The organism is Pseudomonas sp. XP1 (assembly GCF_053557675.1).
In genome coordinates, this window is record NZ_JBNRIJ010000001.1 from 215930 (window position 1) to 271367 (window position 55438).

Consider the following 55438-nt stretch of genomic DNA (forward strand, 5'->3'; position numbering starts at 1 on the left):
GCACGCTTCCTGCGATGGCACACCGTAGGACACGTAATACGCCAACCCCACGAAGATCGCCCCACCCACCGCATTCCCAAGGAACACGGCCACCAGGTTCTCCACCAACTGCCCCCAGCTCAAGTACCCGGCAAAGATCGCTGCCGGAATCAGGAACATGTTGGCCACCACGTGCTGGAAACCGATGGCGACGAACGCCATGATCGGGAACCAGATGCCGAGAATCTTGCCGCTCATTTCACGGCTGGCATAAGACAGCCACACTGCCAGGCACACCAGCCAGTTGCAGCCGATTCCGGACACGAAAGCGTGGAGGAAGTCGGCGTTGGTCTTGCTGGTCGCAGCCGCCAACATCTTGTTCAGGTAGGCCCCCTCGGTCAGGCCCAGCAGGTGACCGAAGCACCCGGCAACGAACAGTGCACCGAACAGGTTGGCGACGGTCACCAGCAGCCAGTTGCGCGCCACGGCGCCTGGGCCGATGCGCCGGGCGAACATCGCCAGGGGCAAGCTCATCATGTTGCCGGTGAGCAGTTCGCCACCGGCCAGGATCACCAGGATCAGGCCGATGGGAAATACCGCGGCGCCCAGCAGTGTGCCGAACGAGGCCCACTGTACCGGGATCATGGTGCTGACGTGGATAGCCAGGAGAAACCCCAGCGAAATGAATGCACCTGCGAGAAACCCCAGGACCAGCGTCGCATGGGTGGATAGATGGGCTTTTTTGACGCCGCTCTCGATGACGAGCTCGGTGATACGGGTGGGGCTGTTGACGGACATTTCGGAAACTCGAACACAGTGACGGCGATGCAACTGGCATGCACGCCGTGGTGGGGCTTGATCAGTACGGGGTAGGCTGCGCCGCTGGCGCAAAAGGTGCGACACCCACCTTCGGGCCAGCGGCGAAGAGGGCGGCAAGCTACATGAGGCAATTTGACGCGGTCAAATCGATGGAATGGATGAGCTGATAGACCGCGTCGATGAGGCCCGCAGGTCAGCGCGCGTAGATCAGCTTCCCGGCAAACCAGGTCTGCAGCACTTGGGTATCGCGCAGCGTTTCGGCATCGACGTCAAGCACGTCGCGGTCAACCACGATCATGTCGGCTTGCTTGCCAACCTTGAGCGAACCGATCTGCTGCTCCAGGCGCATGGCGCGGGCGGCGTTGAGGGTATAGGCCTGGAACATTACCTGGCGGTCGATGGCTTCAGCAGCGTTGAGCACACCTTTGGGCCCCTTGCGGCTGATGGCCTGGTAGATCGCCTGCCAAGGGTCCGGTGTGGTGATCGGCCAGTCGCTGGCGCCAGCAAGGGTGGCGCCATGCTTGAGCAGCGAACGGGCCGGGAAGGTGTGCATGAAGGCCATGGCGTTCACGTACGGCTTGACCAGCTCCATGTTCGATTGGTCGGCGCTGGCCCAGTACAGCTGCATTGCTGCAATCACGTCGAGCTGCTTGAAACGGGCGTATTCCGTGGGGTTGACCATCTGCAAGTGGGTGATGGAGTGGGGGATGCCGCTGTGGCGATCACGCCGTGCCTGCTCGATGCCGTTGAGCGCCTCGCGCACGGCGCGGTCGCCGATGGCGTGCACGTGCACCAGCCAGCCACGGGCGTCGGCGGCACTGACCAGCTCGCCAAAATGCTTCGGGTCCAGCAGCAGTTCGCCGTGCTTGCCGGAGTTGCTGTAGGGCTCGAGCATCGCCGCCGTTTGCGCTGGCGCTTCGGCAACGCCGTCGGCAAACACCTTTATGCCTGGCAGGGTTAGGTTGTGCACGCCGAGAAATTGCCGACGTACCTTGTCCAGTTCGTCCAGGTCGGCCGGGCGGGCCCTGGAATCGGCCATCAGCAGGGCGGCGACGTGGGCGGTCAGCTCGCCGCGCGCGGAGAGGTCCTTGTATACCGGCAACACGCCCAGCGAATGGTTGTTCACATCGGCCCCCGGTAGCTCGTTGGCCAGCGGGTCCATCCAGCCGGTGATGCCCAGCTGCTTGTAATGGTCAAGGGCCATGCGCCCCGCGCTCAGCAGGGTGGCATGGGGCAGCGCGGGCAGCAGGTCGGTCACCGGGTAGTAGCTGGCATCGGCGAGGAAACCGTTCGGTGTCCCGTCCGGGTGTTGGCCGATGGTGTTGCGCGCCTCGGCAGGCAGGGCTGCGATGGTATCGGCATCGATTGCGGCACGCTTGAGCATGGCCTGGTTGGCCCAGCCGGTGTGCATGTCGTTGGCGGCGAACAGGATCGGTTGTGCGGCCCATTGGCCGTGGTTGAAGCGCTGTTCCAGCGCCGGAATGTCGTTCCAGTAGGTGCCCGGTACACCACCTACGACAAGGAACTCGCCGCGCACGGCCTTGCCGTCGCTGCGCCACTGGCGCAGGCGCCGTTCCAGTTCGTCCAGGGCAACCTGCTCACCAGCGAGGTCGGCCAGCACCAGTTGCAGGCCACCCTTGATGGCATGCGAGTGGGCGTCGAGCATGCCTGGCATCAGTACCTTGCCGCCCAGGTCGATGACCCGGGTGCCTTCGGCCTTCAGGCGTAGCACGGCCTGGTTGGAGCCTACCGCGACGATTTTCTCGCCTTCGACGGCCACGGCCTGCTGCAAGGGTTGGCCGGGCTCGGCGGTGTAGACCTTTGCGTTGTGCAGGATCAGGTCCACGGCCGCGAAACCTGGCATGCAGGTGCAGGCCAGGCCGGCGCTGATTGCCATCTTCAGGAGCTGCTTCATGCTGTGCCTCGTTCTTGTCGTGATGACGCCGCAGACTAGCCAGGGGGCAAGTGCGGATAAAGGTGAGGGCAGGCACAACTTCTTTCGTGATGGGGAAAGAATCCAGCGCCCGTATTTGCCAGAATGCAAGCAGCGGACCTTGCCGTGCCTATTCAAGTCGCCGGCATTTGCGGGTTTGATAGGAGGGGCAGATACTCGCCACCCTCGCATCACCCACACCGTTTGTGCCGAACAGGAAGAAACCATGGACAAGATGATGGCCCTGACCATCTTCGTCGCTGCAGCCGAACACGGCAGCTTCAGCCGTGCGGCCGAGCAACTGGGCAAGACGCCGTCTGCCATCACCAAGGCTGTTGCGCACCTGGAGAGCGAACTGGGCGTGCGCCTGTTCGAACGTACCACCCGGCGCATGGCGCTGACCGAGGCCGGCACCTTGTACCTGGAAGGCGCGCGCCAGGCGTTGATGCACCTGCAGCGGGTGACCGAAGAGGTGGAGCAGTTGCAGCACGCGCTGCGCGGTACCCTGCGTATCACCGCGCCGCCGTCGTTCGGCCCCGCGTTTCTCAACCAGGTATGTTGCCGTTTCATGCGCGAGCACCCGCAAGTGCGCCTGGAGGTCAACCTCAACGATGCCAACGAAGACCTGATCGATGGCGGCTACGACCTGTCGCTGCGCGACGGCCCCACCGACCAGCCGGAGCTGATCGCCCAGCCGCTGATCGAGAACCGCGTGATCCTTTGCGCCAGCCCTGCCTACCTGGCCCGTCACGGCGAGGCGATCACTCTGGAGAACTATGCCCGGCACGACTGGCTGCTGTTGCGCCACCCGCTGCTCAACCGCAGTTTCTGGTGGATCGAACAAGGCGGCCAGACGCTGCGAGTGCGTCAGCCCACCCCTCGGCTGGTGAGCGACAACTTCGACTTCCTGCTGGCCTGCCTGCTCGATGGGCAGGGCTTGCAATTCGTACCCACCTGGTGTGCCGCCCCCTACCTGGCCAGCGGGCAACTGGTGGAGGTGATGCCCGGCTACTGGCGGGCGCTGAGCGCGTTCGGCCCCTGGGTGCACGTGCTGTACTTGCCGCACCGGCGCAATACCCGCAAGGTGCAGGCGTTCATTGCCTTGCTGCATGAGCACCTGCACGGGCAGGGCGCGCAGAGGCTGGCACGGGGCTGAGTTTTTCCATCGGGGCACAAAAGTTGTGCGGGTTGTGGCGATGATCGATTGGGGGATGCCTCGTTAGGCTAGCGGTGCTTGCCTACCACCGCGGCCTGTACCAGGAGTTCCCCGCCTTGAAGATCCACACCCATGTCAGCGACATCCGCAACCCCCTCGAGCGTGGCCATCAGATTGGTGCGCGCTTCGCCGAGCAGATCCGTACCACAACTGCACTGTATCTGGGCTTTTTCCCGCGGGTTGGCGTGCCCTTGAGTGAGGCGCAGCGTATCGGCGAAAACAGCTTGGCAGCCCTGGAAGCCTGGAGCCCGGGCCTGGCCGCTGAAGTGGCCGGCATGGCCAGCGGTGCCGAGCTGCCGCTGTGGCAGCTGGCGAGCCTGAACGCCCGCACTGAAGTACTGGCGGCCCGAACCCGCCACAGCGAATGCTCGACCACCGTGCATGCACCCCGTGGCGCGCGTGCGCCGCAGACCCTGCAGACCTGGGATTGGCATGACAGCCTGTGCCCCCATGGCCTGATGTTGGCGCTGCACACCGAGCGCGGCATGAACGTCAAGCTGTTCTGCGAGTTCGGCATGCTCGCCAAGCTTGGTGTGAACAGCGCGGGCCTCGGCTTGCACTTCAATATCCTCCACCACGCCAGTGACAACGACAGTGGTGGTGTGCCGGTGCACGCCATCGCCCGGCGCCTGCTGGAGGAGGCCAGCAGTGTCGAAGAGGCCATCGAGCTTGCCCGTTCGGCGCGGGTCAGTGCCTCTACCGTGTTGACAGTGTTCTCCCGCCAGGACCGCAGCCCGCGTGCGGCCAGCATCGAATTGAGCCCCGCGCGCACTGCCTTGGTCCTGCCACGGGAAGACGGCTGGCTGCTGCACACCAATCACTTCCTCGACCCACAGCTGAGCCTGGGCGAGCAGGTCGCCGACCATGCCGATACCCAATGCCGCCTGGGCCACCTCGAGCAGGTGGTCGGCCAGATGGCCAGCCCTGACCTGCGTGCCCGGGCCGAGGCCATGTGCGGCGCCGAGGGCGACAAGGCGCCGATCTGCTTCCACCCGGACATGGCCATGCCCGATACCGAACGCTGGGAAACCTTGCTCAGCGTCGGCATCGACACCGAACGCTGTGCCCTGCAGTACGTGGCCGGCACGCCCGTGCAACTGGCCAAGGCCGGCTTCGACACTTTCTGAGCCAACCCGGTGCTGCCAGCTCAAGGCGGCACCGCTGAACGAGAACAACAACAATGCATGCGCAACATTTCCGCCCTGCGTCATCCCGTTCCGCCTTGCGAACCTTCTGCGTCTCCGGACTGGGGACGGCGCTGGAATTCTACGACTTCATCATCTACGGCACTGCCGCCGCACTGGTGTTTCCCCAGGTGTTCTTCCCGCAGATGGACCACCTGACAGCCACGCTGGTGGCCTTCAGCGCTTTCGGCGCGGGCTTTCTTGCCCGACCGTTGGGCGGCCTGGTGTTCGGCCACTTCGGCGACCGCATCGGCCGGCAGAAGGTACTGGTCGCCACCTTGCTGCTGATGGGCATGAGCACCTTCCTCATCGGCTGCCTGCCCGGGCATGCCAGCGTCGGCGTGGCCGCGCCGATCCTGCTGGTGCTGCTGCGCCTGGTCCAGGGCTTTGCGGCAGGCGGGGAGTGGGGCGGCGCCGCGCTGTTCGGCATCGAGTCTGCGCCACCGGGGCGGCGCGGGCTGTGGGGTAGTTTCACAAGCATGGGCATCGGCGTGGGTGGCATCCTCGGGGCTGGGGTGTTCGCCATCGTCAGCGCGGCCTTCGATGACAACCTGGTCGATTTCGCCTGGCGCATCCCGTTCTGGCTGGGCGGCACCCTGGTACTGATCGGCCTGTACGCGCGCCTGAAGGCACCGGCAGCGGCCACCACGCCCGTGACCAAATCTGTACATGCGCCGTTGGCCGCGGCCCTGCGCCAACGTCCGCGGCAGCTGATGCTGTGCACCGGGATCGCCTTCGGTTACTGCACCATCGCCTACATCGGCAGCACCTTCTTCCTGACTTACGCCACGCAGGTGGGCTTCGGCAGTACCGAGGCGTTGATGTTCGATTTGGCACTTTCGGTCGCTATCGTGCTGTCGGCGCCGTTGTTCGGCGACCTGTCGGACCGTTTGGGGCGGCGTACCGTAATGGGTTTCGGCGCAGTGGCCATGGCTCTGGGGCTGTTCGTGTTCTTTTCTCTGGTGGGCATGAAGAGCTTTGCCATCGCCTTGTGCGCCTACAGCCTGACTGGCCTGCTGATGGGCGCGACCCAAGGGCCTATCCCAGCCTTCCTCGGCGAGCAGTTCCCGCGCAGCATGCGCTATTCGGGTATCTCGGCCAGCTACCAGATCGGCGCCGCGCTGGGCGGCGGTACCGCGTCGAGCATCGCTACGGCAATCCTGATCCTCACCAACCAGGACCCACTGGGCGTGGCGCTGTATGGCGCGGGAGCCCTGGCACTGGTTGCGGTGTGTTCGCTCATGCTGCGCGAGACATCGCGGTTGAGCATGGCGCAGATCGATGAGGAGGCGCCGGCCGGAGCGCGTGGTGCCCTGCAACGCGATAACTGCGAAACAGCGGGATAGAGCATTCAAAGACATCTACCAAGTTTGGATCCAGTTGTTGGTAAAACTTTCCATTCGGTCAAGTTGCGATAACTTAGCAAACTAACTAACTTGATTTAGTGTACCGCCTGTCGGTCGTTTTGCTCGAGAAATGAACGATTTGGGCGACGCTGACTCCTATTTGCCAGCAGGTGCCTTCAATGTGATTGCACCTCGCGCCTTTCCCCCAGAACTTATGGACGTTCAACCTCATCGGCATCGCAGGGATGCTCATGGGGCTTTTTTTTTCGAATAGTGGAGCAATGCCATGACCAACCGAGGCTCTTCGGGTGAGCCACTGTGTGTATTGAATAACAATCTGCTTTTTCATTTAACGATTCGAATTTGGCTTTGCCGCTGCGATTAAATCGTTCGCACGCCTATTGCAAAGTCATCTAGCGCTAACGCATTACGTGGAGAAAACGTCGTGGAGATTAATACAATTATTAGCCTGTTCGGGCAGAAAGAATCCATGGAGCTGGTGCGGTTGTCGGTGATTTACGTTCATTTGCTGGCCTGTTGCATTGCCATCGGCCTGGTGTTCGCCAGTGATGCCGAGATGGTCAGGAACTTGTTGAAAGGTCATAAAGAGGCCGGGCATGACAGTAAGCATATGACGAGCTTGCAGAAGTCCGTGGCCAATGCCCTGATATTCTTGTGGCTCACGGGCGCCGCAGTGATTGGAATTGACTACCTTGATAAAGGTATGAACTATTTTGCCAATCCGAAACTTCAAGCGAAGGTCATTATTGTCATGCTGCTGACCTTCAACGGCATGTTGTTGCATCGTTATGTATTGCCTGCCTTGCTCAAGGCGGGCAACTTGCTGGACCTTAATTTTGGCGTGCGGATGTTCGCGCTTTTCTCCGGCGCACTGTCGGGTGTGTCCTGGCTGTATGCGGCGATGCTGGGCGTTGGCCGGCCACTGGCCTGGAAATACTCGCTGACCGAGTTGCTGCTGGCCTATCCGGTACTGATCCTGCTTGGCTTTGTCATGATGGCTGCCCTGACCCAGTGGGCACGCAACCGTAGCCAGGCCGAACCGGTCCCGGCGCCTGTCTGGCGACTGGCAGGCATTCCTACCTGATTGCCTGAATTACGCTTCAATTGCGCCGCGAACCGGGGAGCGTGGTTCGCGGCGAGCTCGTTTCATGCGCAGCGTCCGGGCGGTTCGCCTGGCGGCTCACACACCGAATGCGGCGGGCTTGCGGGCGGAGTTCACTGCTCGACAGCGCAGTGAGGAAGGGCTGGGTGATCTCCAGGACGCGCCAAACGAGCGATATCTGTTGCTCTGCGCGACAGTAGTACACCCACCCGAAATCTTCACAGTGCGCAAGACTTGCACAAGCCCTGTGGGAGCGGGCTTACCCGCGAAAGGGCCGGAACAGGCAGTCGAGAAATTTCAGGAGTTCAACAATGGCCATACATGGCAGGCCCGTGTCGTTGAATTTGAACGTCGCGCCTGGGGAGGGCTCTTAAATGCAAAGGACATTGTGAGGGCTCCCTTATGAGCATTGAACGCAGCATCCCCGAGCTCGAGGCCTGGTACGCCCAGTACGACGACATCAGTTACCGCCGTGAGTCGCCGGATGCCTACCACCATGAACTGCTGCGCACCGCCGAGGCCCTGCGTGACGATGGCGCGATCGATTGGGACGACTGGCTGGCACTCAAGGCATTGGCTGATGACGCCCATGTGCGCGCCCTGGAAGATGCCGTGCAGGCCCATGTCAGCGACCCCGACGCATGAAAGCGCTGAAGATTGCCACGTTCAACATCAACGGCATTCGTAGCCGGCTGCCGGCACTGCTGGCCTGGCTGGAGCGGGAGAAGCCCGACATTGCCTGCCTGCAGGAGCTCAAGGCGGCGGATCAGCAGTTTCCTCGCCAGGCGCTCGAAGCGGCGGGTTATGGTTGCCTCTACCAAGGGCAGCCTTCGTGGAACGGCGTGGCCATTCTGGCGCGGGGCAGCGAACCGCTGGAAGTACGTCGTGGCCTGCCTGGCATGGAGGACGACAACCAGAGCCGCTACCTCGAGGCAGCGGTGCAGGGAGTGCTGGTTGCATGCCTGTATCTGCCGAACGGCAACCCGCAACCGGGGCCGAAATTCGATTACAAGCTCCGCTGGTTCGAAAGCCTGATCGCCCATGTGAAAGGGCTGCATGACAGTGACCATCCCGCGCTGCTGGCGGGTGATTTCAATGTGGTGCCTATCGACATGGATATCTACAACACGCGCTCCTGGATGAAGGACGCGCTGCTGCAGCCCGAATCACGCGCGTGCTACCAGAAACTGCTCCAGCAAGGTTGGGTCGACGCCATCCGCCATCTGTATCCGGACGAACGCATCTATACCTTTTGGGATTACTTCCGCAACCACTGGGCCCGCAATGCCGGGTTACGTATCGACCACCTGCTGCTCAACCCCGAACTCGCGCCTTACCTGAAGCGAGCAGGCGTCGATGCCTGGGTGCGTAACGAACCCAAGGCCAGCGACCATGCACCAGTCTGGATCGAGCTGAGCACGCGTCGTCGGCCGTAGGGCAGTTCGAGCGAACCTTCAACTACCGGAACTACCGCTGGAGCCCGCACCACCGGAGCCTCCGGTCCCGTTGTCGCGTTCCGATCCATTGCTGTCACTACCCGATCGGTCGGTAGTGCCATCGCCACCGGTATTGTCAGTATCATTGCTATCGGTGCCGCCAGAGCCCGTGCCCATGGCATCCGCAGGCGTGCCGGAACCAGTCGCTCCACCTTGGCCGTTCATATGCCCGCTGTCATGCGGTTGCGTGCCAGGGGCACGCTGATCGTTCAGGTCGGTGGCTGCAAGCACCACAGGTGCGCTGGCCCCCAGGCACAGTGCGAGCAGTAACGAATGAGGCTTCAATATCTTCATGGCGATGCTCCTTTGCAGATTGGTCACCTTCTGTTCGGCCAGCATCGTCCGCGGCCGTGCCGTTTATTCGACGGAATGCATGGGGCACTGAAATGCACCGTGGCGGGTTATCCCACGTGAATGCTTTGAGGCCCGCGCTTCGATTCCTCTGGCAAGGCCGTGACCTTGATCGCGCGTACCGGTACGGCGAACTTGGCACCAACCTTCGAGAAGCGCTCGAGCAGGTGGAAATTGATCGCTTGCTGGATGTCCATGTACAGGTTGTAGCCGGGGTCCTTGACGATGTACACGCACTCGAATTCCAGCGCTTCCTTGCCGAAGCCGCGCAGGTGGGCACGGTCGAAGCGCACCTGCTGCTGAGCCTTGATTGCTTCCTCGACAATAGCGGGTGCTTTCTTCACGGCCTCGGTTGGCGTGTCGTAGGACAGGCCGAACTCGAACACGATTCGTCGTTCCTGCAGGCGCTTGTAGTTCTGGATGGTGCTGCTGATCATGCTGGCGTTGGCCATGACGATCTGCTCGCCGCCCAGGCTGCGGATGCGTGTGGTCTTCAGCCCCACGTGTTCCACCGTGCCGGCCAGGGGGCCGATGACGATGAAGTCGCCCACCTCGAACGGCTTGTCCACGGCGATGGATAGCGAGGCGAACAGGTCGCCGAGGATGTTCTGCACGGCCAGTGCAACAGCGATACCGCCTACCCCCAGACTGGCGACGAAGGCGGTGATGTTCACGCCCAGGTTGGAGAGCATCGCCAGCAGCACCACTGACCACAACAATACACGCGCGCCCCATGCCGACAGCGTGGCCAGCGCGCTGCCCTGGTTCAACCCGTCGGTGCGATGCCGGGCGAAGTAGCGACTCAGGCCCAGGCCGATGGCGCGGTTGGCCCATAACCCTATCTGCAATGCCGCGACCACGAACCACAGGCTACCAACCCGGGTCAGCCAGCGCTCGGGCAGGTCGAGCATGCTCAGGCCCACCAGCAGCGAGGCAAGGAACAGCAGAAAGTTGCTGGTTCCGGCAAGCACCTTGGCCAGTACGTGGCTGAGCGCGCCGTCGTGCTCGGACCAGCGCCTGACCCGATGCAGCATGAAACTGATGGCCGCCCGCGCCACGAGGAATGTCAGCACGGCTACCGTCAGCGCCAGCAACAGGTTGAGAACGGAAACTCCAAACAGTGTGGTATCGGTGAACAAGGCGATGATGCGATCACTCATGAGACATTTGCCTCCTTGCGTGGAACCGGGTGACTGGGGGAGCGGCATTTCCGGTGAAGCAGGCAATGCCGCTGGATCGGTGAGCCTCAGCCGTCGGACTGCTCCTCTGGCGGCACCTGGCCTTCGGGCCAGTCGGGTGCTTCCTGCTCCTGCTCCTGTTCAGGCACGGGCTCGCCTGGGTTGTGTGGTACTTCGTCCACGTAAGGGTCGGGGTGGTTGGGTTCGATCATGGTCTGGTTCCTCGCTGTCGGGCTATCAGGCATGTGTTCAGGCGTTCAGCCGGATTCCACTGCGGTGTTTTTCTTCCAGCCCCGCAGGTTCATGGCGCACAGGCAACCCTGCAGGATGATCAGCGCCCAGGCCTGCGCCTGCCACCCCCACACGGCCCACAGTACATTGCTGCCAATAAAGCAGCAGAAGCCCAGCTTGCGCCGGCCTGGGCGCCGTGAGCCGATGCACCAGGCGGCAAGTACCGTCAGGGCCATGGCGGGCCATTCAAGAAAGTCGATCCAGGCCTCCATCACGCGGCACGCTGTTCGCCTTTGAGCAGTTTCTTCTGCGCCTCCATGGCCTGGCCGAGCTCATCCAGCTGCTGCTTGCCCAGCAGCTTGCGGGCAGTCGGGAACAGCTCGCTTTCTTCTTCCTCGATATGGTGTTCCAGCAGCTCCTTCATCACCTTGACCCGCCCGGCAAACTCGACGGTGCCGGTCTCGGTTTGCAGCAGGTCCGGCAGCACCAGCGAATCTACGGTGCGGTGCTCTTCCTTGGCTTCGTAATACATCTTCGCTTCTTCCTTGCCGCCGGCCTGCTTGATGGCCGGATACAGGATTTCTTCTTCCAGAGCGGTGTGGATTGTCACTTCTTGCTTGATGCGTTCAAGCAACTCGGCGCGTTTCTTCACCGCGCGCTCGGTGGTGGAGGAGAGTTCCTCCAGCAACTTCTTCACCAGTTCATGGTCCTGGATCAACAATTCGATAGCGTTCATGCAACACCTCTTCGGGGTTGGAAAAATCACGATTGCCTTCGATGGAGTAGGGCGCGGGCGCCAAGGTTCAAAGCGGATGATCAACGTACCGGTGTGTGGGAGGCCGGCCGCACGAGGTCCCGCGCAGGTTGCACCGGCCGGGCAGGGTCATTCCTGCGCAATGATCGAGATCTTGCCGTTGCGCTCGACGATGGCGAACTTGATCTGCTCGACGCTTTCGATTCCCTGGCTGTCCCGAGCCGATTCGAGAATGTCGTCCTCGGTCAGCCGCGCCCGCCGCATTCGGTGGTGGAGAAAGCGACCTCGTTCCACTACCAGTGTCGCGTGGCCGTCGACCAGCCGGGCCAGGCGCCTGGAATTGAGCTTGGCCAGCGACAGGCCGACATCCAGGACGATCAGCGTGGCGATCACCAGCATGGCGTTGGTGAACGAGAAGTCCTCGCCGAGCAATGCCTGCTGGGTTGCTTCGCCGATGATCAGCAGCAGGACGAAGTCGAAGGTGGTGAGGTCTGCCAGCGAGCGCCTGCCAGCCACGCGAAACAGCAGCATCAGCGCGATGTACATGCCTGTCGCACGAAGAATGGAGTCCATGGCGCGCTCCTACGGGTAGAGGAAGGTCGAGAAGTGCACTGTGCTGTCCGGGCCCGCGCTGACAACACCTTCGAGAGTACCGACGTATTCGCTGCGCAGGGTCAGGTAGAGGGTGGCGATACCCTCTTTGCTGGTGCCGAGCTGGAGCAGCAGCGACCTGCCATGGGAACGCGACACTTGCGGCTCTGGCTGCAGCGTTTCGATACTGGCTTCGCGAAGGAGGGTCCCCCCGAGCAGCAGCATCACAGGCTCCCCGGCAGTACCGCGAACCGTGATGCGCAGATTGTCGGTGGTGCCTGTGCGGCTGAGGCGCTGATACTCCACATGCACCCGGCCGTCCTCGCTGGTGACCTGCGCGTCACTGAGCGGACCATTGCCGAACACCCCGGCCAGGGCCAGCAGCACGACCAGCACCAGGGCATACCATCCCACCCGTTCGAAACGCCAGACCCGCTGCTGCATCCGCATGTCTTCCTCGACGGGGTGGCGCCTTGAAACCAACTCCTCTTCGTCCATGCCCGTAGCCCCCTCAGGTAACCCCTCAGGCGCGCTCACCACGCAGCCAGCGTTGGTGGTAATGCGCCAGGTGCGACAACCCGTAGAGCGCGCCCTGGCGGATTACCTCCGCGCGTTCGCCGAAAAAGCGCTGGCTACGCGTGAACACCGCCAAGGGCTCGCCGGCGAACGCCCAGGCAAAGCACACGGTGCCAGGGGCGATGGTATCCTGCGGCTCCGGCCCGGCGACACCCGTGCTTGCAATGGCAACGGTGGCATCGCTGTCTTTCAATGCGCCGAGCGCCATCTCCCAGGCTACCGCCTCACTGGTCAGGCCGTAGCGTTCGATGGTTTGTGGGCTTACGCCGAGCAGGCGCTTTTTGGCACTTGGCGAGTACACCACGTAGCCGCTTTCCAGTACCTCGCCGGTTCCCGGCACTGCTGCCAGCAGCGCAACCATGGCACCGGCAGTGCAGGACTCTGCCGTGGTCAGCACCAGTTTGTGGACCTTGAGGTAATCAAGGGCCTCGAGTACGGGGTCGGTCGCCATGGCGGTCACTCGTGCGTTGTTTTGTGGTGGACGTGTTTCCTGCGGAATTGGTTCATTGCGTGTGTACCACCCATCAACGGCGGGTAAAGCTTCCTGAACTTTGTTCCGCTTGCTGGCTTCCTCTTGGTAGGAGGTGGTGGCGCGGACCACGCGCTGCTGCTGGAACAAGCAGAGGAGAAGCGATCATGACCGAGCCTGTGACGTATTTCTGGATCGCTGTGGCGGCGATCATTGTGTTGCTCGATCTGTGGGCCATCGTCAGTGTTTTCCGCAGTGACAAGAACGATGTGACGAAAGCGATGTGGGCACTGTTGCTGTTGGCGCTGCCCATTGTCGGCCTGGCTATCTGGGGCGTGCTTGGACCGCGTGGAATCAAACGCGGTACCGGGCCGTCTTCGCCTGAACACAGCAAGGGGTAGGAGGGGGAGATGAAGAAAGAATCGGATGCACCTCGCAGCGGAACCCAAGGTGAAGAGGAACGGGACAATGATGCGCAGCGTCCTGATGGGTCAACCGGCACGTCCCATGATTCCACTGCACAGAAAGCAGCTCGTGATGAAACGCAACGCAAGCGTTGAGCGGGCCGGCTTTAAGAAATGAATTCGCAAGCGGTCCGCGTATCCTGTGGGAGCGGCTTTAGCCGCGAAGAATCCAACGCGGTGCATGGCACCGGCTGCGCCGTGTTCGCGGCTAAAGCCGCTCCCACAGGGTCCCTGCTAACTCAATGAGTTATGGGCCGTTCCAGGAGAGCGGGTAACCCCGGTTGCAGCGCCGATCATCGCTGTATCCCACCGAATGTATGGTCAGGCCCCAATGTACCGGCGGCAGCGCCCGGCACGAGGATGACCTTGCGGCAGTCGTCCTGCTTCTGGTCGAACAACTTGTAACCCAGGGCCGCTTCTTCCAGGGCCAGGCGGTGGGTGACGATAAGTTCCGGTTGCAGGCGCCCGGCCTCGATATGTTCGAGCAGTTCGGGAAGGAATTTCTGCACATGGGTCTGGCCCATCTTGAACGTCAGCCCCTTGTCGAAGGCATCGCCAAACATGAAGGCGTGGATAAAACCCGCATAGACCCCAGGCACGCTGACCACGCCGCCCCGGCGCACCGCGGCGATGCTCTGGCGCAGCGCCTTGCCGCTGCTGCCCTCGATCTTCAGTGTGGTCAATACTGTTTCGGTGGTACTGCCCTTGGCCTCGAAACCGACCGCATCGATGACTGCGTCCACACCGCGCATGCCTGGGGTCAGGCGGATGATGCTGTCGGCCGGGTCATCATCCTGCTCGAAGTTGATCGGCACCACGCCGTAGGCGTCGCGAGCGAACGCCAGGCGGTAGTCATTGTCGTCGACCATGAAGATTGTCTGGGCGCCCAGCATGCGCGCGCAGGCTGCGCTCAGCAGGCCGACCGGCCCGGCGCCATAGATGGCCACAGTCGAGCCTGGGCCGACCTGCGCATTGGTAACGGCCTGCCAGGCCGTGGGCAGGATATCCGAGAGGAACAGCACCTTGTCGTCCGGCAGGGCGGTAGGCACCTTGAACGGGCCGACGTTGGCCTTGGGCACCCGCACGAAATCCGCCTGGCCGCCGGGCACGCCGCCATAAAGATGGCTATAGCCGAACAGTGCGGCGCCGGGTGGGATGTTTTTCTTGTTGATGATTGCACCGCGGCCGGTGTTGGTGGTTTCGCAAGCGGCGAACTGGTCGAGTTGGCAGAAGAAGCAGCTGCCGCAGGCGATCACGAAGGGAATTACCACGCGGTCACCGACCTGCAGGTTGGTCACCCCGCGGCCGGTCTCTTCGACGATGCCCATGAACTCGTGGCCGAAGATATCGCCCGGCTCTGTCTGTGGAATCTTGCCATGATAGAGGTGCAGGTCGGAGCCGCAGATGGCGGTAGCGGTGACCCGAAGGATGATGTCGTCTTCGTCCTGGATGAGCGGGTCGGGGACATTGTCGACCCTGACGTCCTGGGTTCCGTGGTATGTCAGTGCTCTCATTGGTTCATCTCCTGCAGAGGCGGGTCCGGATGGTCTATGCAGGGGAAGCCAAGGAGACAGGGAAAGTTCAGGTGGAATCGTCCAGTGGCAAGTTTCAGTGTTACTGGCCCCGTTCAACACCATGAAGAACTGTCATTGGGGTGACATGGCATCAGGTGAAACCGGCGACCGGAGGAAACTTTAGCTGTCCTGCCAGGCTCAACCGTGCTCAAGCCGAGCGTAAAACCATGAACAAGAATCCAGCATTGCAAACAAGCTTTGCCCCTTCGGCCACGCCACGCCAAGTCGCGGGCTTGCTGACATCGGCCATGTTGCTGATGCTTGCCTCGGGGGTTGCGCCGCTTGATCGTGCGGATTGGTGGCTCGAAAACGTTTTGCCGCTGACACTCCTGCTCACCTTGGCTGCGACCAGCCGTTATTGGCGCTTTTCTCGGCATGCTTACCTGGCAATCGTGGTGATGCTGGCGATTCACGAGCTAGGAGCGCATTTTACCTATGCCAAAGTCCCCTATGACGCTTGGCTGCGTGCGCTTACCGACCACTCTCTGAATGCCTGGATGGGCTGGCAGCGCAACCAGTTCGATCGTCTGGTGCATCTGAGTTACGGCCTTTTGTTCGTCCTGCCGATCAGGGAGCTGCTCCAGCGCCAGGCCCTGTTGCGAGGCGGCTGGTTGGCGTTGTGTACTGTTTCCTTCCTCCTCGCCACATCGGCGCTGTACGAGCTGCTGGAGTGGATAGGTGGCCAATACCTGGGTGATGATCAGGCACAAGCCTTTGTCGCTACCCAGCAAGACCCTTGGGATGCGCAAAAGGACATGGCCCTGGCTTTGCTCGGTGCACTTGTCACCTTGTTGATCCAGCGGTTTGGGGCAATCAAGGTCTGGGGCAGAAGGGTAGTGAGTTTGGAGGGGAGCACGGGTGACGGGTAGAAACAAAAGGCCTCTCCATCGCTGGAAAGGCTTTTTGCAATCAGCCTGTGACCGTTGAAAATCCCTTAAGTTTCCATCGGGAAAACAATAACTTGGGGAATTTTTCCAAGTCTTGTCACTCGTCGGATTTCCATTGTAAGCCCCTGTCCAGAGCCTCAGGATCGCCTCCGTATCCCTTTGAGGCTTTCACAAATGAAGTACTCCTCGATTCTGTTGTTGTCACTTGGCCTGCTGAGCGGCGTTGCGTCGGCAGGCGGCAATACCGAAGCAGGCATAGGTGGCGCATTGGGTGGAGTATTGGGCTCGGTAGTCGGCCAGTCGATCGGCGGCAGCACCGGCTCGGCAATCGGCGCCGGCCTGGGTGGCGCGGCCGGTGGTGCGGTGGGTGCCGACAAGCACAGCCGTGGAGAGGCGGCCATTGGCGGCGCACTGGGTGCAGCTGGCGGCAACGTGGTGGGTCGCAAGATGGGCGGCACCACTGGCAGCATGATCGGCGCAGCAGCCGGTGGCGGTGTGGGTGGTGCCTTGGGCAACCACATGGGCCGGGAATACGATGACGAGAGCGGGCATCGCTACCGTGATTATGACGACGATGACGACGATCGGGGCTGGCGTCGTCACCGCCACGACCGTGGCCATCACTACGGCTGGCGCAACAAACACCGCCACGACGACTGATCTCGCCGAGGCGGTTACGCTGTTTTCTTTACCTGCTTGGGGCCGCTTTGCGGCCCTTTCGCGACACAAGGCCGCTCCCGCAAAGGCTCTGTTCCATGCGCGACAGCGCAGCCATGAGGTAGAGGGCTGTTGTGGTCTGCCGCGCCTAGTTCGTTGGCAAGAGGATCACGAAGTTCTTTTTCATGTCTTCCAGCACGGTCCATTTGCCCTTGGCGCCCGGTTCGATGATGAACGTGTCGCCAGCGGCCAGTTTGATGGGGGCGCAACCCTCAAGCTCGATGACGCAGCATCCACTCAGGACATGGCAGAACTCCCAAACCTTGTAGTCGATGCGCCACGCTCCGGTGCTGGCTTCCCATTCTCCGGAAATGCGACCTTGCTGTTCATCGTGATAGTACTTGGACGTCAGCGTATGAGGGGTGCCTTCCACCACCTCTTCAAAAAAGGGAAGGTCGCGTATCGGTTGGATATCCAGTTCGCGGAACACGGTCAGTTTCTTGTTCATGGCTTTTTCTCGAGCACGTTTTGGTTAGGGCGATACATCAAATAGGCTTCACCGGTTACGCCCAGCATCGGGTGCGGAACGATCTGGCAGGTTTTAACAATTTGAAAACCGTGACGTTCGTAGAAGCGGCGTGCACCGTGGTTTTCTGCATAATCGATCAGGCATAGCCCATTCAGGCCCGACTCCTCGGCGCGCTGCTGGGCGTGGCGAAGAAACTGGACGCCCAGCCCCTGGCTGCGCCAGGCTTCATCCAGGGCCAGGCTGGATATGTACAAGGTGTCGGGTATTTCCATTTCGGAATAAGGCGCGAGGACCGGGTCTGCCTCGACAGACCTGTCAGGGGTCTCGTGCAAGGCATAGCTATGCATCATGCCGATGACACGCCCTTCGAAAGTGGCCATCAGGCAGTTCTTGTAGGAAAAGTCGCCTTGTTCCCTGGCATAGCGAGACGCACCGACGCTCAGCAATGCTTCTCCAGGAGCGGCAAGCTTGCTCCATATGTAATCGGCCATGCCCTCCGATGTCAGTTGAAAGAAGCGCGCAATATCGTGCGCGTCCGAGGCTTGAGCGGGCCTGAAGTCGATAGGCATGTACAGTGCTCCCATGGGATCGGGTGGTTAGTTTTCAAGGATTACTCCTTTGGCAGGGAGGCAGGGTAGGCGGGTTGAACGGTGCCCATCATGCTGTGGGCGAACACCGTCAGCACGGTGTGCGACGCTGTCCCATGCACAAAGACAGGTTGCCGTCTGATGGCTCATGCCTGGGGAATTGATCGTGCAGTTACCGGAGGTGGTTAGGCGAGAAACGGGCGATGTGTACGCCCATTGGGGGGAGGGCCGGAAACAGAGCAGGGGTGAGCCCCGTATGGAGGTCGTATGTCACGAAAGGCAGCTACCGGCCCACGGCGGACACTGATCCAAAGCTCTGTAGTCAGTACCGGCCTCATCGCCGGCAAGCCGGCTCCCACAGGAATACCACCAGCCTTCAGGTATGCGCTGTACCTGTGGGAGCCGCGCTTGCCGGCGATGGGCCGCGAAGCGGCCCCGGTTACAGATTTCCGCTATGGGTCGTTAGCCGCCATTCGCGACTACGACAGACAAGGATCGATTGTGGGCAGCTGTGGATCACCCCTTTACCTTTTATCTTCGCTAGCCTGGAGCACCCCGGCAGCATGCCTTGGCAATGCGATAGAAATCAGGGCAGCCAGCAGAACAAACGCTGTGGAGATCCACAGGCAGGCTCCCAGCCCATAAGCCTGGAATACCCAACCGGAAAGCAGCGTACCGACCAGCCGCCCTAGCGCGTTGGACATGTAATAGAAGCCCACATCCAGCGATACCCCGTCTTCCTTGGCATAGCTGACGATCAGGTAGCTGTGCAGCGATGAATTCACGGCGAACAGCACGCCGAACAGCATCAGCCCGCCCACTAGCACCACCTGCGCCGACCAGCCTGCCGACAGGCCCAGGGCGATGAGCGCCGGCAGCCCGGCAAGGACGATCGCCCAGATGAAGGCCGCGCGACCGTCGGGCACATGGCCGCGTTTCTTGCCAGTGATGTGGGGCGCAAGTGACTGGACGATGCCGTAGCCGATTACCCATGCAGCCAGGAAGCCGCCGACCAGCCAGAAGTCCCAGCCGAAAGCCGTGCTCAGGTACACCGGCAAAGCCACGACGAACCAGACGTCACGGGCACCAAAGAGAAACAGCCGTGCGGCCGAGAGAATGTTGATGGCTTGGCTCTTGGACAGCATGTCGCGGAATTTCGGTTTGGCCTTGGCCTTGCCCAGGTCCTTCTTCAGCAGGATCAGGCTGCCGATCCAGATCAATGCCAGTACCGCCGCCATGGCCAGCACCGCCAGGGTGAAGCCGAGCAGGGCGAGCAGGGCGCCGCCAAGGAAGAAACCAACGCCCTTGAGCGCGTTTTTCGAGCCCGTCAGGATGGCGACCCACTTGTACAGCGTGCCTTGCTGGCTGTCCGGCACCAGAAGCTTGATGGAGCTCTTGGCGCTCATCTTGTTCAGGTCCTTGGCGATGCCGGAAAGCGCCTGGGCCATCATCACCCAGGCCACCGTGAGCCAGGCTGCCGGTACCGTGAGCATCAGCAGGGCCAGGACCTGCAGGCCCAGGCCTATGTTCATGGTGCGATTCAGCCCCAGGCGGGCGCCGAGGTAGCCGCCTGCCAGGTTGGTGATCACGCCGAACACTTCGTAGAACAGGAACAGCGCCGCGATTTGCAACGGCGTGTAGCCCAGTGAATGGAAGTGCAGTACCACCAACATGCGCAACGCGCCGTCGGTGAGGGTGAAGGCCCAGTAGTTGCCGGTAACCAGCAGGTACTGACGCACTTCCATGGACAGGGCTGACAACGCCTTCATGATTGCCGTCTACTCCGCCATGCCGACCATTCGCGCCAGTTCCGCTGCGCGGTTGGCGTAGCCCCACTCGTTGTCGTACCAGGCATAGATTTTTACCTGGGTGCCATTGACCACCAGGGTCGACAGCGCATCGATGATCGAAGACCGTGGGTCGGTTCGGTAGTCGATGGACACCAGTGGTCGTTCTTCGTAGCCGAGGATTCCGTTCAACGGGCCTTCGGCAGCAACCTTCAACAACGCATTGACCTCTTCAGCCGTGGTCTCACGCGCCACCTCGAAAACGCAGTCGGTCAGCGAGGCGTTGGCCAGCGGTACACGCACGGCATGGCCATTCAGCTTGCCGCGCAGTTCAGGGAAGATTTCGGCGATTGCGGTAGCCGAGCCCGTAGTGGTCGGGATCAGGCTCATGCCCGAGGCACGGGCGCGACGCAGGTCCTTGTGCGGCGTATCAAGGATGCTCTGGGTATTGGTCAGGTCGTGGATGGTGGTGATCGAGCCGTGGCGGATGCCAAGGCTCTCGTGAATCACCTTGACCACCGGGGCCAGGCAGTTAGTGGTGCAGGAGGCGGCGGTGACAATACGATGCTGCGCCGGGTCAAACAGGTGCTGGTTGACCCCCATCACCACGTTCAGGGCGCCTTTCTCCTTCACTGGAGCGCAGACCACCACACGTTTGACGCCCTGATCCAGGTAGGCCTGGAGCACCGCTACCGACTTCATCTTGCCGCTGGCCTCGATGACCAGGTCGCAGCCCGACCAGTCGGTGTCCGCAATGTTCTTGTTCGCGCTGACCTTGATGCGCTTGCCCTCGATCACCACCGAGTCGCCATCTGCCCCGGCTTCACGATCCCAGCGCCCGTGGACCGAGTCGAAGTTGAGCAGATGGGCGTGGGTCTGGGCGTCGCCGGCCGGGTCATTGATCTGGATGAATTCGAATTCCGGCCAGCCCCAGGACGCGCGCAGCGCCAGGCGACCGATACGGCCAAACCCATTGATGCCTACTTTGATTGCCATGGTCTTGTTCTCGAGTTGTGACTTCAGATGGATCGTTGATTGACACGCCTGGACAGTTCCTCGGCCGACTCCTTGCGCTCGGAGTAGCGGTCGACGAGGTAGTCGGCGCGGTCGCGCAACAGCAGGGTGAACTTCACCAGCTCTTCCATGACATCGACGACACGGTCGTAGTACGGGGACGGTTTCATGCGGCCCGTTTCGTCGAACTCCAGGTAGGCCTTGGGTACGGACGACTGGTTGGGGATGGTGAACATGCGCATCCAGCGGCCAAGCACACGCAGCTGGTTGACCACGTTGAACGACTGCGAACCGCCGCATACCTGCATGACCGCAAGGGTCTTGCCCTGGGTCGGTCGTACGGCGCCCATGCTCAGGGGGATCCAGTCGATCTGCGACTTGAACACACCAGTCATGGCGCCATGACGTTCCGGAGAGCACCAGACCATGCCTTCCGACCACAGCACCAGGTCGCGCAGCTGCTTGACCATCGGATGGTCATCGGGCGCGTCATCTGCCAATGGCAGGCCGGACGGGTTGAAGATTCGCGTCTCGGCACCGAAGTGCTCCAGCAGGCGGGCGGCTTCTTCGGTCAGCAGGCGGCTGAAGGAGCGTTCGCGGGTCGAGCCGTACAGCAGCAGGATGCGAGGCTTGTGGGTGGACTTTTGCTCGACTGCCAGCTTGTCTGCTGTCGGCAGGTCGACCAGATCGTTGTCGATGTTGGGAATGTGGTGTTCGGTCATGATTTACTCCTGAGACAAGGCGCCAGATGGCTGATCGAACCAGCGACGCTTGAGCCACCAGGCCACGCCAACCAGCGAGATCAGTACCGGCACTTCCACCAAGGGCCCGATGACGGTGGCAAACGCGACCGGCGAGGCGAGGCCGAAGGTGGCGATGGCCACGGCAATGGCCAGTTCGAAATTGTTGCTTGCCGCAGTGAAGGCCAGCGCAGTGGTGCGGGGGTAGTCGGCCTCCAGCAGCTTGCCCATCCAGAAGCTGATGAAGAACATCACCACGAAATAGATGGTCAGCGGGGTGGCGATGCGCAGCACGTCCAGCGGCAGTTGCAGCACCATGTCGCCTTTCAGGCTGAACATGGCAACGATGGTCAGCAGCAACGCCACGAGGGTCAGCGGGCTGATTTTCGGAATGAAGTGCTCCTGGTACCAGGTGGCACCTTTCCGGCCGATCAGGGTCTTGCGTGTCAGGAAACCGGCAAGGAACGGGATACCCAGGTAGATCAGCACCGATTGGGCTATATCGAGGAAACTAGTCTCGATGACGCTACCTTCCAGGCCGAACAGTGGCGGCAGCAGGCCCAGGAAGATCCAGGCGTACACGCTGAAGAACAGGATCTGGAAAATGCTGTTGAAGGCGACCAGGCCAGCCACGTACTGGTTATTGCCGCCAGCGATCTGGTTCCATACCAGCACCATGGCGATGCAGCGCGCCAGACCGATGAGTATCAGGCCGGTCATGTACTCGGGCTTGTCGGAAAGGAACACTACTGCCAGCCCGAACATCAGCACCGGGCCGATCACCCAGTTCTGGATCAGCGACAGGGCGAGTATGCGCTTGTCCTTGAAGACCTGCGGCAACTCCTCGTATTTCACTTTCGCCAATGGCGGGTACATCATCACGATCAGGCCGATTGCGATGGGGATGTTGGTCGAGCCCACCGACAGGCTGTTCAGCCACGCTGGCAACCCCTGGAACAGGCTGCCGAGAGCGATCCCCAGGCCCATGGCCAGGAAGATCCAGACCGTCAGGTAGCGGTCGAGGAAGGAAAGCCGGCTTTTGCTCATGGTGTATCTCCCTGAACGTCAGAGCGTTTCGATGATCGCCAGCTCGGCCTTGAGCCGGGCGGCATCCAGTCGTTCGAAAGGCAATGCGAGAAATGCCTTTTTTCGACAGTGGTCAGCAGCAGGCAGCGACGCGCTGAGGGCGGTCACCCATGGTGTCCAGTCGTTTGGCGCTGGTGCTCAACCATTCGCGATTGGCTTCCAGCGTGGTTACCAGGACATCGCGTACCCAGGCGGGCAGTTCTGGATGCAGGCGGTAATACACCCATTGCCCCTGCCGGCGATCTTCAAGCAGGCCGCAGGTGCGCAGTTGTGCGAGGTGCCGGGAAACCTTGGGTTGGCTTTCTTCCAGGGCGCAGATCAGTTCACACACGCACAGCTCTTCCTCACGAGCGATCAGCAGCATCATCCGAATGCGGTTCTCGTCGGCGAGGCATTTGAATACCTGGGTCGGGGTCAGCGAGTCAGTCATGGTGGTTCTCGGTGTTTGCTTTTCATGCTTGATATATATGGTTTTTCAAATATACGAATTTTCGCATGTATTGCAAGGCCTGCCAGATTGATTCCTGCAGACGAAAGAAGGCCTTGCAGGAGATCGCCCAGCTTGTGGGCTGCGCTGACGCTTGGCGAACTGAATTCGCAAGCAGTCCGCCTACCCTGCCAATTCAATGAGTCATGTGCGGTTCCATGAGGGCGGGCCAGTTCCACCGTAGCGTCCTGTCGATCAAGGGCTTGACCGCCCACGCTGTGCAAATACGTTTAACATGCGCCAGGCCTGCCCCCATCGTTGAAGAGATCTGTATGGAGTTACGTCAGCTTCGCTATTTCCTGAGTGTTCTGGAGTACGGCAGCCTTGGCAGGGCTGCGGTCGAACTCGGGGTCGGCGCCTCGGCATTGAGCCAACAGCTGTCCAAGCTGGAGAGCGAGCTGTGTACCCGGCTTTTGACACGTTCGAGCACAGGCGTGTCGCCGACGGCGGCGGGCCTGGCCTTCGAATATCATGCGCGGCTGGCGCTTCGCCAGGCGGAGCATGCTGTGCTGGCGGCACAAAGCGGCCGCATGAGCGGCTACGCCAGCGTGGGGTTGGCACCGACCACCGCATCGATTCTTGGCCTGGCGTTGATTGACCGTATGCGCGAACGCTATCCCGACATCCGTCTGCACCTGGTGGAAATGCTGTCCGGTTATCTGATGAACCAGCTCAATGCCAGGCACCTTGACCTGGCGGTGCTGTTCCAGGCAGAGACGGGGCCGCGGCTGGAGGTGCGGGCGCTTCTCACGGAGCGGCTGTTCGTGCTGGTTCCCGCCCCGCTGGTCAAGGCCGAGTGGGGCGAGTCGCTCACATTGCAACAGATCGCGACGCTCCCCTTGGTGATGCCCAGCACGCAGCATGGCCTGCGCACGACGTTGCGCTCGATCTTCGAGCGGGCAGGGCTGGAGGCCAGCATCGTCATGGAGGTCGATGGTTTGTCGTTGTTGATGGATTGCGTGTATGCGGGTCATGCCGCGACCATCCAGCCCGGCGCGACGGTGGCCCGTGCGCATCAGGCAGGCTTGCGCGTGTTTGCCATCGATGAAGCACAGGCGCAGCGTCGCAATGTAATTGTCAGCCTGACCGATGACGAGCTCTCGCCGGCAGCGCTGGCAACGCGGATCGTACTGCAGGAGGTCGCTCGGGATCTGGTGGAACAGGGCCGATGGCCCGGGGCCCGGCTGCTTTGACCCAGACGCTGGGTGCGCTCATCCAGCCCCTTTAGAAAAACTGAATGCCTCCCCCCGACGATCGCGTTTCGCACCCATAAGGCACTCATTAAAGTCCCCGGTCACGAGGAGCAGCCGAACATTCGGCTCTTCGTGATCTGGAGGCGAAATGATCGATGTGCTAGTCATCGGAGGGGGCAATGCCGCCCTCTGTGCCGCGCTGATGGCGCGAGAGGCCGGAGCCAGCGTGCTGCTGCTCGAGGCCGCACCCCGCGCCTGGCGTGGTGGCAACTCACAACACACGCGTAACCTGCGGTGCATGCATGATGGCCCCCAGGACGTACTGCTCGAGGCGTACCCGGAAGAGGAGTTCTGGCAGGACCTTCTGAAGGTCACCGGTGGCCAGACCAACGAAAAGCTTGCGCGCCTGGTGATTCGCGCATCCTCCAGCTGCCGCGGGTGGATGCGCCGGCATGGCGTGCATTTCCAGCCCTCATTGTCTGGTGCGCTGCACACCGCACGGACCAATGCCTTCTTCATGGGCGGCGGCAAGGCGCTGGTCAATGCCTACTTCCGTAGCGCCGAAAACCTTGGCGTACAGATACGCTACGACACCCCCGTAGCCGACATAGAACTGCAGGACGGACGCTTCGTCGCGGCCCATGTGCCTGCGCGCGAGGTTCGGGGGCGTCAGCTGCCCGCCGAGCGCATCGAGGCGCGTACCTGTGTGCTTGCTGCCGGTGGTTTCGAGTCCAACCGCCAATGGTTGCGCGAGGCGTGGGGGCAGAACGAGCGAGGGGAGTGGCCTTCGGACAACTTCCTGATCCGTGGCACGCGTTTCAATGACGGTGTTCTGTTGCGCCGCATGATCGAACAGGGTGCCGACACGATTGGCGACCCGACGCAGGCGCACATGGTGGCGATCGATGCCCGCGCTCCGCTATACGATGGCGGTATCTGCACGCGCATCGATTGTGTGTCGCTAGGCGTGGTGGTCAACCGCGACGGCCAGCGCTTCTACGATGAAGGCGAGGACTTCTGGCCCAAGCGGTATGCCATCTGGGGGCGCCTGGTGGCGCATCAACCAGGGCAGGTGGGGTTCTCGATCATCGACCAGAAAGCGCTCGGTCGCTTCATGCCGCCGGTTTTCCCGGGCGCCACCGCCGATAGCCTGGAGGCGTTGGCCGGCCTGCTCGGTTTGCCTGTGCAGGCCTTCCTCGAAACCGTGCATGCCTACAACCGAGCCTGCCAGGTGGGTACCTTCGACCACACCCGCCTGGACGACTGCCACACCGTTGGCCTGGAACCTGTGAAAAGCCACTGGGCTCGCCCGATCGATACACCTCCTTACTACGGCTACCCGTTGCGCCCTGGCGTGACTTTCACCTACCTGGGGCTGCGCACCGATGAAAACGCCGCGGTTCATTTCGACAAACGTCCCAGCCCGAACCTGTTCGTTGCCGGCGAGATGATGGCGGGCAATGTACTGGGCAAGGGCTACACCGCAGGTGTCGGCATGTCCATCGGCACCGCCTTCGGCCGTATCGCCGGGACCAGCGCCGCTGCGGCGGCAGGTTACGAACATCCAGAAAAAGAGAACCGCCATGACTGCGCAACTGCCTGAACCACGCCAGCCTGATGCCGCCGGGTCGGCCCTCGAACTGATCCCGGTATTGAACCTGGAAGAGCGGGAAGTGGACCGGCAAATGCGGATATGCAACGCCTGTCGCTACTGCGAGGGCTTCTGCGCCGTTTTCCCGGCGATGACCCGCAGGCTGGAGTTCGGCAAGGCCGACATCCATTACCTGGCCAACCTGTGCCACAACTGCGGTGCCTGCTTGCATGCCTGCCAGTACGCGCAGCCTCACGAATTCGCCGTCAACGTACCCCAGGCGATGGCCAAGGTGCGCGGGCAAACCTACGCTGAATACGCATGGCCGGCCCTGTTCGGCCGGCTGTACCGGCACAACGGCGCCTATGTTGCCAGTGCCTTGGCAGTGGCCTTGTCGCTGTTCCTGCTGCTGGCGTTGTGGATCAATGGCACGCTGCTACCTGGTCGGCTGGCGGGCAATTTCTATGCGATCTTCCCGCACAACACCCTGGCGCTGATGTTCGGTTGCGTCTTTGTCGCTGCAGGCTTGGCACTGACGGTGGCGGTACGTCGCTTCTGGCGTTCGGTCTCGCCTGCCGAGGCGCTGGCGCAACCGGCAAAAGGGGCAGTGCTTGAGGCATCAAGCGCGGCGTTGACCCTGAAATACCTGGACGGCGGGCACGGCCAAGGTTGCAACAACGCCGATGATCGCTACACGCTCTGGCGCCGTCGCTTCCATCACTTCACCTTCTACGGCTTCATGCTGTGCTTTGCCGCCACGGTGGTCGCCACCGGGTATCACTATCTGCTGGGCCAGCAGGCGCCGTACCCGCTGCTGAGCGCACCGGTGTTGCTCGGAACCCTGGGCGGAATTGGCTTGATTGTCGGGCCGGCCGGGTTGCTGGCACTGAACCTGCGCAGGGCGCCGGAGCAGGGTGATGTGGCCCAGCGCCCCATGGACCGGGCCTTCATTGTGCTTCTGCTGTTGGTAAGCGCCACCGGCCTTGCCTTGCTGGGCCTGCGTGATACCGCCGCGATGGCGATCATGCTGGCGATTCACCTGGGTACCGTGATGGCGCTGTTCATCACGCTGCCCTATGGCAAGTTTGCCCATGGGCTGTTCCGCAGCGCGGCATTGCTCAAGTTTGCAATCGAGAAGCGCCGGCCCAACCGGCTGGGCCTGGGAGGGGAGTGAGCCATGAACACAGCTCGTATTTCCCCTGCACCGCGTCGAGCCAGAAGCACGCCGCTGCGTTCAGCGATTGGGCCACTTGTCCAGCAGGATCGATACGAACTTCTCCGCTGCTGGCGACAGCGACGCCCCTCTGCGGTAGACCAACCCCAGGGTACGGGTTACCTGGGGTTCGATCAGCGGCACGCTGACCAGCGTCGGGTGGTCGGCGTTGGGCATGGCCAGGCTGGGCATGGCCGATACGCCCAGCCCGGCCTCGACCATGCCCAGCGAGGTGGACAGGTGCTGAACCTCATAGAACCACTTGGGCCGCAGGTTGAGCCCGGACAGGGCATGGTCCAGCAACATCCGGTTGCCACTGAGCCGGCCTACGCCGATCAGGCGGTAGTCGGCCAGTTCTGTCCAGGTGACGGCTTCACGGTTCGCCAGCTTGTGGTCCCTGCGGCAGGCCAGGACGAAATGCTCCTGTACCAGGGAGACGAACTCGATGTCTGGGTGCTGGCCGCTCATCATGTTGATGCCGAAATCGGCTTCACCGCGCAGCACGGCTTCGAGCCCGTCGTTGGCGCTGAGGTCCAGCAGGCGAATGCGGATCTTGGGGTATTGCTCGTTGTAGTCGCGGATCACCGACGGCAGGAAATAGAACGCTGCGGTCGGAATACAGGCGAGGGTCACCTGACCGGTCTGTCGTTCTGCGAGTTCGCGGATGCTCAGGATCGAGTCTTCGAAGTCATCCAGCAGGCGCCTGGCCTTGGGCAGGAAATCGCGCCCGACGCTGGTCAGGCTGACGCGACGAGTAGTGCGTTCCAGCAACGAAGTGCCCAGGCCTTCCTCGAGCTTCTTGATTCGTCGGCTCAAGGCGGGCTGGGACAGGTGCAGCGCTTCTGCGGCTTCGTGGAAGCTGCCGAGTTCGGCGATTTTCACGAAAGATCGTATGTCTTGCAGCTCATATTCCATCTCGAATCGCTCTTGGCATTGGGGCTCTGTATTGATGCTCAAATCGGAACAATGACTACGATATTTGCATTGGATTGATTTATCTATCCCTGTCAATCTTTTGTCCACAGCATCAATGATGTCCATTGATCAACAAGAGTGCGAAATCATGCAACGAATTCCTTGCGTACTCATGCGCGGTGGCACCTCCAAGGGCCCCTTTTTCCATGCATGGGACCTTCCTGCCAATGTGGTCGAACGCGACGAATTGCTGCTCAACCTGATGGGTTCCGGGCATGAACTGGAAATCGACGGCATCGGTGGCGGTAGCCCGCAGACCAGCAAGGTAGCGATTGTCAGCCCCTCGCTGCATGCCGACGCCGACGTCGACTACCTGTTCGTGCAGGTCATGGTCGCCCAGCGCCGGGTCGATACTGCGCCCAACTGCGGCAACATGCTGTGCGCCGTTGGCCCTTTCGCCATCGAGCAAGGCCTTGTCAAAGGGCAGGACGGCAAGACGCTGGTACGCATTCGCAACCTCAACACCGGCACTTTCGTCAATTCGCTGGTGGAAACCCCCGGCGGCATCGTGCGCTATGAAGGCCGCACGGCGATCGATGGTGTACCGGGCACTGCCGCCCCGGTGCACCTGACCTTCCTCGATGCGGTCGGCAGCAAGACCGGCAAGCTGTTCCCGACCGGCAAGGCCAAGGATGTGATCGATGGCGTACCGGTCACCTGCATCGACATGGCCATGCCGATGATGGTGATAGAGGCCAGCCAGCTGGGTGTCACCGGCTCGGAAACCCCGGCCGAACTCGACGCCAACGGCGGATTGCTCGAACGCCTCGAGGCGTTGCGCCTGAAGGCCGGCAAGGCCATGGGCCTGGGTGATGTCAGCGGCATGGTCATCCCGAAGCCTGTTCTGGTGTCCAAGCCCCGCTATGACGGCACGTTGCAGGTTCGCTACTTCATGCCGCACAACTGCCATCGCGCCCTGGCCATCACCGGAGCGATAGGGCTGGCGACTGCCTGCGTCAGCCCAGGTACGGTAATCGGCGAACTGCTGGGCGAGGGTGCCGAGCAACTGGCCGAGGTGCGCCTGGAACACCCAAGCGGCGGTATCGATGTCGCGCTGTCACGCAGCGGTGCCGATGGCAAGACGATTCAGGCCTCGGTGGTGCGAACTGCCCGGCGGCTGTTCTCAGGCTTCGTTTATGCCCCTACATTCCGCAGGTTGGCGGGGTAGGTCGGGCGACAGCCCACACTTTTACATTTGCAACAAGCGCATCCGCACAATTTCAACAATGGGTGATGCCTCATGAGACTCGCCAAATCGCTGTACTTCCAGATCCTCTGCGCCGTCCTGCTGGGCGTGGTGGTCGGTCACTTCTGGGCGCAACAGGCCGTTGCGCTCAAGCCCCTGGGTGATGCGTTCATCAAGCTGATCAAGATGATGATCGCGCCGGTGGTCTTCTGCACCATCGTCACCGGCATTGCCGGGATGACCGACAAGCGCTCCCTCGGGCGTTTGATGAGCAAGACCTTGCTGCTGTTCTTGGTATTGACCGTTATCAGCCTGATGATCGGCCTGGCAGCGGTATACCTGTTCCGCCCCGGGGTCGGCATGAACATCGACCCGGCCACGCTTAGCACCGAGGGGCTCGGCCAGTACGCCGCGTCTGCGGCGAAACTCAGTGTTGTCGATTTCTTCATGCACATCATTCCCGACACTTTCATCGGGGCGTTCAACAAGGGTGAAGTGCTGCCGGTGCTGTTCATCGCGGTGCTCAGCGGTTTTGCCCTGTCGTCCATGGGCGAGAAGGGCAAGCCGGTACTCGATGTGCTGGAGTCTGCCTCTAGCATGGTGTTTCGCATCTTTGGCTACCTGATGCGCTTCGCCCCGGTCGGCGCCTTCGGTGCGCTGGCGTTCACCGTCGGGCAGTACGGTGTGACGTCCCTGGGGGCGCTGGCCAAGCTGGTCGGTACACTCTACATCGCCTGTGCATTCTTCGTGCTGGTGGTACTCGGCGGCATCTGCCGTGCCCATGGCTTCAGCCTGTGGAAGCTGCTGCGCTATTTCCGCGAGGAGTTTCTGGTGGTGCTCGGCACCTCGTCCACCGAGCCCGTGCTGCCACGCATGCTGGAAAAACTCGAGAAACTGGGCTGCAAGAAAGGCGTGGTCGGGCTGGTGCTGCCAACCGGCTATTCCTTCAACCTCGACGGTACTGCCATCTACCTGTCGTTGGCGGCGGTCTTCATCGCTCAAGCCTGCAACATCGACCTGAGCCTCGGCCAGACGGTGACGATGCTGGCGATCATGCTGTTGTCGTCAAAAGGCGCAGCGGGCGTGACCGGTAGTGGCTTCGTTGCACTGGCTTCGACCTTGACCGTCATTCACGACATCCCGTTGGCAGGGCTTGCCTTGCTGATCGGCATCGATCGCTTCATGTCCGAGGCGCGTGCCCTGACCAGCCTGGCCAGCAACGCCGTGGCCACCGTGGTCATCTCGCTGTCGGAGAATGCCTGCGAACGGGAAACCTTGCTGCGCCGCTTGAACGGCGTTCCGGTTGTACCGGACAAGGCGGATGCTGCGCAGGCCGACTGGTCTGCCGAGCCCCGGCATCACGGCTGAAAAGCCACTTCCACCTCCCACTGTTGAATTAGAATCCCACTCAGCATCCTGGCGATGCCGAGTGGGGTAGGGGGCCGTCTGCCTTGCCGATGGCCGCAATAGAATAAAAACAAGAGAAAAGACCATGCTCGCACTCCTGGGCCTGATCATGGTGGTGACCTTCACCTACCTGATCATGAGCAAACGCCTGTCGCCAATCGTTGCGCTCACCGTGGTACCCATTGTCTTCGCTGTGATCGGTGGCTTCGCCCCCGAACTGGGCAAGATGATGCTTGATGGCTTGAAAATGGTGGCGCCCTCGGCAGCGCTGCTGCTGTTCGCCATCCTGTTCTTCGGCCTGATGATCGATGCCGGCCTGTTCGACCCGCTGATCCGCAAGATCCTCAAGCGCGTCAATGGCGACCCGGTCAAGATCGCCATCGGTACCGCGCTGCTGTCGTTGCTGGTGGCGCTCGACGGTGACGGCACCACCACCTACATGATCACCTGCGCCGCCATGCTGCCGCTGTACAAGCGCATTGGCATGAACCCGATGATCCTGGCCACGGTGTCCATGCTGTCGCTGAGCATCATGAGTGGCATGAGCCCTTGGGGTGGGCCGGCAACCCGGGCCATTGCCGCGCTCGGGCTGGATGCGACCGAGTACTTCATCCCCATGTTGCCGACCGTGATCGGCGGTGCCGCCTGGGTGGTGTTCACCGCCTTCCTGCTGGGCCGAGCCGAGCGCCGACGCATCGGCAACATCGCCCTGGAGTCGGGTGGCGGCAACTGCTACATCAAGGAAATCCTCGGCGACAATCCGCACAAGCGCCCGCGTCTGGCGTATGTGAACCTGGTGCTGGTGATTGCCGTCATGACGGCGCTGGTGATGGGTGTCATGCACTCCGCTCTGTTGTTCATGATTGGTTTCGTCGCAGCGCTGATGATCAACTACCCGCAGCTGGAGCTGCAGAAAGAGCGCATCCTCGCCCACTCTGGCAACGCCATGACCGTGGTACTGCTGGTATTCGCCGCAGGCATCTTCGCGGGGATCTTCTCGGGCACCAAGATGGTCGATGCGCTGGCGCAGACCCTGGTCGACTGGATTCCCGAGGCGTGGAGCCACTGGTTCCCGCTGGTGGTGGCGCTGACCAGCATGCCGCTGACCTTCGTACTGTCCAACGACGCTTACTACTTTGGCGTGGTGCCGATCCTTGCCAACGCTGCGGCCGCCTACGGCATCGACCCGGTTGAAATCGCCCGTGCCTCGGTGCTGGGGCAGCCGGTGCATCTGATGAGCCCGCTGGTGGCCTCGACCTTGCTGCTGGTGGGCATGGTCGATCGCGACATCGGCGACTTCCAGAAGGCCACCGTGAAATGGGCGGTGCTGACATCGCTGGTCATCACCGCACTGGCCCTGGTCACGGGTGCCTTGTCCTTCTTCGTCTGATCTGCTTCGGGCGCCGCTGGCGCCCACCTCATCCAAGAACAACAACAGAGTATCGAAAATGTCCCGAACTGTTTTCCGTGGGGCCACCTGTGGCCTGCTTTGCGGCTGGCTGCCTGTGGCCGGCGCTGCCGGATTCATCGACGACGGCAAGCTCAAGCTGCAGTTGCGTAACGTTTACTTCAACGAAAACTTCCGCGACGAACAAGGCATGAGCGCCCGCGCTGCTGCAAATGCCAAGAGCGAGCGGGTGGAATGGGCGCAGGGGTTTCTGCTCGACTACCAGTCAGGGTTCACCCAAGGCCCGCTCGGGCTGGGGCTCGATGCCCTGGGGCTTGTAGGCGTAAGGCTCGATTCGGGCCGCGGGCGCAGCGGTACCGGTTTGCTGCCGGTGCATGACAATGGCCGTGCCGCGAACGAGTTCGCCAGTGCCGGGGTGACGGCCAAGGCGCGCCTGGGGCAGACCATCGTCAAGCATGGCACCTTGCTACCCAAGACACCGGTGCTGGTGTACAACGATGCGCGATTGTTGCCGCAGACCTACCAGGGCACGCAACTGACCAGTACCGATGTCGATGGCCTGACCCTGACCGCCGGCCACCTGGACCGCTTCAAGCAGCGGGACTCCTCCGACAGCACCGGCCTGTTCCTGGATGGTTACAGTGGCGGTGAGTCTGGCGATTTCAACTTTGCCGGGGCCGACTATGCCGTCAGCAAGCAGCTGCGCTTGAGCTATTTCCACGGCCAGCTCGAACACTTCTATCGTCAGGACTATTTAGGCCTGGTCCACGACCTGCCATTGGCCGGCGGTGTGTTGACCGCCGACTTGCGCTATTTCAAGAGCCGCGACAGCGGGGCCGCTCATGGTGGTCAGATCGACAACGACATGTTCAGTGGGCAGCTGTCCTACGCTCATTCCGGTCATACTTTCGGCGCCGGTTACCAGATTCTCGACGGCGAGGCTGGGTTGCCGTATATCAGCGGTGCGACGGTCTACTCGTTCAGCAACGTGGGCATCGGCAAGTTCATCGAGGAAGAAGAGAAAACCTGGATGGCGAGCTATGCCTACAACTTTGCCGCGGCCGGTGTCCCCGGGCTGACCTTCATGGCGCGCTACCTGAGTGGTGACAACGGTCGCTCCGCTGATGCCGGGCTCAGCGAGTGGGAGCGTGACATGGAGCTTGCCTACGTGGTGCAGTCCGGGCCTGTGAAAGGTCTGGGTGTGAAGCTTCGCAACTACGTCTACCGCTCTGACTTTTCCCGAGGGCGCGACAGCAACCGGATCTACCTGACCTACGATATAGCGATCTGGTAATGCGGCCGCGCGAGCATGCGCGCTTCGGGGCGCTTGTTCGCACGCGCTTCACGCTTCGGACGGCTGTGGCGCTTTCTTGCCCAGTCGGATCAACTCATTGGAGAAACACAATCCGAAGAGGATCAGCCCGGCCCCCAGGTACAACGTGTCTCGCGGTACCTCATTGAGGACCACGAACGCCAGCAGCGCGGCGAACAGCGGCTCAGTCAGTTCCAGTGCCTGGACTTGCGACGGCTTCAGATATTCGATGGCCTTGGTGGTACAGAAGAAACCGAGGATGGTCGGCAACGCGGCCAGAGCCAGCAATGCCATGACTGCCGCCAGCGACAGCTCTCCCACGATGAACCCATCGGTCGCAGCCGGCATCAGCAGGTAGAGGCTGCCGAAAAACAACAGTTGCCGGGTGAAATGCAGCCCCCCGGAAACGCCCATGCGCTTCATGGCAACCGAAAATGCGCCATAACCGCAGCCTCCGATCGAAGCGAGCACTGCGCCTTGCAGGGTGAAGCCTTGTTCCAGGTCGGCTCCAAAGATCACGGCAATACCGGCTATCGCCAACCCGGCGCCTACTGTCGCATTGGCGGTGATGGGGTCCTTGAGGACTATCCGCCCCAGCAATATCGAAGAAATGGAGGCGCTTGCCATCAGGATCACCACGACGCCTGCCGCGGCGTAATGGCTATAGGCCGAGGTTTCAAAATGGAACAGCACGAAAATGCCGAGAAAGGCGCAAACGGCTGCAGGAAGCCACTTGGCCGTATGCAGGGGCCGCTTGAGGAACATGAGCAAGGCTGACAGCAGCAGGCAGCCAAGTACGGTTTTTATCAGGGCGATGCTGCTGGAGCTGAATCCACTGTTCATCAACACCTTGCTGAGTACGCCGATCGTTGCATTCAGTGCCGCGGCGCTGAGTGCAAAGAGGACGCCTTTGCCGAAATGAGAGTGCATCAATACATTCCGTGTCATTGGCTTTGTACATTCGTTTGGTCGACATGCAGGCAATTACGGCCTGCTTGCTTGGCGATATAGAGCGCCTGGTCGGCGCGTTCAATCAGCGATGGCGGACTGTCGAGGGCCGTCCCATCGGAGCAGGCGATGCCGATACTGGCGGTCACATGTCCGAAAGGGCTGCCTTTGTGAGGGACGGGTTGCAAGGCCAGGCGCTCGATTATCAACCTGGCAACGACAGCTGCTCCGTCATTGTCGGTATCGGGCAGGATCACCGCCATTTCCTCACCGCCGTAGCGTGCCAGCAGGTCGCGAGGGCGGCGGATACAGGAAGAGAGCAGGGTAGCCATCTGCTGCAAGCAGGCGTCGCCAGCCGGATGCCCGTAGGTGTCGTTGTAGCGTTTGAAGTGATCGATGTCGATCATCAGCAAAGCCAGCGTGGTCCCGTTTCGATGAGCCGTGCGGATTTCCTGGGTCAGCGCCTCGTCAAAGCAGCGCCGGTTGGCGAGCCCCGTCAGCGCATCGTGCATCGCCAGGCTTTCCAGCCGTTGATTGCTCTCAAGCAACCGCTGCTGGGTCAGTCGAAGCTCGCTTTCGACCGCGCTTCGCCGGCTCATGGCACGTATCAGCAGCGAGCCAATGGCCCCGATCAGTGCGAGCAGCGCCACGACCACCAGTGAGGACAGCAGCGCCTCGAGCCGCCAGGCCGAGAGTGCTTCCTGCTTGCCCAGTGCAACTGTTGTCACCAAGGGTAGCTTGTCGCTCTTGCGAAACGCATAGAGGCGCTCCACGCCGTCCAGGCTGGAGGTGAACGATGCGGTGCCGGCTGACTGGTCAACGAGATACTTGGTAAAGATGGGCGACTTCGAAAAGTTGCGCCCCATGTCCTGTTCCCGGAAAGGGTAGCGCACCAGCATGGAACCGTCGGTATAGGCCAGCCCGATGGCACCGTCATGGCCGACATCCAGTTTGCCGAAAAGCTGGAGGAAGTTCTCGACGCCAAGTGTCATGGCGACAACGCCGGCGAACTCGCCATGCTCATCGTTGAATCGCCGGCTGATGGTGATCACCCATTCCTGATTGACGCGGCTACGGATTGGCAGGCCGATGAAGGGGTCGCGGGATGGGTTGTCACGGTGGTGGATGAAAAAGGCTCGGTCGCTGCTGTTGGCACCGTCGGGGATCGGACGGTTGGACGACATCAGCCAGCGTCCATCCCTTGCGTAGATAGTGATGCCGCTCATCGGCGGCATCAACGGCTGCTGACGCTTGACCAGCTGACCCAGGCGTTCGATTTGCGAAGGTCCGGCGCCCTCGGTTTCCAGGCGCTCGACCAGGCCGAGCAACAGCATCGAGCTCTGTCGGACGATACCTTCCGAATAGGTGGACAGTGCCTGGGTCAGGTTAAGGCCATGGACATTGACGTCTTCCAGGGCGCGCTCGCGAGAAGCCATGACTTTCCACAGCGTTAACGAGGCGAGAGAGCAACCGATGACCGATAGCAGTAGCACAACGAGGTGGATGTCACGCTTCACGTCAATTCACACGCCTTTTTCCCCAAGGACCAAGTTGAGCGTCGACACGCTTTAACTAACCAGACGGTCAGGAAGTAACCATCTGGTTCACGCGCAATAATATAACACCTGTATTGCTGGAATGTCCGACAGAATCACGCGCTCTTTCAGGCCCCGTTGGTTATCTGCCGGCAAGGTCTGCAGAAGTGTGAACGTGACGATTGGGCAAGTAACCCTGGATGTAGCGCACGGTCCTTTCCAAAGTTCGCGCCATATCGGGATGTGCCAACTGATACTTCTGTTCCATTTTCAGGCTGTCACTCATGTCGAAGCGCTGCGTCTGAATGAAGTTCAATGACTCGGCGCTGATCGATAATCGGGTGGCCAGTCCGGGAATCGCCAACAGCCACTTGAGCAACCCTATGGGTACATGGCGGCGGGGTGCCTTGATGTCCAGCGTTTGTGCCAGCTGCTCGAGCATCCCCTGCAGATTCGGGGTGTGTTCATACAGCGCCAGGACCTGCCGGTTGGCCATCGAAGGGTCGAACGCCACGCAGGTCATCATCTTTACCAGATAATCGACGCTGACCAATGGCAACCAGTGCCTGGCGGAACCCGGGACAGCCTTTAACCGGCCCAGTGCGAGATTTCGAATGAGGTCGGCCAGAGGTTGCCCTTCAAGAATATGCCCACTTTCGCTATGGCCGCATACCGTAGCAGGATGAACGATCGTGTAATCCGCACCTACCTCCTGCATGTAGCGGATGACTGCGAAATGAGACTCCAGCTTGCTGCCTTCGTAGCCCCCCACACGGCCGTATACTGCAGGCCAATTGGTGTTTTCTGGGTGTTCGTTATCAACCCCGATACTTGCCAGATGGGTAAGGTTCTGCAGCATGTAGCCGCCCACCATCAGCAAGCGGATTCGCTGGCTCGCCGCGAGCCTGGCGACTCTCAGCGCCCCTTGCACGTTGACTGCACGGGCCTGCTCCATTGTCAGGCCCCAGGTAAACTGCGCCGCGAGGTGGAAGATTACGGTGGACGATGACACGCATTGCTTGTCTGCTTCGCTGAGTCCAAGTTCTTCCCGGCTGATATCTCCTTCGACTGCATGGATATACGCAGGGTCACCTCCCAGTTGCCGTACTTGCTCTTTGAGGCGCTCGATGTTTTCAGGGTTGCGCATGAGCACCCAGGTCTTGTGCCCTGTAGCAGTAAGACCGGCCAGTAAGTGTTGGCCGACAAACCCACTGCCGCCCGTGACGAAACATTCCACGCTCATATCTGAATCCTTGTCTGGATGATCGGCGCAGGCTAAGGTGTAGAGCGTACTCTACAGTCAAGGAATTTCTACTGTGAATGTTGGAGAGTTGGAGCGCCTGAGTGGAGTCGGCCGCCATACCTTGCGCTATTACGAGCAACTCGGGCTTATCGTGGCCCATCGGCAAGCCAACAATTACCGCAGTTACAGCGAACAGACCGTTATTGATCTGGCTTTTATCCAGAGTGCCCAGAGCGGCGGTTTTTCACTCGCCGAGATCGCCGACATCCTTGCGGCCAAGCGGGGTAACACGATCGATTGCGCCCAAGGCGCGGCCTTGGTGGCCAGCAAGATGGCCGAAATTCAAGCTAAGATCACCACACTGCAAGCCGCCTATGTCTTTCTGGATGCGGAGCGTGCAAAGCTCGAAGCCAGTGCCATTGCCAACGGCCTGACGATTCCTGACCCTCCTGCGATTTAGCATGGCTCGGCACCTTGGCTTGTTTATTCGCAATTATTTCTCATTTACACTTGTGTCTTGTTTCGGGGCCTCCCTCTTATCCAGGATGCATCGTGTCGTTCGATCCCGCCAAACCGACGCTGCTGTCTACATTGGTACGTCACTACGACGATCTGGTGGACCACATTCGCCGACGCTTCGGCGACAGAAGCATGGCGCGCGATGTGGTGCATGACGTGTGCGTGCAGTTGCTTGAGCGCGGTGAGAAAGACGACGTTCGAACCCCACTTGCCTTGCTACGAAAAATCTCCCACGACACCGCCGTGAGTCGCTATCGTAGCGATCGCCGTCGAGACGCCTGGGTAGAGGCTATCTCCGAGCTGCCTGAGGTGGCCTGCCCGGCAGCCACCCCGACGACCACGTATGACAGCGAGCGCGAGTTTCAACTGCTCGTCAACGCTATCACAGGCCTCCCACCTCGCTGCCAGGCTGTTTTCGTCATGCACAAGATTCACGAAATCCCCCAGGCAGAAGTAGCTGCTCGCCTCGGTATTTCCGTAAAGACAGTGGAAAAGCACCTGCGCCTGGGGTTGGCGGCGTGCAGGCAACGGCTTGGGCGCGATGAGGTGCATCCATGACGAAGCAGCCCGAACAGGCGCCACTGGACGAGGCTCTGGGGCGACATCGTGAAGAGCTCAAGCAGCTGTTCCCCATGCCGCCGTCCAGGCCAGCGCCCTCGAAAGCGGTAAAGTCGGCAGGTATCACGCTGGCGCTTGCGGTCGCCTTTGCAGCCCTGGCGTGGCTGAACCCTGCCTACAAGAGCGAGCGTTTCGCTACCGCCATTGGTGAGCGGCGCGCTGTGCTGCTGAGCGATGGAAGCAATCTGCTGCTCGACAGTGGCACGCACCTCGATATCAGTTGGCGTCTGCTCAGCCGCGAAGTCGACCTGCGCGCAGGGCAGGCGCTATTCGATGTGTCCTCGGCCGTGTACCGCCCCTTCGTGGTGTCTGCTGGCCAGGCGAAAGTCGAGGTGCTCGGTACGTTGTTCAATGTCCGCCGCCTGGATAACGACGTGGTGCGTGTGACCTTGGCCCGTGGGCGCGTGGACGTTGCGGCAGCTGCAACACAAGCACCAGTTACCCTCAGGCCAGGGCAACAGGTCGACTCGATTGGCGGGCGACTGACGCCGGTTGCGAAGGCCGATGCCTCCAGAGCGATGGCATGGAAAGATGATCGCATCGTGTTCGAGCAGACGCCGCTGGATGAAGCGGTGTCGTTGCTGCACCACTATCGCAAGGCGCCCATCGAGCTGAGCGACCCAAGCCTTGGCGCACTCAAGGTGACAGGGGTGTTCGAGGCGCACAATGTCGACCTGCTACTGGATCTGCTACCGAGCATCCTGCCCGTCGCCGTACTGCAACAAGAGGATGGCAGCGTCCGGATCCAACGCAAACCGACAAGAAAATAATTCTCAGGCGCAGGTAGGGTTTCTCGATCCCCATGGCGGCTAATGAAAAAAGCCCAACCAGAAAAAGGAACTCGAGAAGTGCATTTTTCCCTCCGCAGTCGCCAACTACGCCTGTCATTGCTCGCCAGTAGCCTGCTCATCGCAATGTCGGCCCAGGGCCGGGAAAAGGTGAACGTGGATCTCCCCGCCGCACCGCTGGGCGAGGCCATAAACGCGCTCGCACAGCAGTCTTCGGTTCAGATCATCTTTGCCAGCGATCTTGGTGCAGGTCGGAACGCGCCTGCGGTGAAAGGGCGGTTCACACCTGAGGAAGCCCTTCAAACGCTGCTCAAGGACAGTGGCTTGCAAGTACAGGCCAAGAATGAGCGCACGTTCGTCATCGTCGCGCAGGGTACCCCAGCAGCCAGCCCCGCAACCCGGAGCGTGCCCGTGGAAATGGCGCAGATGGAAATCACCGCCTCGCGCACCAGCAGCAGCCTGGTTTCCGCAACGCGGCAATCCACCGTTCTGGAGCATGAACAACTGCAGGAGCTGCGCCAGGGTTCAGAGAGCCTGGCCACGGTACTCGCCAAGGCGATTCCTGGCATGTCCGACTCCAGCCGCACCGTCACCGAGTATGGCCAGACCCTGCGCGGGCGCAGCATGCTGGTCATGGTCGACGGGGTGCCGCTCAATACCAACCGCGACTCTTCGCGCAACCTTGCCAACATCGACCCGGCACTGATCGAACGGGTCGAAGTCATTCGCGGCAGCAGCGCCATCTATGGCAGCGGCGCCACGGGGGGCATCATCTCCATCACCACACGGCCTGCCGGTGGCGAAAACCGTGCCGAAACCAGCCTGGGCGCCACCTCGCCACTTAGCCGCCTGGGCAGCGATGGCCTGGGTGGGCAGTTCCAGCAGTATTTCGCAGGCTCCCAGGGCGCGGTGGACTACTCGTTCGACTTCGGCACCCGCCACATCGGTGCCTCGTACGATGCGCACGGCGACCGGATCGCTCCGGAGCCCAGTCAAGGCGACCTGTTCGATTCGAACATCTACAACATTGGCGGCAAGCTGGGGCTGCACATCGACGAGAACCAGCGAATCCAGCTCGCAGTCAGCCACTACGACGCCCGCCAGGACACCGACTACGCGACAGATCCAAGCGTCGCGGAACTTCCCGCAGGCTCTGTGCCGGCCAATGCGATCAAGGGCCTGGACCTCGACGAGCAGAACCGCATTCGCAACACCCTGGTGAACCTGGAATACGAGAATCTCGACATTCTCGGCAGCCGGCTTTCTGCCCAGCTGTATTATCGGGACTATTTCACTCGCTTCACCCCGTTCGACGCCCGGGCCGTTGCCACCCGCGGTGGCAACGTCGACCAGATCATGCAGAACAGTGAAGTCTTCGGCAGCCGCCTGACCCTGCGCACGCCACTTGGCGACAGCGGCAGTACCGAGCTGGTGTGGGGTGGCGACTATAACCAGGAGCGCAGCGACATGCCGCTCGACGTCTTCGACCCTGCGGCTTATGACGCCAGTGGTGGCCTGGTATTCGACAAGACCGGCAAGCTCACCTACATGCCCCCGCTGAGAACGCGAAGCGCCGGTGCGTTCGCCCAGTTGCAGCATCGCTTCGACGAGCATTGGTCTATCGACGGCGGCCTGCGCTACGAATATTCCACCGCCGAATTCGATGACTTCGTTCCGTTGTCCGAATCCACGGCTGCGTCCCCGGTGACGGTGAAGGGAGGTGACATTCATTACGATGCGGTGCTGTCGAACCTGGGTATCGTCTACTCACCAGTACTCGGCCAGGAAATCTACGCCTCTTTCAGCCAAGGCTTCCAATTGCCCGACGTGGGCATTCAGTTGCGCAATGCGCGCCGTGGTTTCGATATCGACGCATCGAACCTGGAACCGGTCAAGACCAACAACTATGAGCTTGGCTGGCGAGGAGAGCTGGGCAGCAACACCCTCGGCACTCTGGCGCTGTTCTACACCACCTCCAAACTGGGGGACGTGCAAAGCTTCAACAACGGCCTGATGCTGACCCGCACCAAGGAGCGCATCTACGGTGCTGAAGCCAGTGCCGATTGGCTATCGGACGATGCGGTGTGGGGCGCAGGGGTGAGTGCGACCTGGATGCGCGGGCGAGAAAAACCGGACGGCAAAGGCTGGCAAGACATGACCGGCTATCGCGTTCCGCCGCTGAAGCTGACCGCCTACGTGCAATACAAGCCGACCCTGGATTGGAGCAACCGCTTGCAAGCCACGTTCTTCGACGGCAAGGACTACAGGCTCGATGGCGTGGACAGCTTTGGTCGGCATCAGGTGAGTAGCTATACGACAGTGGACCTGGTCAGCCAGTACCAGATCTCCGCTGACGACAAGGTAAGCGTCGGTATCCAGAACCTGTTCAATCGCGACTATTACCCGCTCTACAGCCAATTGCTGCGCAATAACAACAACACCAGCCACTTGCCGGCACCCGGCACTGTGTTGACTGCCAGCTATACGCACAATTGGTAAGGTGGTGAGCAATCACCGGGCCGGTATCGAGCCCGGTGGTCTTTACATGTTTCGCTCTGCCAGGCATGAGGAAGGTAAAGCGGACTATCTATATTGGGCAGATAGCGCTCAGTGCCAATGCTGTCGGCCTGGGGACAGTGTTCAGACAGTTTGCGTTGCTGCTGTACAGGTCAAGCCTGAGGGTTACCCGCTGAAAGCGGCAGTTGATCGTTGCATGCCTGGTGGCATGGCAGGTGCAGTAACTGTGTTGAATACTTTTGAGGTCTGATCACTTGGAACCCGTCAGCCTGCTACCCAAGCTCCTTGTTCGCAAGCCCGTCAGCGCTGATGCCGCTGCGATTGCCATCCTTCACATCCGCAGTTGGCAGAGCGCCTATGAAGGGCTGTTGTCGAGCCGTTACCTGAGCGCCCTGGACAGCAGTGTGGAACGCCGTGCGGGTTTCCTGAGGCAGGCAATCGAGTCTGGCAATCCTTCCATTCGTGTAGCCGAATTGAATGGGCAGGTGGTTGGCTGGGTTTCCTTCGGCCCTAGCCGCGATCTGGACGCTGCGCAGTGCACTGCCGAACTGATGCAAGCCAGCGCGTCTTTGAAGAGAACAGTCCAACGGAGAGCGCACATGGACTTGCTCATTGCCCCGGCAGCCCCTGAGGACCTGGCAGGCATTGCGGCCGTGACGGTGAAGGCCTGGCAGACAACGTTTCAGGGCATTCTGCCGGATGCATTTCTGGCCGGATTGACCATCGAGGCTCAGCAACAACGGCATCGGGCCCTGATCGCCGTCACTGGAGTGAGCTACCACGTGGCCAAGGTAGCGGGCGAGATCGTCGGCTTCTGCTCGGGAGGGCCGAACCGAAGCCCGGGGTTCGGGGAGGCTAACGAGCTCTATGGTCTTTATCTGCTGCCGCATTGGCAAGGACAGGGCGTTGGGCGCCAGCTGCTGCTGGCCGTGGCGATGCAGCTTCAAGCGCCGGGCCGGCAAGGTTTGCTCGCCTGGGTGCTGACGGATAACCCGAATCGGTACTTCTACCGACGCTGCGGTGGCCGGGAGGCGTCTGTACGGTCCATTGAGCTGGCAGGGCAATCATGGCCGCTGACGAGTTATCGTTGGTCGTCTGCCCCTCCAGCCGATACCCGAGTGTTCAATCCAGACCATTACCTTGAAACGCTCGGTGGGCGCGTGTTCAGCCAATCGCGCAACGCCGACGCTTGGCGGCTCACCCTGCAGGCGCTGGAGGCTGCGCTAACGCGCAGTGGCCCGAAAGCGCGATTGCTGTTGGTCGTGGGCATGCAAGCTGCGGGGAAAACCACCTGGATCGAGCAGCATCGTGGGGCAGGGGATGATAACGGCTGCCTGTATTTCGATGCAGCACTGCCGCGGCGCGTGCATCGTGCGCCAATTCTGGCGTTGGCCGCGCGCATTGGCGTGCCGGTCTCGGCGGTCTGGGTTCGTGCCTCGGTGGAGCAGGCACTGGCACGCAATGCGTTACGCCGCGCGGATCATCAAGTGCCGCGGGAGAGTATCGAGGCAGTTGCGGTTGCGTTCGAGCCGCCTTGCAGGTCAGAGGGGTTTGTCGAGGTTGTCGAAGTAACGGGCAACGATTGAGCTGGCCACTCCTCCAATCGCGTGAAGTAGAACCTGGCTTAACCTGGTTCTCCAGCATGGAAGCCTTCCTGGAAAACGGTATTGACCTCGAGTTAAGTGGAGGTTCTAGAGTGTCGTCCGGACTCTCTCGCAACTTCCGGAAACGAACTCACAAAGGACCAGGAATGGACACTCCGACCTCACTGCTGATTTTCCAGATCACCTGCAGCATTGGCTTGAGCCTGTGGCTGAGTATCAGCCTGATCAACAACCTGCATGCTTTTGCCAGTTCGGCCGGAGCGATCGGGGCGACCATGTCGATGGCGCCGCTGGCCCAACCTCCCGCAATCAGCCTCCCACTGCTGGGGCGAGCGATGACTTCTCCCTCCCTCCATCGCCTGGCCTTGTCGATCATCGTACTGATACAGGCAGCCGCCGCCCTCACGGCCTGGGTCGGGTGCTATGAACTAGTGCTTGGCGCCGGCCTGGAGGCTTCACTGCCCTGGTTGAACCTGGCCTTGAGCGCAACGCTCGGGTTCCTGCTCGCCATGCTGCTGGGCGGGATATGGTTCGGCTACTGGATCCGCCAGGAAGGGTTGCAACTGACCCATCTGCTGCTGATGGTCTGGGTCCTGTTGCACTTCGTCGTACTCAATGTCCGGTGGAGTTGATCGGTCGATGGATACTTGCAGGATGCCAGGAAGGAGCAACAGATGAAGACGATGATCGTAGGCGCCAGCAGAGGGTTGGGCCGTGCCTTGCTCGAAGGGCTCGGCAAGCCAGGGGACACGCTGATCGGCGTATCCCGCAAACAGCCGGTCGACCTGGTCCTTGCCTCGGGCATCGATCTGCACTGGATCGATGCCGACCTTGCCAAGCCAACGGCAGCTGTAGCACAGATCGCGGATCGAACACCTGCCGATCTGGATGTCCTGATCTGCAACGTCGGCATCTGGGAAGAACACGCCTTCAGCGAGCACTACGCATTCCTCGACGACAGCGACGAATCGATCACCAGGCTGGTCGAGGTGAACATCACCGCCACGCTGCTTCTGCTCAAGCGGCTGGTGCCGAAGTTGCTGGGTGCGCCCCGGCCGCAGTTGATCCTTACCGGTTCGACCTCGGCCCTTCGCCAGAGCGGGCGCCCGGAGGTGGCGTTCGGCGCCTCCAAGTTCGCCCTCAACGGCATGGCTGATGCGCTACGCGAAGGCTTTAGGGATGACAACCTGGCGGTGACCGTGCTTCACCTGGGATACCTGAATACCGACGACTCCCTGAACACGCCATTGGCGCAAGCCGCAGCACGAGGCGAACGGCGCCAGGTGCCGGTGCATGATGTGGTCACCATGGTCGACGCGCTGTTGCGCTTGTCCGAGGCTTCGTTCGTAAGGGAGCTGATCTTGCCGGCGATCGGCGATGAGCGCTTCTGAGAATAGTTGGGGCGATTGCGCTACCACAGCGGTTGCGCGACAGCGAGGTTGATTGCCCCTTCGGACAATCGTGGATTCTGTTCCGATCGAGCCGAAGCAGACATCAGGTGTAGCCGCGGTCGAGCCGCAGCTGGCATGCTTGTCTGATCGCTAGCGGGAAGACGCAGGGAGTCTACGATGGAACGGTCTTGCATCACTTATTACTTGGAAATGACCTCGGCTTCCGAGCTGCAGGAAAAACCACAGCGTCACGACCTTCAGATCATCGAATGTGAAGTGCCTCAGGCGGAATTCAATCGGTTTCTCTACAAGCTGGTAGGAACGCCCTGGGAGTGGGGCGATCTTGATTGCTGGAGCAGTTCCGAATGGCAGGCACTCGTTGAACAGGAGTGCCACCGTACCTGGGTTGCCTATCACCGCGGCGCGATAGCCGGCTATTACGAGCTTTATCGCCCCGATGGCTGTAACTGCGAAATCCGCTACTTCGGGTTGGCACCGCAGTTTCTAGGGTGTGGCTTCGGCGGGGCACTCTTGAGTCACGCTGTTCGATCTGCGTGGGAATGGCAAGGTACAGAGCGGGTGTGGGTACACACATGCACGTTCGACCATCCTGCCGCGCTTGGAAATTATCAGGCGCGCGGATTTCGTGTTTTCAAGCAGGAGGATACGCAGCCAAGCCAATGAGCGCTGGGGCCAGACTGCGAAAGCTCGCCATGGAAGAAGGCGGCCGTTCACGAGTGGCCGTTTTCGACCCAAAGCGGCCATTGCGCAAGTACTGCTATTGCTCATTTTTCGAGGCCGGCGCAAACCCTGTGGGAGCGGGTTTACCCGCGAAGCAGGCAACGCGGAGGATGGCACGGGCTTTGCCCGTGTTCGCGGGTAAACCCGCTCCCACAAAGATCACCTCAGATACGAATGGCCGCTATGGGTCGAAAGCTGCCGGGTCGTGAATGACCGCTATCGACCCAAAGCGACGCCTTTTTCAGCCCCGCTCCGATCCATCACTCTTTATTGGTATTGAGCTTGCGCAGATCTTCATAGGTAGCCGAGTGCACAAACCAGAAGCCGGAAACAATGCACCAACTCAAGCTGCCCAAAGCGGGCAGCGCACCGAGAGTGGTTAGCTGCCATTCTTGACTGAATCTGGAACAGCCCGCCCAGGGAAATCGTCGCGCCAGCACCGGCCTGCAGCCCTGCGTTGAGTCCGGCAGCCATGATCACGTCCTTGGCCGAGCGCAGCAGGCGCACGGCACTGTCGTCTGGCAGCAGCAGGTTGCCTACCGGCGTTAGCGTAGCGGCAGTCATCGCTAACAGCTTGGCGTCCAGGCCGAACAGCATTGCCGCTCCGCTGGCGCCACCAATCAGCCCTATGCCGCCTTCGATGAACATACAATGGCCTTCAAAGTCCTCGCGAACCAGGCCCCGGGCAGCGACCGAATCAGCCACCAGCACCCTGCCGACTGCGGGGAAGTCCTCGCTACCCTTCGGCGGTCATCGCCCCATGGCAAACCTTGTAGAGCATGCCGGCGGGGGTGATTGGTAGTCATCCTTGCCCCCGTGTCTTGTCATCAACCGTCTATGGCGGGCAGGGTTACCAGCCTGTCGATCAGCGAGGCCAGATCAGGGATACCCCACGGTTTGGCCAGGAATGCGGCCCTCACGGGAAGTGAATGGGTATCAATGATCGTGTCGCCTGAAGTCAGAATCACGGGTAGGGTCGGCCACCTGCGCCAAATAACGTGCGCCAGGCCTAATCCGTCCATGCGGCCAGGCATGTGGATATCGGTCATGACCAACGCAGGAGGTTCTTCATGCGAAAGGTGGAGAAGCGCCTCGTCAGCATTTGCTGTGGATGTGATGCTTACCGCGTAAAGTGACGAGAGACTCTCTGCAGTGAGATCTCTGAGTAGCTCGTCGTCTTCCACGATCAGAATGGTTTTGGGCATGCGTCGTTCGCTCGCTTCTCGTATGCGTTAGGGCGTCCTGGCCTTACGACGTTGCTCCCAAGCGATGAGTGGTGCTCCAAGCGCCGTGAAGGATCAGCGGCTATCGTAGAAGGGCGCCAAGTGAACCGCCTTCACGCTCTGCACGGTTTCCGGGGGCGTAAACCGTCAATCCGAAAGGGAAGACCATGCAGCAGCTACCAGTTGACGAAACCATCCGAGCGGCCTTGAAAAAGACCCATGTGCGCCTGCAACGCCAACATGAACTGGTGGTGGAATTTGGCGTGATGGCCTTGAAAGCGACTGACCTGGATTTGTTGTTGACCCATGCCTGTGAAGTCGTCGCTGAAGGGATGAGCACTCGCTTCGCCAAGGTGCTGCAGCCGGCAGAGGAGGGGGAAGGTTTCGTCTTGTCACACGGCGTGGGCTGGGACGCTTCTGACATCGGTCGGGCTGCCGTGGGTGCCGATGAAGCAAGCCCGGCAGGCTATGCATTGGCTACCTACAGGCCCGTGCTCTCGAACCATCTGGGCATGGAGAACCGCTTCCGAACACCGGAGTTGCTGAAGAAATACGGAATCGAGCGGGCTATCAACGTCCCGATCCGGGGCGTGCTTGGCCCCTTTGGCGTCCTCGAAGCCGATAGCAGTGACGGGGACGACTTTGTAGAAAGCGATCTGGTATTTCTGGAGGGTATCTCCAACGTCATTTCCATGGCCCTTGAGCGAATATCTGCGGGAGCAGATGTCTCTGTTCCCGATCCGTATTCGGAAACCCTTCTGAACGCGAGCCCCGATTGGGTCGAGATCCTGACGTCAAGCGGCGAGATCGAGTTCATGAACGAAACGGGGCTCCTCTTCCTGGCTACCCATTTGGCGGACGTGAAAGGTCAGCAGTGGCATGATTTGTGGCCCGAGGAGTCTCGTTCGCTCGTTTGGGAGGCATTGGCAAAAGTGAGTGGTGGCGAAACCGCTCGATTCGAGGCATATCACCCCATCTCTGCAGATGATCCAAAATGGTGGGACGTGACGGTGGCGCCAATCCTCGGAGTGGAAGGCAAGGTCGAGCGGATCATCGCAGTATCGCGAGATATCACGGAACGTCATCAGTATGAGGCTCAATTGCTGTCGCTGATCGAGGCTCAGAATAGCAAGCAAAACCGAAGCGACCTCTACCTGGAAGAAATCCACCATCGCGTCAAGAACAGCCTTCACCTGGTAAACACGCTACTGTTGCTGCAGGCCAATCTCACGCCTGACGCAGCGGTCAAGTTGCAACTTGAAACCGCCGCCGGGCGAGTGGTGACCATTGCCACGGTTCACGAGCGGCTGTATCAAGCTGCCGAAGGCCAGGAACTGCGCGCTCGTGATTACCTCGATGCTCTGCTGGGGGATCTGGGCAGAGCCTTGGCCGACCGGAAAATTGTGCTGGAGGCTGACGATTTCGTCTTGCCCCCAGAAAGAATGGCACCTTTGGGATTGGTAATTTCTGAACTGATCACGAATGCCCTCAAATACGGCAAGGGCGCCATCGAGGTGATCGTCAAGCATGCCGGCGACCATGCCCTGCTCACCGTCAGGGATGAGGGCGATGGATTCCCTGATAATTACCCTAAGCCGACGGGCACGGGCCTCGGCATGCGCTTGGTCAAAAGCTATTCCGGCTACGGCAGTGCGGCTGTCGAGGTGGATCGGACAGATAGTAAAAGCTGTATACACGTCCGTTTCAAGCTGTAGACACCGAGCGTTTGAAAGTGGCCCCATTGTCTTGCCCGGTCAGGCTGAACGAGGCTGTTGATCGCGTTCTTTCATGAGGGCGCCACAGGTCGATCCGATTTCACAAACCGAGCATGTTGTAGTGCACGTAGTACATGATCCATAGCGACAACCCCACCAGCAGCACGATGATCACTACCGTGAACACCAGCGCCACCAGGCTCCAGCGTTGCTCACGCGCCGTGGTCAGGTGCAGAAAGAACACCATGTGCACCAGAATCTGGATCACCGCGCAAGCCAGCACCAGCAGGAACGTGGCGGTGCGCGGTAAGCTTGGATACATGGCCAGCCCGAAAGGGATCAGCGTCAGCAGGGCAGCCAGCACAAAGCCGACGTTGTAGGACTTGTGGCTGGACTGGCTGGCCCCGGCGCTGCTATGAACCTGGCTTTCGCTGCTCATTGGATCACCCCGAACAAGTAGACGACGGTAAACACGCACACCCACACAATGTCGAGGAAATGCCAGAACAGGCTCAGGCAGCTCAGCCGTGTGGAATTGACGCAGCACAGGCCGCGCTGCTGCACCTGAATCATCAGCAAGGCCATCCACACCAGGCCGATCAGTACATGCAGGCCGTGGGTGCCAACCAGGGTGAAGAAGCCGGTGAGGAACGCGCTGCGCTGCGGGCCGTAGCCTTCGGCGATCAAGTGATGAAATTCGTTGAGCTCCATGGCGATGAAACCCAACCCGAGCACGAAGGTGACACCAAGCCACTGCAACACGCGGCGTTTGTCGTTGCGGTGATTGGCGAGCATGGCGTAGCCGTAGGTGATACTGCTGAACAGCAGCAAGCCGGTTTCACCGAGCACATAGGGCAATTCGAAGATGTCTGCCGCGCCCGGGCCGCCTGCCACCGACTGGCCCAGCACGGCGTAGGTGGCGAACAACGTGGCGAACAGGATGCAGTCGGTCATCAGGTAGACCCAGAAGCCAAACAGGCTCAGCGAGCCCGCATCCTCGTAACCTTGCTCTTGCTGATGGGCAGTTTCGTTCAGGACGATATGCGACATGGCTCAAGCCTCCGCCCTCAGTTGGCGCCGTTCGGTTTCCACGCGTTCGACTTCCTCGGCCGTCACGTAGTACTCGGTATGCTGGTCGTAGCTGCGCACGATCAATGCTGCCACCGTAGCCAGCAGGCTGGCGATCACCAGCCACCAGATGTGCCACACCAGGGCGAAGCCCAGCACCGTGCTCAACGCGCCGATCACCACGCCCAGGCTGGTGTTGCACGGCATGTGAATCTTGCGGAAGTCCGCCTCGACAAGTGTCTTGACCCCGCGTTCCTTCATGCCCCAATAGGCGTCGATGCCGTGCACTACCGGTTGTTCGGCGAAGTTATAGAACGGCGGCGGTGAAGCGGTGGCCCATTCCAGCGTGCGGCCGTCCCAAGGGTCGCCGGTGCGGTCGCGGTTTTCGTGGCGCTTGCGGATGCTCACGATCAGCTGCGTCAGCTGGCAGGCCACGCCGCAGAGGATGATAAGCACGCCAACCATCTCCAGCAGCAGAAACGGCCGCCACTCGGGCACATTGAAATGGTTCAGGCGCCGGGTCATGCCCATGAAGCCGAGGAAGTAGGACGGCATGAAAGCGAAATAGAAACCTGCCAGCCAACACCAGAACGCCGCACGCCCCAGCGGGTCGTAGAGCTTGAAGCCGAACGCCTTGGGGAACCAATAGGTCAGGCCACACATGTAGCCGAATACTGCGCCGCCGATGATCACGTTATGAAAATGCGCGATCAGGAACAGGCTGTTGTGTAACAGGAAGTCGGCGCCTGGCACTGCCAGCAGCACACCGGTCATGCCGCCGATGCTGAAGGTGACGATGAAGCCGACGGTCCACAGCATTGGTGTCTCGAAGCGCACCCGCCCGCGGTACATGGTGAACAGCCAAGTGAAGATCTTCACCCCTGTGGGCACGGCAATGATCATGGTCATGATGCCGAAGAACGCGTTCACGTTCGGCCCGGCACCCATGGTGAAGAAGTGGTGCACCCAGACGACGAACGACAGCACGGTGATGACGATGGTCGCCCATACCAGCGAGTAATAGCCGAACAGCCGCTTGCGCGAAAAAGTCGAAGCCACCTCCGAGAAGATGCCGAATGCCGGCAGGATCAGGATGTACACCTCTGGGTGGCCCCAGGCCCAGATGAGGTTGATGTACATCATCGGGTTGCCGCCCAGTTCGTTGGTAAAGAAATGCATGCCCAGGTAACGGTCCAGGGTGAGCATGAACAGCGTCGCGGTGAGGATGGGGAAGGCGGCCAGGATCAGGATCGAGGTGCACAGCACGGTCCAGGTGAACACCGGCATGCGGAACAAGGTCATGCCGGTGGTGCGCATCTTGAGAATGGTGACGAAGAAATTGAGCCCCGTCAGCAAGGTGCCTATCCCCGATATCTGCAACGACCAGATGTAGTAGTCCACGCCCACGCCGGGGCTGTAGGCGATGCCGGATAACGGCGGATAGGCGACCCAACCCGTGCGGGCGAACTCACCAATGCCCAGTGAGATGTTGACCAGCACCGCGCCGGAAACGAACAGCCAGAAGCTCACTGCGTTGAGGAACGGGTAGGCCACGTCGCGGGCGCCGATCTGCAGCGGCACCACAATGTTCATCAAACCGACCACGAACGGCATGGCCATGAAGAAGATCATGATCACGCCGTGGGCGGTAAAGATCTGGTCGTAGTGCTCCGGCGGCAGGTAGCCGGGCGAACCGTCCGAGGCCATGGCCTGTTGGGTGCGCATCATCAAAGCGTCGGCGAAACCGCGCAGCAGCATTACCAGGGCGACGACGATGTACATTACGCCGATACGCTTGTGGTCGACCGAGGTGAACCACTCCTTCCACAGGTACGTCCACTTGCGCTTGCAGGTGATGGCCGCGACCCCGCCTATACCCATCAGCCCGACCACGGCAAGGGTGTACATGATGATGGGCTCGTCAAAGGGGATGGCATCCCAGGTCAATTTCCCGAACATGTGTGTCACTCCTTGCTGCCTTGCGGCGATTCATCCTGGGGGGCACTCAAGCGCCGCTCGACCTCGCGGGACCGGTTGATGCCCTGGTACTTGTCGATCAATGACTGGAACAGGCCGGCATCGACCGCAGCGTAATGCTCTACCGGATGGCCGACGCTGGGTTCGGCCAGCTGCTTATAGCGCCTCTGATCGAGCTGGCGTTGCGAGCCGCGGACCTTGGCCACCCAGGCATCGAAACCGGCCTGGTCGAGTGCAAGGGCCTTGAAGTGCATGTCGGAGAAGCCGGGGCCGTTGTAGTTGGCGGCGATACCGGTATAGCTGCCCGGCTCATTGGCGATCAGGTGCAGCTGGGTCTGCATGCCGGCCATCGCATATATCTGCCCGCCCAGCGCAGGAATGAAGAACGAGGTGATGGCGCCATCGGAGGTCACCCGGAAATCCACGGGTGTGTCCACCGGCATGGCCAGTTCATTGACCGATGCGATGCCCAGTTCGGGGTAGACGAACAGCCACTTCCAGTCGGTGGCGATGACCTGCACCTTGACCGGCGCCTTGTCGGCATCCAGCGGACGATACGGGTCGAGCGCGTGGGTAGAACGCCAGGTCACCACTCCGAGCACGATGATGATGAGCAGCGGCACGCCCCAGACCACTGCCTCGATTGCGCGCGAGTGGCTCCACTCTGGCGTGTAGCGCGCCTTTTCGTTGGAGGCGCGGTAATGCACCGAGAACACCAGCGCCATGATCATGACCGGGACGACCACCACCAGCATCAACAGCGTGGCCAGGATGATCAGATTGCGTTGTTCCAGCCCGACCTGGCCCTTGGGGTTGAACAGCACCATGTCGCAGCCCGAAAGCTGCAGCGTGATGACGCCCAGCATCAACAGGCCGAGTAGTCGTGTGGCTTTAGTAGTTCCCTCTGCCATGCGCGGATCCTGTAATTGTTGCCGAATGTTTGTTGTGTTGATGTAGAAGGACGACCCGGGCAGGAAGGTTGTATGTAAATCCCGTAATCACGACGAATGGTGTTATGCAAACTCGAGGAATTTTCTTTCCACAGCCTCGGCGAGGGGCGGGCGGTGTTTGCCCCAAAGCAAGCGGATCAAACTTTTTGCCACCGTCGGACTCTTCTGCAAACATTCATTGATGCGAGGAGAAGCGCATGAAACCTGATGAAGGCAAGACCGGCGACAAGGTCCCAAGGCCGCTGTCTTCTGAAGAGGCGCAGCAAGGGCACCGGGCGCCAGACCCGCTGCTCGAGCGCCCTGACCCGGATACCGAAACGGTGGACAAAGTCATTACGCCCACCTCCATTCATGAACAGGAAGAACAGACGCGCCAGATCAACCAGCACCTCGAGGAGGCCGACAGGAAACGCCGCCGCTGAGGCAACGGCAACAGATCAAAGGCGCGACGATGATTAGCGCCACTGATCTGCTATTCACGTACAGCACTGAACACCGGGGGTAAATCGATTACCCCAACAGGGTAGGGCGCTTTCCATCGCCCCTGACTTCTGGGAGTTCAGCATGAAAGCAATCGTATACAACGCACCGCGCGACGTGGCCGTCAAGAATGTCACCGATGCAAGAATCGAGAAACCAACTGATGTGCTGGTGCGCATCACCACCACCAATATCTGCGGGTCCGACCTTCACATGTATGAGGGGCGCACATCGTTCGAGGCCGGGCGTGTGTTCGGCCATGAGAACCTCGGTGAGGTGATAGAGGTCGGGGCAGGGGTGGACCGCGTCAAGGTCGGCGACTGGGTCAGCCTGCCTTTCAACATCGGCTGTGGGTTCTGCGAAAACTGCGAAAAAGGCCTTACAGGGTTTTGCCTCACCGCCAACCCGGGGACTGCCGGGGCCGCATACGGCTTTGCCGACATGGGACCCTACCAAGGTGGCCAGGCTGAGCTGTTGCGTGTGCCATACGCTGATTTCAACTGCCTGGTGTTGCCGGAGGACGCCCAGGAACGTGAAGATGACTACGTCATGCTTTCGGATATTTTCCCCACTGGCTGGCATGCAACAGAGCTTGCCGGCCTGCAGCCGGGCGAGAGCATTGCGATCTATGGAGCGGGCCCTGTCGGGTTGATGGCGGCTTATTCGGCAATCATCAAAGGTGCCTCCGAGGTATTCGTGATCGACAACCAGCCGGATCGTTTGAGGCTGGCCGCGCAGCTTGGGGCAACCCCCATCAACGCGGTCGAGCAAAAGGCCGTGGACGAGATCATGAACCTGACCCACGGCAGAGGCACCGATCGGGGATGCGAATGTGTGGGTTACCAGTGCTGCGACAAGCATGGCCATGAAGCGAACTACCTCACCATGAACAACCTGGTTGCCTCAACCAAGGCTACCGGTGGCATAGGTGTCGTGGGTGTGTTCGTGCCAGAAGACCCGGGTGCGAAGAACGACCTGGCGAAGCAGGGCAAGATGGCTTTCGATTTCGGAGCGTTCTGGTTCAAGGGCCAGTTCATCCGCACAGGCCAGGCGAATGTGAAGGCCTATAATCGCCGCCTGGCGCAGCTCATTCATCATGGGCGCGCCAAACCTTCCCAGATAATTTCCCATCGTTTGACGCTTGCTGAAGGCCCCGACGCCTACAAGCATTTTGATGCGCGCGATGATGGCTGGACGAAGGTGGTGCTCAAGCCTGCTGCCTGACTCGCACCCCGAAGCTTCCAGGGAAGGAACCTCGGCGAGGGAGGGGTTCGTCTGGTGAGCTAACTGGCACCTGCTTGAAACAAGCCCCGAACCACCTCCCTCATCCAGCGATTCCCGCTGTCTTGCTGGTAGCGCGCGTGCCAATGCTGCTTTACCGTGAAACCCTCAACTGCAAACGGGCAATCGTGCACCTGCAGACCATGCATGTCGGCAAGTGTCTGCCCGATGTGCCGTGGCAGCGTAGCCACCAGGTCGGTCGACCCGACAATCATGCCTAACCCCAGAAACGCCGGCAGCTCCAGCATTATCCTGCGTTCGATGCCGGCCCGTGCCAGCCCAGCCTCGAGCAACTTCTGCCCGGTCCCGGCACTGATTTGTACATGCCCCTCGGCCTCGTAGCGCGCCACGGTCATGCCTTTGCCCAGTCGAGGGTGTCGCGTGTCGCTCAAGCAGACCCAGTCCTGTTCGAACAACACTTGCTGATACATCCCCGCACCCAACCAAGGCACGAAGCCGATGGCCAGGTCCGCCTCGCCCGACTCCAGCGCGCTTTCGGTATTGCCATCTATGCGCGCCGCCTCCAGGCGAATACCCGGCGCATGCGTACGCAGGTGGTTGAGGATGCTGGGCAGCAGGGTGATATGGCTGGCATCACTGACGCACAGGCGAAAGCGCCGTTGCGCTGTGGCCGGAACGAATTGCGGCTCCCAGGTAGTCAGGCGCCGCAGCGATTCCAGCACCTCGCGGCATGGACCGATCAACTGGTCTGCCCGCGGGGTAGGGGCCATCCCCCCAGGGGTACGCACGAACAGCGGATCGTTGAGTTCTTCACGCAAGCGCCCCAACCAGATACTCACGGTAGGTTGGCTCTGGCCGAGCTGTTCGGCGCTGCGGGTCACGCTACGGCATTGGTAAAGCACATCGAACAGCTGCAGCAGCTTGGGATCGGGCAAGGCATCGAGCGTACTCATTATTGCAGAACTCAATAGGTCTATTGATCTCATTGTATAGCCGAAATAAGCCTCGCTGCATAAGGTGGTCGCAAACCACAGGAGGTCCGCGATTTGAAAATCTGCATTCTGGGCGCCGGCGCCCTGGGTTGCGCCATTGGTGCGGCCTTGAGCGAGGCGGGGCACGAAACCTGGCTGTTGAATCGTGGCCAGGCACATGTCGAGGCGATGAACCTGCGCGGGCTGCGGGTACAGGACGAGCGCGGCGAGCGGCAGGTCCGGGTTAGGGCGGCTTGCGATGCGGCAACCGTGGGCGTGGCGGACCTGGTAGTGGTGCTGGTCAAGTCGTTCCACACCAGCGAGGCGATTGCCGGTGCCAAGGCGCTGATCGGGCCGCAGACGCTGGTGCTGTCACTGCAGAACGGTCTTGGCCACGAAGACATCCTGGCCGAGGCCGTGGGGCGTGAGCGGGTACTGGCCGGCAAGACCTATGTCGGTGGCGTGCTGCTGGCGCCGGGTTCGATTCGTGCCGGTGTAGCAGGCAAGCACACCTTCATCGGCGAGCTCGATGGCCAACGGACCTCCCGTGTGCAGGCCATTGCCG

At 60.9% G+C, this 55438-nt stretch carries 58 protein-coding genes (1 of these 58 only partly in view); 29 read left to right on the forward strand and 29 right to left on the reverse strand.

Translation table 11 applies throughout. The features are described 5' to 3' along the window. Positions 1–777, reverse strand: a 777-nt coding sequence (locus ACK1U9_RS00915) for a formate/nitrite transporter family protein (protein ID WP_449109602.1), incomplete at its 3' end; no start/stop codon positions are given. A gap of 214 nt (positions 778–991) precedes the next feature. Beyond that, entirely contained in the window at positions 992–2713 is a 1722-nt protein-coding gene (locus tag ACK1U9_RS00920) for an amidohydrolase (protein ID WP_108479830.1), read from the reverse strand. A gap of 244 nt (positions 2714–2957) precedes the next feature. Here ACK1U9_RS00920 and ACK1U9_RS00925 point away from each other — a divergent pair, with 244 nt between their 5' ends. From ACK1U9_RS00925 to xth, 6 genes are all read left to right on the forward strand, one after another. Continuing rightward, positions 2958–3887, forward strand: coding sequence for a LysR family transcriptional regulator (locus ACK1U9_RS00925; RefSeq protein ID WP_135002357.1), 930 nt, complete (start codon positions 2958–2960; stop codon positions 3885–3887). 116 nt (positions 3888–4003) lie between these two features. Further along, positions 4004–5074, forward strand: a complete 1071-nt coding sequence (locus ACK1U9_RS00930; RefSeq protein ID WP_046614086.1) for a C45 family autoproteolytic acyltransferase/hydolase — start codon at positions 4004–4006, stop codon at positions 5072–5074. A gap of 53 nt (positions 5075–5127) precedes the next feature. Then, a complete protein-coding gene (locus ACK1U9_RS00935; protein ID WP_153671044.1) occupies positions 5128–6477 on the forward strand; it encodes an MFS transporter in 1350 nt (449 codons plus the stop codon). 490 nt (positions 6478–6967) lie between these two features. Beyond that, positions 6968–7582: a hypothetical protein gene (locus tag ACK1U9_RS00940; RefSeq protein WP_046613850.1), complete on the forward strand. Its 615-nt coding sequence runs from the start codon at positions 6968–6970 to the stop codon at positions 7580–7582. A 420-nt stretch (positions 7583–8002) separates the two neighbouring features. Beyond that, a complete protein-coding gene (locus tag ACK1U9_RS00945) occupies positions 8003–8245 on the forward strand; it encodes a hypothetical protein (protein WP_003257678.1) in 243 nt (80 codons plus the stop codon). Next, complete coding sequence (gene xth / locus ACK1U9_RS00950; protein WP_449109603.1) at positions 8242–9036, forward strand: exodeoxyribonuclease III; 795 nt, start codon at positions 8242–8244, stop codon at positions 9034–9036. The genes ACK1U9_RS00945 and xth overlap by 4 nt, the downstream gene beginning before the upstream one ends. A gap of 18 nt (positions 9037–9054) precedes the next feature. On the opposite strand, the gene ACK1U9_RS00955 is transcribed toward xth, so the two are convergent. The 8 genes from ACK1U9_RS00955 to ACK1U9_RS00990 form a co-directional block, all read right to left on the reverse strand. Then, positions 9055–9435 carry a hypothetical protein gene (locus ACK1U9_RS00955; RefSeq protein ID WP_449109604.1) on the reverse strand — a complete coding sequence of 127 codons (381 nt, stop codon included), beginning with the start codon at positions 9433–9435 and terminating at the stop codon, positions 9055–9057. Between the two features lie 62 nt (positions 9436–9497). Beyond that, positions 9498–10607: a mechanosensitive ion channel family protein gene (locus ACK1U9_RS00960; protein ID WP_046613848.1), complete on the reverse strand. Its 1110-nt coding sequence runs from the start codon at positions 10605–10607 to the stop codon at positions 9498–9500. Positions 10608–10693: 86 nt separating this feature from the next. After that, positions 10694–10837, reverse strand: a complete 144-nt coding sequence (locus ACK1U9_RS00965; protein ID WP_158090591.1) for a hypothetical protein — start codon at positions 10835–10837, stop codon at positions 10694–10696. Positions 10838–10882: 45 nt separating this feature from the next. After that, a complete protein-coding gene (locus tag ACK1U9_RS00970; RefSeq protein WP_046613847.1) occupies positions 10883–11128 on the reverse strand; it encodes a hypothetical protein in 246 nt (81 codons plus the stop codon). Continuing rightward, positions 11128–11592: a hemerythrin domain-containing protein gene (locus ACK1U9_RS00975; RefSeq protein WP_046613846.1), complete on the reverse strand. Its 465-nt coding sequence runs from the start codon at positions 11590–11592 to the stop codon at positions 11128–11130. Before ACK1U9_RS00975 ends, ACK1U9_RS00970 begins: the two co-directional genes overlap by 1 nt. Before the next feature lie 147 nt (positions 11593–11739). Next, positions 11740–12183 carry a DUF421 domain-containing protein gene (locus ACK1U9_RS00980; protein ID WP_085598389.1) on the reverse strand — a complete coding sequence of 148 codons (444 nt, stop codon included), beginning with the start codon at positions 12181–12183 and terminating at the stop codon, positions 11740–11742. Positions 12184–12192: 9 nt separating this feature from the next. After that, entirely contained in the window at positions 12193–12699 is a 507-nt protein-coding gene (locus tag ACK1U9_RS00985) for a hypothetical protein (protein ID WP_449109605.1), read from the reverse strand. Between the two features lie 25 nt (positions 12700–12724). Further along, positions 12725–13228, reverse strand: a complete 504-nt coding sequence (locus ACK1U9_RS00990) for a CinA family protein (RefSeq protein ID WP_449109606.1) — start codon at positions 13226–13228, stop codon at positions 12725–12727. 185 nt (positions 13229–13413) lie between these two features. Between ACK1U9_RS00990 and ACK1U9_RS00995 the strand changes: the two genes are divergently transcribed. Then, positions 13414–13647, forward strand: a complete 234-nt coding sequence (locus ACK1U9_RS00995) for a PLDc N-terminal domain-containing protein (protein ID WP_435781084.1) — start codon at positions 13414–13416, stop codon at positions 13645–13647. Positions 13648–13656: 9 nt separating this feature from the next. Next, positions 13657–13806, forward strand: a complete 150-nt coding sequence (locus ACK1U9_RS01000) for a hypothetical protein (RefSeq protein WP_173015104.1) — start codon at positions 13657–13659, stop codon at positions 13804–13806. A gap of 197 nt (positions 13807–14003) precedes the next feature. On the opposite strand, the gene ACK1U9_RS01005 is transcribed toward ACK1U9_RS01000, so the two are convergent. Then, a complete protein-coding gene (locus ACK1U9_RS01005; protein ID WP_449109607.1) occupies positions 14004–15224 on the reverse strand; it encodes a zinc-dependent alcohol dehydrogenase in 1221 nt (406 codons plus the stop codon). Between the two features lie 227 nt (positions 15225–15451). Between ACK1U9_RS01005 and ACK1U9_RS01010 the strand changes: the two genes are divergently transcribed. Together ACK1U9_RS01010 and ACK1U9_RS01015 are read left to right on the forward strand one after the other, a co-directional pair. Beyond that, complete coding sequence (locus tag ACK1U9_RS01010) at positions 15452–16153, forward strand: DUF2238 domain-containing protein (protein ID WP_449109608.1); 702 nt, start codon at positions 15452–15454, stop codon at positions 16151–16153. 192 nt (positions 16154–16345) lie between these two features. Beyond that, the gene (locus ACK1U9_RS01015; protein ID WP_085598399.1) at positions 16346–16831 is read left to right on the forward strand and encodes a glycine zipper domain-containing protein; all 486 of its coding nucleotides are present in this window, start codon (positions 16346–16348) and stop codon (positions 16829–16831) included. A 145-nt stretch (positions 16832–16976) separates the two neighbouring features. Here ACK1U9_RS01015 and ACK1U9_RS01020 read toward each other — a convergent pair whose 3' ends face one another. The 7 genes from ACK1U9_RS01020 to ACK1U9_RS01050 all read right to left on the reverse strand — a co-directional run bounded on the left by ACK1U9_RS01020 (position 16977) and on the right by ACK1U9_RS01050 (position 23001). After that, the gene (locus tag ACK1U9_RS01020) at positions 16977–17336 is read right to left on the reverse strand and encodes a cupin domain-containing protein (RefSeq protein ID WP_085598401.1); all 360 of its coding nucleotides are present in this window, start codon (positions 17334–17336) and stop codon (positions 16977–16979) included. Continuing rightward, positions 17333–17926, reverse strand: a complete 594-nt coding sequence (locus ACK1U9_RS01025; RefSeq protein WP_178081753.1) for a GNAT family N-acetyltransferase — start codon at positions 17924–17926, stop codon at positions 17333–17335. The genes ACK1U9_RS01020 and ACK1U9_RS01025 overlap by 4 nt, the downstream gene beginning before the upstream one ends. Positions 17927–18468: 542 nt before the next feature. Further along, complete coding sequence (arsJ, locus tag ACK1U9_RS01030; RefSeq protein ID WP_153671050.1) at positions 18469–19713, reverse strand: organoarsenical effux MFS transporter ArsJ; 1245 nt, start codon at positions 19711–19713, stop codon at positions 18469–18471. A gap of 9 nt (positions 19714–19722) precedes the next feature. Further along, on the reverse strand, positions 19723–20727 hold the full coding sequence (locus ACK1U9_RS01035) for an ArsJ-associated glyceraldehyde-3-phosphate dehydrogenase (protein ID WP_046613816.1): 1005 nt from the start codon (positions 20725–20727) through the stop codon (positions 19723–19725). Between the two features lie 23 nt (positions 20728–20750). Then, positions 20751–21467, reverse strand: a complete 717-nt coding sequence (arsH, locus tag ACK1U9_RS01040; RefSeq protein WP_046613815.1) for an arsenical resistance protein ArsH — start codon at positions 21465–21467, stop codon at positions 20751–20753. A gap of 3 nt (positions 21468–21470) precedes the next feature. Continuing rightward, positions 21471–22532, reverse strand: a complete 1062-nt coding sequence (gene arsB / locus ACK1U9_RS01045; protein ID WP_046613814.1) for an ACR3 family arsenite efflux transporter — start codon at positions 22530–22532, stop codon at positions 21471–21473. Positions 22533–22644: 112 nt separating this feature from the next. Further along, the gene (locus tag ACK1U9_RS01050; RefSeq protein ID WP_013972227.1) at positions 22645–23001 is read right to left on the reverse strand and encodes a metalloregulator ArsR/SmtB family transcription factor; all 357 of its coding nucleotides are present in this window, start codon (positions 22999–23001) and stop codon (positions 22645–22647) included. Between the two features lie 329 nt (positions 23002–23330). Between ACK1U9_RS01050 and ACK1U9_RS01055 the strand changes: the two genes are divergently transcribed. The 3 genes from ACK1U9_RS01055 (at position 23331) to tcuB (ending at position 27016) form a co-directional block, all read left to right on the forward strand. Then, positions 23331–24251 (forward strand): LysR family transcriptional regulator, encoded by a 921-nt coding sequence (locus tag ACK1U9_RS01055; protein ID WP_449109609.1) that lies wholly within the window; start codon positions 23331–23333, stop codon positions 24249–24251. 148 nt (positions 24252–24399) lie between these two features. Next, positions 24400–25854: an FAD-dependent tricarballylate dehydrogenase TcuA gene (gene tcuA, locus ACK1U9_RS01060; protein WP_449109610.1), complete on the forward strand. Its 1455-nt coding sequence runs from the start codon at positions 24400–24402 to the stop codon at positions 25852–25854. Continuing rightward, positions 25835–27016, forward strand: a complete 1182-nt coding sequence (gene tcuB, locus ACK1U9_RS01065) for a tricarballylate utilization 4Fe-4S protein TcuB (protein ID WP_046613810.1) — start codon at positions 25835–25837, stop codon at positions 27014–27016. The genes tcuA and tcuB overlap by 20 nt, the downstream gene beginning before the upstream one ends. Before the next feature lie 60 nt (positions 27017–27076). Here the strand turns inward: tcuB and ACK1U9_RS01070 are convergent, their stop codons facing one another. Next, the gene (locus ACK1U9_RS01070; protein ID WP_016714082.1) at positions 27077–27970 is read right to left on the reverse strand and encodes a LysR family transcriptional regulator; all 894 of its coding nucleotides are present in this window, start codon (positions 27968–27970) and stop codon (positions 27077–27079) included. Positions 27971–28118: 148 nt separating this feature from the next. Here ACK1U9_RS01070 and ACK1U9_RS01075 point away from each other — a divergent pair, with 148 nt between their 5' ends. The 4 genes from ACK1U9_RS01075 to ACK1U9_RS01090 all read left to right on the forward strand — a co-directional run bounded on the left by ACK1U9_RS01075 (position 28119) and on the right by ACK1U9_RS01090 (position 33325). After that, positions 28119–29198, forward strand: a complete 1080-nt coding sequence (locus ACK1U9_RS01075) for a 4-oxalomesaconate tautomerase (RefSeq protein WP_080958408.1) — start codon at positions 28119–28121, stop codon at positions 29196–29198. 72 nt (positions 29199–29270) lie between these two features. Beyond that, the gene (dctA, locus tag ACK1U9_RS01080; protein WP_108481905.1) at positions 29271–30584 is read left to right on the forward strand and encodes a C4-dicarboxylate transporter DctA; all 1314 of its coding nucleotides are present in this window, start codon (positions 29271–29273) and stop codon (positions 30582–30584) included. Between the two features lie 124 nt (positions 30585–30708). Then, positions 30709–32013: a CitMHS family transporter gene (locus ACK1U9_RS01085; RefSeq protein ID WP_046613807.1), complete on the forward strand. Its 1305-nt coding sequence runs from the start codon at positions 30709–30711 to the stop codon at positions 32011–32013. Between the two features lie 58 nt (positions 32014–32071). Continuing rightward, positions 32072–33325, forward strand: a complete 1254-nt coding sequence (locus tag ACK1U9_RS01090) for an OprD family porin (protein WP_085598418.1) — start codon at positions 32072–32074, stop codon at positions 33323–33325. Between the two features lie 48 nt (positions 33326–33373). Here the strand turns inward: ACK1U9_RS01090 and ACK1U9_RS01095 are convergent, their stop codons facing one another. The 3 genes from ACK1U9_RS01095 to ACK1U9_RS01105 form a co-directional block, all read right to left on the reverse strand. Further along, positions 33374–34273, reverse strand: coding sequence for a DMT family transporter (locus ACK1U9_RS01095; protein ID WP_085598420.1), 900 nt, complete (start codon positions 34271–34273; stop codon positions 33374–33376). A 14-nt stretch (positions 34274–34287) separates the two neighbouring features. Beyond that, entirely contained in the window at positions 34288–35808 is a 1521-nt protein-coding gene (locus ACK1U9_RS01100; protein ID WP_108481906.1) for a sensor domain-containing diguanylate cyclase, read from the reverse strand. 160 nt (positions 35809–35968) lie between these two features. Further along, positions 35969–37069, reverse strand: a complete 1101-nt coding sequence (locus ACK1U9_RS01105; protein ID WP_449109611.1) for an SDR family oxidoreductase — start codon at positions 37067–37069, stop codon at positions 35969–35971. A 73-nt stretch (positions 37070–37142) separates the two neighbouring features. On the opposite strand from ACK1U9_RS01105, the gene ACK1U9_RS01110 reads away from it, so the two are divergent. The 8 genes from ACK1U9_RS01110 to ACK1U9_RS01145 all read left to right on the forward strand — a co-directional run bounded on the left by ACK1U9_RS01110 (position 37143) and on the right by ACK1U9_RS01145 (position 45190). Next, on the forward strand, positions 37143–37529 hold the full coding sequence (locus tag ACK1U9_RS01110; RefSeq protein WP_135001240.1) for a MerR family transcriptional regulator: 387 nt from the start codon (positions 37143–37145) through the stop codon (positions 37527–37529). A 92-nt stretch (positions 37530–37621) separates the two neighbouring features. Further along, entirely contained in the window at positions 37622–38146 is a 525-nt protein-coding gene (locus ACK1U9_RS01115; RefSeq protein WP_449109612.1) for an RNA polymerase sigma factor, read from the forward strand. Beyond that, complete coding sequence (locus tag ACK1U9_RS01120) at positions 38143–38976, forward strand: FecR family protein (RefSeq protein WP_449109613.1); 834 nt, start codon at positions 38143–38145, stop codon at positions 38974–38976. The genes ACK1U9_RS01115 and ACK1U9_RS01120 overlap by 4 nt, the downstream gene beginning before the upstream one ends. A 78-nt stretch (positions 38977–39054) precedes the next feature. Further along, a complete protein-coding gene (locus ACK1U9_RS01125; RefSeq protein ID WP_449109614.1) occupies positions 39055–41493 on the forward strand; it encodes a TonB-dependent siderophore receptor in 2439 nt (812 codons plus the stop codon). Between the two features lie 272 nt (positions 41494–41765). After that, positions 41766–43097, forward strand: a complete 1332-nt coding sequence (locus ACK1U9_RS01130; RefSeq protein ID WP_153671059.1) for a GNAT family N-acetyltransferase — start codon at positions 41766–41768, stop codon at positions 43095–43097. Between the two features lie 164 nt (positions 43098–43261). Continuing rightward, positions 43262–43747: a DUF2165 domain-containing protein gene (locus ACK1U9_RS01135; RefSeq protein WP_153671060.1), complete on the forward strand. Its 486-nt coding sequence runs from the start codon at positions 43262–43264 to the stop codon at positions 43745–43747. Between the two features lie 42 nt (positions 43748–43789). After that, entirely contained in the window at positions 43790–44506 is a 717-nt protein-coding gene (locus ACK1U9_RS01140) for an SDR family NAD(P)-dependent oxidoreductase (RefSeq protein ID WP_153671061.1), read from the forward strand. A gap of 177 nt (positions 44507–44683) precedes the next feature. Then, positions 44684–45190, forward strand: a complete 507-nt coding sequence (locus ACK1U9_RS01145) for a GNAT family N-acetyltransferase (RefSeq protein WP_108481916.1) — start codon at positions 44684–44686, stop codon at positions 45188–45190. A gap of 351 nt (positions 45191–45541) precedes the next feature. Here ACK1U9_RS01145 and ACK1U9_RS01150 read toward each other — a convergent pair whose 3' ends face one another. Continuing rightward, positions 45542–45895, reverse strand: a complete 354-nt coding sequence (locus ACK1U9_RS01150; protein WP_146190403.1) for a hypothetical protein — start codon at positions 45893–45895, stop codon at positions 45542–45544. 179 nt (positions 45896–46074) lie between these two features. Next, positions 46075–46452, reverse strand: coding sequence for a response regulator (locus ACK1U9_RS01155; protein WP_108481401.1), 378 nt, complete (start codon positions 46450–46452; stop codon positions 46075–46077). A 185-nt stretch (positions 46453–46637) separates the two neighbouring features. On the opposite strand from ACK1U9_RS01155, the gene ACK1U9_RS01160 reads away from it, so the two are divergent. Further along, positions 46638–48185 carry a sensor histidine kinase gene (locus tag ACK1U9_RS01160; protein WP_449109615.1) on the forward strand — a complete coding sequence of 516 codons (1548 nt, stop codon included), beginning with the start codon at positions 46638–46640 and terminating at the stop codon, positions 48183–48185. Between the two features lie 100 nt (positions 48186–48285). On the opposite strand, the gene cyoD is transcribed toward ACK1U9_RS01160, so the two are convergent. Genes cyoD through cyoA form a run of 4 tightly spaced genes read right to left on the reverse strand, consistent with a single transcriptional unit; the run spans position 48286 to position 52141 of the window. Beyond that, positions 48286–48624 carry a cytochrome o ubiquinol oxidase subunit IV gene (gene cyoD, locus ACK1U9_RS01165; RefSeq protein WP_046613796.1) on the reverse strand — a complete coding sequence of 113 codons (339 nt, stop codon included), beginning with the start codon at positions 48622–48624 and terminating at the stop codon, positions 48286–48288. Then, a complete protein-coding gene (gene cyoC / locus ACK1U9_RS01170; RefSeq protein ID WP_085598446.1) occupies positions 48621–49235 on the reverse strand; it encodes a cytochrome o ubiquinol oxidase subunit III in 615 nt (204 codons plus the stop codon). The genes cyoD and cyoC overlap by 4 nt, the downstream gene beginning before the upstream one ends. 3 nt (positions 49236–49238) lie before the next feature. Continuing rightward, a complete protein-coding gene (cyoB, locus tag ACK1U9_RS01175; protein ID WP_435781199.1) occupies positions 49239–51212 on the reverse strand; it encodes a cytochrome o ubiquinol oxidase subunit I in 1974 nt (657 codons plus the stop codon). A 5-nt stretch (positions 51213–51217) separates the two neighbouring features. Beyond that, positions 51218–52141 carry a ubiquinol oxidase subunit II gene (gene cyoA, locus ACK1U9_RS01180; RefSeq protein WP_338459386.1) on the reverse strand — a complete coding sequence of 308 codons (924 nt, stop codon included), beginning with the start codon at positions 52139–52141 and terminating at the stop codon, positions 51218–51220. A 236-nt stretch (positions 52142–52377) separates the two neighbouring features. Between cyoA and ACK1U9_RS01185 the strand changes: the two genes are divergently transcribed. Together ACK1U9_RS01185 and ACK1U9_RS01190 are read left to right on the forward strand one after the other, a co-directional pair. Then, positions 52378–52602, forward strand: a complete 225-nt coding sequence (locus ACK1U9_RS01185; RefSeq protein WP_046613792.1) for a hypothetical protein — start codon at positions 52378–52380, stop codon at positions 52600–52602. Positions 52603–52744: 142 nt separating this feature from the next. Further along, entirely contained in the window at positions 52745–53884 is a 1140-nt protein-coding gene (locus ACK1U9_RS01190) for a glutathione-independent formaldehyde dehydrogenase (RefSeq protein WP_046613791.1), read from the forward strand. A 59-nt stretch (positions 53885–53943) separates the two neighbouring features. Here ACK1U9_RS01190 and ACK1U9_RS01195 read toward each other — a convergent pair whose 3' ends face one another. After that, positions 53944–54855 (reverse strand): LysR family transcriptional regulator, encoded by a 912-nt coding sequence (locus ACK1U9_RS01195; RefSeq protein WP_046613790.1) that lies wholly within the window; start codon positions 54853–54855, stop codon positions 53944–53946. A gap of 93 nt (positions 54856–54948) precedes the next feature. Here ACK1U9_RS01195 and ACK1U9_RS01200 point away from each other — a divergent pair, with 93 nt between their 5' ends. Beyond that, positions 54949–55438, forward strand: the 5' portion of a protein-coding gene (locus ACK1U9_RS01200; protein WP_085598454.1) for a ketopantoate reductase family protein. The gene runs 458 nt beyond the window's last position; 490 of the gene's 948 nt are visible here — the first part of the coding sequence; it begins with the start codon at positions 54949–54951; its stop codon lies beyond the right edge, outside the window.

Bases quoted from the DNA above. Each gene is read 5' to 3' on its own strand.
- ACK1U9_RS00920 (WP_108479830.1), bottom strand. From the start codon at position 2,713: ATGAAGCAGCTCCTGAAGATGGCAATCAGCGCCGGCCTGGCCTGCACC.
- ACK1U9_RS00925 (WP_135002357.1), top strand. From the start codon at position 2,958: ATGGACAAGATGATGGCCCTGACCATCTTCGTCGCTGCAGCCGAACAC.
- ACK1U9_RS00935 (WP_153671044.1), top strand. From the start codon at position 5,128: ATGCATGCGCAACATTTCCGCCCTGCGTCATCCCGTTCCGCCTTGCGA.
- ACK1U9_RS00940 (WP_046613850.1), top strand. From the start codon at position 6,968: ATGGAGCTGGTGCGGTTGTCGGTGATTTACGTTCATTTGCTGGCCTGT.
- ACK1U9_RS00945 (WP_003257678.1), top strand. From the start codon at position 8,003: ATGAGCATTGAACGCAGCATCCCCGAGCTCGAGGCCTGGTACGCCCAG.
- xth (WP_449109603.1), top strand. From the start codon at position 8,242: ATGAAAGCGCTGAAGATTGCCACGTTCAACATCAACGGCATTCGTAGC.
- ACK1U9_RS00955 (WP_449109604.1), bottom strand. From the start codon at position 9,435: ATGCTGGCCGAACAGAAGGTGACCAATCTGCAAAGGAGCATCGCCATG.
- ACK1U9_RS00960 (WP_046613848.1), bottom strand. From the start codon at position 10,607: ATGAGTGATCGCATCATCGCCTTGTTCACCGATACCACACTGTTTGGA.
- ACK1U9_RS00965 (WP_158090591.1), bottom strand. From the start codon at position 10,837: ATGATCGAACCCAACCACCCCGACCCTTACGTGGACGAAGTACCACAC.
- ACK1U9_RS00970 (WP_046613847.1), bottom strand. From the start codon at position 11,128: ATGGAGGCCTGGATCGACTTTCTTGAATGGCCCGCCATGGCCCTGACG.
- ACK1U9_RS00975 (WP_046613846.1), bottom strand. From the start codon at position 11,592: ATGAACGCTATCGAATTGTTGATCCAGGACCATGAACTGGTGAAGAAG.
- ACK1U9_RS00980 (WP_085598389.1), bottom strand. From the start codon at position 12,183: ATGGACTCCATTCTTCGTGCGACAGGCATGTACATCGCGCTGATGCTG.
- ACK1U9_RS00985 (WP_449109605.1), bottom strand. From the start codon at position 12,699: ATGGACGAAGAGGAGTTGGTTTCAAGGCGCCACCCCGTCGAGGAAGAC.
- ACK1U9_RS00990 (WP_449109606.1), bottom strand. From the start codon at position 13,228: ATGGCGACCGACCCCGTACTCGAGGCCCTTGATTACCTCAAGGTCCAC.
- ACK1U9_RS00995 (WP_435781084.1), top strand. From the start codon at position 13,414: ATGACCGAGCCTGTGACGTATTTCTGGATCGCTGTGGCGGCGATCATT.
- ACK1U9_RS01000 (WP_173015104.1), top strand. From the start codon at position 13,657: ATGAAGAAAGAATCGGATGCACCTCGCAGCGGAACCCAAGGTGAAGAG.
- ACK1U9_RS01005 (WP_449109607.1), bottom strand. From the start codon at position 15,224: ATGAGAGCACTGACATACCACGGAACCCAGGACGTCAGGGTCGACAAT.
- ACK1U9_RS01010 (WP_449109608.1), top strand. From the start codon at position 15,452: ATGAACAAGAATCCAGCATTGCAAACAAGCTTTGCCCCTTCGGCCACG.
- ACK1U9_RS01015 (WP_085598399.1), top strand. From the start codon at position 16,346: ATGAAGTACTCCTCGATTCTGTTGTTGTCACTTGGCCTGCTGAGCGGC.
- ACK1U9_RS01020 (WP_085598401.1), bottom strand. From the start codon at position 17,336: ATGAACAAGAAACTGACCGTGTTCCGCGAACTGGATATCCAACCGATA.
- ACK1U9_RS01025 (WP_178081753.1), bottom strand. From the start codon at position 17,926: ATGCCTATCGACTTCAGGCCCGCTCAAGCCTCGGACGCGCACGATATT.
- arsJ (WP_153671050.1), bottom strand. From the start codon at position 19,713: ATGAAGGCGTTGTCAGCCCTGTCCATGGAAGTGCGTCAGTACCTGCTG.
- ACK1U9_RS01035 (WP_046613816.1), bottom strand. From the start codon at position 20,727: ATGGCAATCAAAGTAGGCATCAATGGGTTTGGCCGTATCGGTCGCCTG.
- arsH (WP_046613815.1), bottom strand. From the start codon at position 21,467: ATGACCGAACACCACATTCCCAACATCGACAACGATCTGGTCGACCTG.
- arsB (WP_046613814.1), bottom strand. From the start codon at position 22,532: ATGAGCAAAAGCCGGCTTTCCTTCCTCGACCGCTACCTGACGGTCTGG.
- ACK1U9_RS01050 (WP_013972227.1), bottom strand. From the start codon at position 23,001: ATGACTGACTCGCTGACCCCGACCCAGGTATTCAAATGCCTCGCCGAC.
- ACK1U9_RS01055 (WP_449109609.1), top strand. From the start codon at position 23,331: ATGGAGTTACGTCAGCTTCGCTATTTCCTGAGTGTTCTGGAGTACGGC.
- tcuA (WP_449109610.1), top strand. From the start codon at position 24,400: ATGATCGATGTGCTAGTCATCGGAGGGGGCAATGCCGCCCTCTGTGCC.
- tcuB (WP_046613810.1), top strand. From the start codon at position 25,835: ATGACTGCGCAACTGCCTGAACCACGCCAGCCTGATGCCGCCGGGTCG.
- ACK1U9_RS01070 (WP_016714082.1), bottom strand. From the start codon at position 27,970: ATGGAATATGAGCTGCAAGACATACGATCTTTCGTGAAAATCGCCGAA.
- ACK1U9_RS01075 (WP_080958408.1), top strand. From the start codon at position 28,119: ATGCAACGAATTCCTTGCGTACTCATGCGCGGTGGCACCTCCAAGGGC.
- dctA (WP_108481905.1), top strand. From the start codon at position 29,271: ATGAGACTCGCCAAATCGCTGTACTTCCAGATCCTCTGCGCCGTCCTG.
- ACK1U9_RS01085 (WP_046613807.1), top strand. From the start codon at position 30,709: ATGCTCGCACTCCTGGGCCTGATCATGGTGGTGACCTTCACCTACCTG.
- ACK1U9_RS01090 (WP_085598418.1), top strand. From the start codon at position 32,072: ATGTCCCGAACTGTTTTCCGTGGGGCCACCTGTGGCCTGCTTTGCGGC.
- ACK1U9_RS01095 (WP_085598420.1), bottom strand. From the start codon at position 34,273: ATGCACTCTCATTTCGGCAAAGGCGTCCTCTTTGCACTCAGCGCCGCG.
- ACK1U9_RS01105 (WP_449109611.1), bottom strand. From the start codon at position 37,069: ATGAGCGTGGAATGTTTCGTCACGGGCGGCAGTGGGTTTGTCGGCCAA.
- ACK1U9_RS01120 (WP_449109613.1), top strand. From the start codon at position 38,143: ATGACGAAGCAGCCCGAACAGGCGCCACTGGACGAGGCTCTGGGGCGA.
- ACK1U9_RS01135 (WP_153671060.1), top strand. From the start codon at position 43,262: ATGGACACTCCGACCTCACTGCTGATTTTCCAGATCACCTGCAGCATT.
- ACK1U9_RS01140 (WP_153671061.1), top strand. From the start codon at position 43,790: ATGAAGACGATGATCGTAGGCGCCAGCAGAGGGTTGGGCCGTGCCTTG.
- ACK1U9_RS01145 (WP_108481916.1), top strand. From the start codon at position 44,684: ATGGAACGGTCTTGCATCACTTATTACTTGGAAATGACCTCGGCTTCC.
- ACK1U9_RS01150 (WP_146190403.1), bottom strand. From the start codon at position 45,895: ATGTTCATCGAAGGCGGCATAGGGCTGATTGGTGGCGCCAGCGGAGCG.
- ACK1U9_RS01155 (WP_108481401.1), bottom strand. From the start codon at position 46,452: ATGCCCAAAACCATTCTGATCGTGGAAGACGACGAGCTACTCAGAGAT.
- ACK1U9_RS01160 (WP_449109615.1), top strand. From the start codon at position 46,638: ATGCAGCAGCTACCAGTTGACGAAACCATCCGAGCGGCCTTGAAAAAG.
- cyoD (WP_046613796.1), bottom strand. From the start codon at position 48,624: ATGAGCAGCGAAAGCCAGGTTCATAGCAGCGCCGGGGCCAGCCAGTCC.
- cyoC (WP_085598446.1), bottom strand. From the start codon at position 49,235: ATGTCGCATATCGTCCTGAACGAAACTGCCCATCAGCAAGAGCAAGGT.
- cyoB (WP_435781199.1), bottom strand. From the start codon at position 51,212: ATGTTCGGGAAATTGACCTGGGATGCCATCCCCTTTGACGAGCCCATC.
- cyoA (WP_338459386.1), bottom strand. From the start codon at position 52,141: ATGGCAGAGGGAACTACTAAAGCCACACGACTACTCGGCCTGTTGATG.
- ACK1U9_RS01185 (WP_046613792.1), top strand. From the start codon at position 52,378: ATGAAACCTGATGAAGGCAAGACCGGCGACAAGGTCCCAAGGCCGCTG.
- ACK1U9_RS01190 (WP_046613791.1), top strand. From the start codon at position 52,745: ATGAAAGCAATCGTATACAACGCACCGCGCGACGTGGCCGTCAAGAAT.
- ACK1U9_RS01195 (WP_046613790.1), bottom strand. From the start codon at position 54,855: ATGAGTACGCTCGATGCCTTGCCCGATCCCAAGCTGCTGCAGCTGTTC.